This is a genomic window from Edaphosphingomonas haloaromaticamans, from assembly GCF_001853345.1.
GTDB classification, from domain to species: Bacteria; Pseudomonadota; Alphaproteobacteria; order Sphingomonadales; family Sphingomonadaceae; genus Sphingomonas_E; species Sphingomonas_E fennica.
Genome location: NZ_MIPT01000001.1, coordinates 1158998 through 1216668, shown reverse-complemented (window position 1 = coordinate 1216668; position 57671 = coordinate 1158998). Strand labels below are relative to the sequence as shown.

51 protein-coding genes and 1 pseudogene are annotated in these 57671 nt (G+C 66.7%); 37 read left to right on the top strand and 15 right to left on the bottom strand.

What is annotated here, in order from left to right:
• Positions 1-130 precede the first annotated feature (130 nt).
• Both BHE75_RS05710 and BHE75_RS05705 read right to left on the bottom strand, forming a co-directional pair.
• Positions 131-1012 carry a transglutaminase family protein gene (locus BHE75_RS05710; RefSeq protein WP_070933029.1) on the bottom strand — a complete coding sequence of 294 codons (882 nt, stop codon included), beginning with the start codon at positions 1010-1012 and terminating at the stop codon, positions 131-133.
• Positions 1012-3447, bottom strand: coding sequence for a circularly permuted type 2 ATP-grasp protein (locus tag BHE75_RS05705; RefSeq protein ID WP_254684367.1), 2436 nt, complete (start codon positions 3445-3447; stop codon positions 1012-1014). The genes BHE75_RS05710 and BHE75_RS05705 overlap by 1 nt, the downstream gene beginning before the upstream one ends.
• Before the next feature lie 241 nt (positions 3448-3688).
• On the opposite strand from BHE75_RS05705, the gene BHE75_RS24875 reads away from it, so the two are divergent.
• The 3 genes from BHE75_RS24875 (at position 3689) to BHE75_RS05690 (ending at position 5888) form a co-directional block, all read left to right on the top strand.
• On the top strand, positions 3689-4318 hold the full coding sequence (locus tag BHE75_RS24875) for a PEPxxWA-CTERM sorting domain-containing protein (RefSeq protein ID WP_254684366.1): 630 nt from the start codon (positions 3689-3691) through the stop codon (positions 4316-4318).
• 77 nt (positions 4319-4395) lie between these two features.
• Entirely contained in the window at positions 4396-4983 is a 588-nt protein-coding gene (pdxH, locus tag BHE75_RS05695; protein WP_015459724.1) for a pyridoxamine 5'-phosphate oxidase, read from the top strand.
• Positions 4980-5888, top strand: a complete 909-nt coding sequence (locus tag BHE75_RS05690; RefSeq protein ID WP_070933024.1) for a cation diffusion facilitator family transporter — start codon at positions 4980-4982, stop codon at positions 5886-5888. The genes pdxH and BHE75_RS05690 overlap by 4 nt, the downstream gene beginning before the upstream one ends.
• 21 nt (positions 5889-5909) lie before the next feature.
• On the opposite strand, the gene pepN is transcribed toward BHE75_RS05690, so the two are convergent.
• Positions 5910-8510 carry an aminopeptidase N gene (gene pepN / locus BHE75_RS05685; protein ID WP_070935534.1) on the bottom strand — a complete coding sequence of 867 codons (2601 nt, stop codon included), beginning with the start codon at positions 8508-8510 and terminating at the stop codon, positions 5910-5912.
• A gap of 98 nt (positions 8511-8608) precedes the next feature.
• Here pepN and BHE75_RS05680 point away from each other — a divergent pair, with 98 nt between their 5' ends.
• Positions 8609-9439 carry an NAD(P)-dependent oxidoreductase gene (locus tag BHE75_RS05680; RefSeq protein WP_070933022.1) on the top strand — a complete coding sequence of 277 codons (831 nt, stop codon included), beginning with the start codon at positions 8609-8611 and terminating at the stop codon, positions 9437-9439.
• Here the strand turns inward: BHE75_RS05680 and BHE75_RS05675 are convergent.
• Both BHE75_RS05675 and BHE75_RS05670 read right to left on the bottom strand, forming a co-directional pair.
• Positions 9349-10266: a DMT family transporter gene (locus BHE75_RS05675; RefSeq protein ID WP_015459720.1), complete on the bottom strand. Its 918-nt coding sequence runs from the start codon at positions 10264-10266 to the stop codon at positions 9349-9351. The genes BHE75_RS05680 and BHE75_RS05675 overlap by 91 nt on opposite strands.
• Positions 10263-11267 (bottom strand): threonine aldolase family protein, encoded by a 1005-nt coding sequence (locus BHE75_RS05670; protein ID WP_070933020.1) that lies wholly within the window; start codon positions 11265-11267, stop codon positions 10263-10265. Before BHE75_RS05670 ends, BHE75_RS05675 begins: the two co-directional genes overlap by 4 nt.
• Before the next feature lie 206 nt (positions 11268-11473).
• On the opposite strand from BHE75_RS05670, the gene BHE75_RS05665 reads away from it, so the two are divergent.
• The 6 genes from BHE75_RS05665 (at position 11474) to BHE75_RS05640 (ending at position 20912) form a co-directional block, all read left to right on the top strand.
• Positions 11474-12532, top strand: a complete 1059-nt coding sequence (locus BHE75_RS05665; RefSeq protein ID WP_015459718.1) for a GGDEF domain-containing protein — start codon at positions 11474-11476, stop codon at positions 12530-12532.
• Positions 12533-12696: 164 nt separating this feature from the next.
• Positions 12697-13008: a PilZ domain-containing protein gene (locus BHE75_RS05660; protein ID WP_015459717.1), complete on the top strand. Its 312-nt coding sequence runs from the start codon at positions 12697-12699 to the stop codon at positions 13006-13008.
• A 126-nt stretch (positions 13009-13134) separates the two neighbouring features.
• The gene (locus tag BHE75_RS05655) at positions 13135-14772 is read left to right on the top strand and encodes a M28 family metallopeptidase (RefSeq protein WP_070933018.1); all 1638 of its coding nucleotides are present in this window, start codon (positions 13135-13137) and stop codon (positions 14770-14772) included.
• 89 nt (positions 14773-14861) lie between these two features.
• Complete coding sequence (locus tag BHE75_RS05650; RefSeq protein WP_084653461.1) at positions 14862-16829, top strand: alpha/beta hydrolase family protein; 1968 nt, start codon at positions 14862-14864, stop codon at positions 16827-16829.
• A gap of 266 nt (positions 16830-17095) precedes the next feature.
• Entirely contained in the window at positions 17096-19435 is a 2340-nt protein-coding gene (locus BHE75_RS05645; RefSeq protein ID WP_015459714.1) for a TonB-dependent receptor, read from the top strand.
• Complete coding sequence (locus BHE75_RS05640; RefSeq protein WP_070933015.1) at positions 19425-20912, top strand: esterase-like activity of phytase family protein; 1488 nt, start codon at positions 19425-19427, stop codon at positions 20910-20912. The genes BHE75_RS05645 and BHE75_RS05640 overlap by 11 nt, the downstream gene beginning before the upstream one ends.
• 66 nt (positions 20913-20978) lie before the next feature.
• Here BHE75_RS05640 and BHE75_RS05635 read toward each other — a convergent pair whose 3' ends face one another.
• The 3 genes from BHE75_RS05635 to BHE75_RS05625 all read right to left on the bottom strand — a co-directional run bounded on the left by BHE75_RS05635 (position 20979) and on the right by BHE75_RS05625 (position 25717).
• Positions 20979-21641: a hypothetical protein gene (locus tag BHE75_RS05635; protein ID WP_070933013.1), complete on the bottom strand. Its 663-nt coding sequence runs from the start codon at positions 21639-21641 to the stop codon at positions 20979-20981.
• Positions 21642-21651: 10 nt separating this feature from the next.
• The gene (locus tag BHE75_RS24670; RefSeq protein ID WP_217494712.1) at positions 21652-24372 is read right to left on the bottom strand and encodes a patatin-like phospholipase family protein; all 2721 of its coding nucleotides are present in this window, start codon (positions 24370-24372) and stop codon (positions 21652-21654) included.
• A 388-nt stretch (positions 24373-24760) separates the two neighbouring features.
• Positions 24761-25717 carry a LysR family transcriptional regulator gene (locus BHE75_RS05625; RefSeq protein WP_070935532.1) on the bottom strand — a complete coding sequence of 319 codons (957 nt, stop codon included), beginning with the start codon at positions 25715-25717 and terminating at the stop codon, positions 24761-24763.
• A gap of 107 nt (positions 25718-25824) precedes the next feature.
• On the opposite strand from BHE75_RS05625, the gene BHE75_RS05620 reads away from it, so the two are divergent.
• The 11 genes from BHE75_RS05620 to pcaD all read left to right on the top strand — a co-directional run bounded on the left by BHE75_RS05620 (position 25825) and on the right by pcaD (position 35386).
• The gene (locus BHE75_RS05620; protein ID WP_070933008.1) at positions 25825-26991 is read left to right on the top strand and encodes a muconate/chloromuconate family cycloisomerase; all 1167 of its coding nucleotides are present in this window, start codon (positions 25825-25827) and stop codon (positions 26989-26991) included.
• A gap of 2 nt (positions 26992-26993) precedes the next feature.
• Positions 26994-27284, top strand: a complete 291-nt coding sequence (catC, locus tag BHE75_RS05615) for a muconolactone Delta-isomerase (protein ID WP_015459708.1) — start codon at positions 26994-26996, stop codon at positions 27282-27284.
• A 64-nt stretch (positions 27285-27348) separates the two neighbouring features.
• Positions 27349-28278, top strand: a complete 930-nt coding sequence (gene catA, locus BHE75_RS05610) for a catechol 1,2-dioxygenase (protein ID WP_070933006.1) — start codon at positions 27349-27351, stop codon at positions 28276-28278.
• A 16-nt stretch (positions 28279-28294) separates the two neighbouring features.
• Entirely contained in the window at positions 28295-29665 is a 1371-nt protein-coding gene (locus tag BHE75_RS05605) for a Rieske 2Fe-2S domain-containing protein (RefSeq protein WP_070933004.1), read from the top strand.
• Positions 29662-30150 (top strand): benzoate 1,2-dioxygenase small subunit, encoded by a 489-nt coding sequence (gene benB / locus BHE75_RS05600; protein WP_070933002.1) that lies wholly within the window; start codon positions 29662-29664, stop codon positions 30148-30150. Before BHE75_RS05605 ends, benB begins: the two co-directional genes overlap by 4 nt.
• A gap of 23 nt (positions 30151-30173) precedes the next feature.
• Positions 30174-31208 (top strand): benzoate 1,2-dioxygenase electron transfer component BenC, encoded by a 1035-nt coding sequence (benC, locus tag BHE75_RS05595; protein ID WP_084652954.1) that lies wholly within the window; start codon positions 30174-30176, stop codon positions 31206-31208.
• Positions 31205-31990 carry a benzoate diol dehydrogenase BenD gene (benD, locus tag BHE75_RS05590; protein ID WP_070932998.1) on the top strand — a complete coding sequence of 262 codons (786 nt, stop codon included), beginning with the start codon at positions 31205-31207 and terminating at the stop codon, positions 31988-31990. Before benC ends, benD begins: the two co-directional genes overlap by 4 nt.
• A gap of 36 nt (positions 31991-32026) precedes the next feature.
• Positions 32027-32749 (top strand): CoA transferase subunit A, encoded by a 723-nt coding sequence (locus BHE75_RS05585; protein ID WP_070932996.1) that lies wholly within the window; start codon positions 32027-32029, stop codon positions 32747-32749.
• Complete coding sequence (locus BHE75_RS05580; protein WP_070932994.1) at positions 32749-33402, top strand: 3-oxoacid CoA-transferase subunit B; 654 nt, start codon at positions 32749-32751, stop codon at positions 33400-33402. Before BHE75_RS05585 ends, BHE75_RS05580 begins: the two co-directional genes overlap by 1 nt.
• Positions 33399-34601, top strand: a complete 1203-nt coding sequence (pcaF, locus tag BHE75_RS05575; protein WP_070932992.1) for a 3-oxoadipyl-CoA thiolase — start codon at positions 33399-33401, stop codon at positions 34599-34601. The genes BHE75_RS05580 and pcaF overlap by 4 nt, the downstream gene beginning before the upstream one ends.
• Positions 34601-35386, top strand: coding sequence for a 3-oxoadipate enol-lactonase (gene pcaD, locus BHE75_RS05570; RefSeq protein WP_139181652.1), 786 nt, complete (start codon positions 34601-34603; stop codon positions 35384-35386). Before pcaF ends, pcaD begins: the two co-directional genes overlap by 1 nt.
• A 22-nt stretch (positions 35387-35408) precedes the next feature.
• Here pcaD and BHE75_RS05565 read toward each other — a convergent pair whose 3' ends face one another.
• The 3 genes from BHE75_RS05565 to BHE75_RS05555 all read right to left on the bottom strand — a co-directional run bounded on the left by BHE75_RS05565 (position 35409) and on the right by BHE75_RS05555 (position 37438).
• Entirely contained in the window at positions 35409-36428 is a 1020-nt protein-coding gene (locus BHE75_RS05565) for an alpha/beta fold hydrolase (protein ID WP_070932990.1), read from the bottom strand.
• Complete coding sequence (locus BHE75_RS05560) at positions 36428-36961, bottom strand: DUF1097 domain-containing protein (RefSeq protein WP_015459697.1); 534 nt, start codon at positions 36959-36961, stop codon at positions 36428-36430. The genes BHE75_RS05565 and BHE75_RS05560 overlap by 1 nt, the downstream gene beginning before the upstream one ends.
• An 81-nt stretch (positions 36962-37042) precedes the next feature.
• Positions 37043-37438: an Ohr family peroxiredoxin gene (locus BHE75_RS05555; RefSeq protein WP_070932988.1), complete on the bottom strand. Its 396-nt coding sequence runs from the start codon at positions 37436-37438 to the stop codon at positions 37043-37045.
• A gap of 147 nt (positions 37439-37585) precedes the next feature.
• Here BHE75_RS05555 and BHE75_RS05550 point away from each other — a divergent pair, with 147 nt between their 5' ends.
• The gene (locus tag BHE75_RS05550; protein ID WP_070932986.1) at positions 37586-38047 is read left to right on the top strand and encodes a MarR family winged helix-turn-helix transcriptional regulator; all 462 of its coding nucleotides are present in this window, start codon (positions 37586-37588) and stop codon (positions 38045-38047) included.
• Between the two features lie 9 nt (positions 38048-38056).
• Here the strand turns inward: BHE75_RS05550 and BHE75_RS05545 are convergent, their stop codons facing one another.
• The 3 genes from BHE75_RS05545 to BHE75_RS05535 all read right to left on the bottom strand — a co-directional run bounded on the left by BHE75_RS05545 (position 38057) and on the right by BHE75_RS05535 (position 40262).
• The gene (locus BHE75_RS05545) at positions 38057-38545 is read right to left on the bottom strand and encodes a DUF3237 domain-containing protein (protein ID WP_070932984.1); all 489 of its coding nucleotides are present in this window, start codon (positions 38543-38545) and stop codon (positions 38057-38059) included.
• Between the two features lie 76 nt (positions 38546-38621).
• Positions 38622-39605 (bottom strand): MBL fold metallo-hydrolase, encoded by a 984-nt coding sequence (locus BHE75_RS05540; RefSeq protein WP_070932982.1) that lies wholly within the window; start codon positions 39603-39605, stop codon positions 38622-38624.
• Positions 39606-40262 (bottom strand): NAD-dependent dehydratase, encoded by a 657-nt coding sequence (locus BHE75_RS05535; RefSeq protein WP_070932980.1) that lies wholly within the window; start codon positions 40260-40262, stop codon positions 39606-39608. It lies immediately after the preceding gene.
• A 181-nt stretch (positions 40263-40443) separates the two neighbouring features.
• On the opposite strand from BHE75_RS05535, the gene BHE75_RS05530 reads away from it, so the two are divergent.
• From BHE75_RS05530 to rtcA, 15 genes and pseudogenes are all read left to right on the top strand, one after another.
• Positions 40444-42408, top strand: a complete 1965-nt coding sequence (locus BHE75_RS05530; RefSeq protein ID WP_070932978.1) for an oleate hydratase — start codon at positions 40444-40446, stop codon at positions 42406-42408.
• Positions 42409-42670: 262 nt separating this feature from the next.
• Entirely contained in the window at positions 42671-45310 is a 2640-nt protein-coding gene (locus tag BHE75_RS05525; protein WP_070932976.1) for a TonB-dependent receptor plug domain-containing protein, read from the top strand.
• A complete protein-coding gene (locus BHE75_RS05520; RefSeq protein ID WP_254684365.1) occupies positions 45310-46428 on the top strand; it encodes a pyridoxal phosphate-dependent aminotransferase in 1119 nt (372 codons plus the stop codon). Before BHE75_RS05525 ends, BHE75_RS05520 begins: the two co-directional genes overlap by 1 nt.
• A gap of 434 nt (positions 46429-46862) precedes the next feature.
• A complete protein-coding gene (locus BHE75_RS05515; protein ID WP_070932970.1) occupies positions 46863-48074 on the top strand; it encodes an NAD(P)/FAD-dependent oxidoreductase in 1212 nt (403 codons plus the stop codon).
• 77 nt (positions 48075-48151) lie between these two features.
• Positions 48152-48556 carry a hypothetical protein gene (locus tag BHE75_RS05510; protein ID WP_070932968.1) on the top strand — a complete coding sequence of 135 codons (405 nt, stop codon included), beginning with the start codon at positions 48152-48154 and terminating at the stop codon, positions 48554-48556.
• Between the two features lie 98 nt (positions 48557-48654).
• Positions 48655-49194, top strand: a complete 540-nt coding sequence (locus BHE75_RS05505; protein ID WP_070932964.1) for an RrF2 family transcriptional regulator — start codon at positions 48655-48657, stop codon at positions 49192-49194.
• 2 nt (positions 49195-49196) lie between these two features.
• Positions 49197-49847 carry a response regulator transcription factor gene (locus BHE75_RS05500; protein ID WP_070935526.1) on the top strand — a complete coding sequence of 217 codons (651 nt, stop codon included), beginning with the start codon at positions 49197-49199 and terminating at the stop codon, positions 49845-49847.
• 228 nt (positions 49848-50075) lie between these two features.
• Positions 50076-50477 carry a response regulator transcription factor gene (locus BHE75_RS05495; RefSeq protein ID WP_070932962.1) on the top strand — a complete coding sequence of 134 codons (402 nt, stop codon included), beginning with the start codon at positions 50076-50078 and terminating at the stop codon, positions 50475-50477.
• An 8-nt stretch (positions 50478-50485) separates the two neighbouring features.
• Positions 50486-52504 carry an ATP-binding protein gene (locus tag BHE75_RS05490; RefSeq protein ID WP_254684364.1) on the top strand — a complete coding sequence of 673 codons (2019 nt, stop codon included), beginning with the start codon at positions 50486-50488 and terminating at the stop codon, positions 52502-52504.
• Between the two features lie 221 nt (positions 52505-52725).
• The gene (locus BHE75_RS05485; protein WP_015459682.1) at positions 52726-53640 is read left to right on the top strand and encodes an MBL fold metallo-hydrolase; all 915 of its coding nucleotides are present in this window, start codon (positions 52726-52728) and stop codon (positions 53638-53640) included.
• A gap of 59 nt (positions 53641-53699) precedes the next feature.
• On the top strand, positions 53700-54182 hold the full coding sequence (locus tag BHE75_RS05480) for an RtcB family protein (RefSeq protein ID WP_070932958.1): 483 nt from the start codon (positions 53700-53702) through the stop codon (positions 54180-54182).
• The gene (locus BHE75_RS25185; protein ID WP_302622699.1) at positions 54104-54352 is read left to right on the top strand and encodes an RtcB family protein; all 249 of its coding nucleotides are present in this window, start codon (positions 54104-54106) and stop codon (positions 54350-54352) included. Before BHE75_RS05480 ends, BHE75_RS25185 begins: the two co-directional genes overlap by 79 nt.
• Before the next feature lie 36 nt (positions 54353-54388).
• Positions 54389-54763: pseudogene (locus tag BHE75_RS25180) on the top strand (DNA polymerase beta superfamily protein); the annotation flags it as partial.
• Positions 54738-55112 (top strand): DNA polymerase beta superfamily protein, encoded by a 375-nt coding sequence (locus BHE75_RS24865; RefSeq protein WP_070932955.1) that lies wholly within the window; start codon positions 54738-54740, stop codon positions 55110-55112. The pseudogene BHE75_RS25180 and the gene BHE75_RS24865, both read left to right, overlap by 26 nt.
• Positions 55109-56125, top strand: a complete 1017-nt coding sequence (gene rtcA / locus BHE75_RS05470; RefSeq protein ID WP_070932953.1) for an RNA 3'-terminal phosphate cyclase — start codon at positions 55109-55111, stop codon at positions 56123-56125. Before BHE75_RS24865 ends, rtcA begins: the two co-directional genes overlap by 4 nt.
• Positions 56126-56975: 850 nt before the next feature.
• On the opposite strand, the gene BHE75_RS05465 is transcribed toward rtcA, so the two are convergent.
• A partial coding sequence (locus tag BHE75_RS05465; RefSeq protein ID WP_070932947.1) for an IS630 family transposase occupies positions 56976-57671 on the bottom strand: 696 nt, incomplete at its 5' end.

Below are 57671 nucleotides of genomic sequence, written 5' to 3'. Positions count from 1 at the left end.
GCTGTGTCCGGTTCCCGCAAGGGAAAAATATTCGCCGCGAATTGCGCGGATAAGCCATGGTTCCCGGCGCATCGGCATCATGCCCTGATGCCCGGCGGCCGCGCTTGCGGGTTGCCGCGCCATCCCGCCTTCATTCCTCCAGCGGCTCTACATCCACCGAAACATCGATCTGCTGCGCGCCCTGCCCCAGGAAGATGCCGTCGATCGGCGATACGTCCCCATAATCGCGGCCGATGGCGGTGACGATATGGTCGCTGCCCATGCCGCAGGCGTTGGTGGGATCGAAGCCCAGCCAGCCGCGCCCCGGCCCGCACCAGATCAGCACCCAGGCATGGGTGGCGTCCGCCCCCACCAGCCGGGACTGGCCCGGCGGCGGGATGGTGCGGATATAGCCGCTGACATAGGCCGCCGGCAGGCCGTGGCCGCGCAGCGCCGCGATCATGATCTGGGCGAAATCCTGGCACACGCCATGCCGCGCGCGGAAGGCGTCGATCGGCGGGGTATCGGCCAGGGTCGCGCTGCCGTCATATCGGAACTCGTCATGGATGCGCTGCGCGAGCGCATAGCCCGCCTCCACCACGCCCCGGCCCGGCGCCAGATCGGCGGCGGCCCAATCGGCGATCTCGCGCTCCAGCCCGATCATCGGCGAGGCGGAAAGGTAATTGGCCGGCCCCACGGCCGAAAGATCGCCCGAATTGCGCGCCACCGCCGTCACCGTCACCAGATCGGGATCGTCGGCGCGCGGCTCGGGGGCGATCCGGTCCACCCGCATGCGGAACCGGCTTTCGATCACCAGCTCGTTCGCGGCATGATCCACCACCATCCGCATCGCATTGACCGGATAGCCCCCCGATCGCGCGGACGACAGGCGGGGGCGCGGCGTGATCTCCAGCCTGTGCGTCTCGAGCTGCTGGCCGTCCCAGGCGATCGGCTCCAGCCGCAAATTGCAGCGCGCGAAGCGGACCGGGCTGTCATAGCCGAACCGCGTGCGGTGCGTGACGGCATAGCGCATCACGCCAGGATCATGCCCGATGCGCGCAGCGTCTCGCTGCCCTGCAGGAAATAACGCCGCCCGATCGCGTCCGACAAGGTCAGCAGCCGGTTCTCCAGCGCCATCACCGCATTGGGGCCGAGCGCCTCGGCCTTGGCCAGCGCTACCAGCCCGCCCAGCTCGATCGCCAGCAACTGCTGCTCCTCCGCCATGCCGTCGTCGCGCAGCGCCGGCAGCGCCTTCAGATGCTCGCCGATCACCTCCACCTGGAAGGCCAGCGATCGCGGATTGAACGGATCGAGCGCCACCAGGTCGCGCACCGGCGCCAGCGACATGCCGGTCATGTAGCGCGCGCGATAGCTGATCTGGCTGTCCGTGAGGTCCAATAAAGTGGTGAGATCGTCGGAGGAGGCTTCGTCCGAGGCGAAGGTCCTGAGCAGCCGGCACACCGCCAGCCCCCGCTCGATCCGCCGGCCGACATCGTGGAACCGCCAGGCCGCCGTCCGCCCCATATTCTCCGCCGCCAGCCCGGCCAGCGCCGAGAAGCGCTCCTGCAACGCGGTGGCGCGGATCAGGATATCGGCCGCTCCGGCATCGCCGCCCGCCGGCACCGGCGTATCGATCAGCCGCCAGACATCGGCGGAAAGCCGGTCGCGCGTGCCCTCGCCGATCGACCGCACCGTGGCGAGCAGGGCGCGGACCGAGGCGAGGCCGCCGCCGTCGAGCGCCTCCAGGGCCAGCGCCCGCACATCCGCGGCCCCGTCGCCGCCGGCGGATACCGCGCCGGACGCGACGAGCAGCCCGCGCAGCCGGTCCATCGTGCCCTGCAGCAGCGCCGCGCCGCCATCCACGTCGATGCTGCCGCCCAGCATGGCGCGCACGAGGCGCAAGGTCGCCTCGCCGCGTTCCAGATAGCGGCCCAGCCAGAACAGATTGTCCGCCGCGCGGCTGGGCAAGGTGCCCGGATTGCGCCGGATCGCCACCTTCTGCGGCATCAGCGTCACCGCATCCACCGGCCGGTCCGCCACCACGCAGACATCGGCGGAAAGCGTCCCCTCCCCGATCCCGGCGGCGCGTATGTCATGCTCCTGACCCAGCCGCGCGAAGCCGCCGGGCATCACCGTCCATTCGCCATGCCCGTCGCGGGCGGCGAACAGGCGCAGAATGAAGGGGCGAGGCACCAGCATCGCATCGGCCAGCGCCGGCATGGTCGAAAGGTGGACCAGTTCCTGCCCCACATAATCCTGCGGGCGCCGGGCGATGCCTTCCATCAGCACCGCCCGCGCCGCACCGCCCAGCTCGCCGCCGATCACCGGCCGCCCATCCGGCAGGCCCTGCGGCGCGCGCCCGAAGGCGGGTGCGATCAGCAGGTCGTTGAAATGGGCGAGCACATAGGCCCGCTCGCGATCCTGCCCGCACCACCAGGTCGCGATATTGGGCAGGCGCAGCGGCTCGCCGGTCAGCCGCCGCGCCAATGCCGGCAGGAAGGCCGAAAGCGCGGGCGATTCGATCACGCCGGCGCCCGGCGCGTTCAGCACCACGGTGTTGCCCGCCGTCATCGCATCCATCAGGCCGGGAACGCCGATCGCCGATTGCGCGTCGAAGGCCAGCGGGTCGATGAAGCGCGTGTCCATCCGCCGCCACAGCGCGTCGATCCGCTTCAGCCCCTCGATGGTGCGGACGTAGAGCTGGTTCTCCCGCACGGCGAGGTCCTCGCCCTCCACCAGCAGGAAACCCAGATAGCGCGCGAGGTGGGCCTGCTCGGGATAGCTCTGGGTGAAGCGCCCCGGCGTCAGCAGGCCGATGCGCGGATCGGCGCGGCGGCAGGCGGCCGCCAGCCCTTCGCGAAAATCGGAGAAGAAGGGCGCGAGCCGGACGATGTTGAGCCGGGTGTAGAGCGTCCCCATCACCCGCGATGCCGCCATGCGGTTTTCCAGCGCATAGCCGGCGCCGGCCGGCACGCGGGCATAGTCGGCCAGGACGCGCCATTCGCCGTCCGGCCCGCGGCCGAGATCGACCGCCAGGGTATGCAGCCGCCGTCCGCCCGGCGGATCGACGCCGATCATCGTCCGCCAGAAATGCGGGCTGCCGGCGGCGAGAAGCGCAGGCAGCGCCTCGTCCCGAAACAGGGCCTGCGCGCCGAACATGTCGTCCAGTATCGCTTCCAGCAGCTCCGCCCGCTGGGCGATGCCGCGCGCGAGGCCGCGCCATTCGTCCTCGCCCATCAGCAACGGCATGGCGGAAAGCGGCCAGGGCCGCTCATGCGCCTCGCCGGGCAGGCGGAACGCCATGCCGATCTCGGCCACCTGCCGGGCCACGCGATCCTGCACCTGGTTCAGATTGCCGTCGGCAAGCTGGGCCATGCCTTCCAGCAGGCGATGCCACCAGCGCCCCCCCCGGCCGGCATCGCCGCGCAGCACGTCGCCGCCGGTCGCGCGCGGCAGATAGGATGCCATCCATCCCTCGCCCCATGTCGGCAAGCCCGGCAATTGCGCCATCGTCCCCACGTCTCCGCATCCAGCCGAACGGCCGCCAGGCCCGTTGCCGCTTCACCGTCGTCGCAGGATCGTCGGATAACCGCCCGGTTTCAAGGCCGGTTTGCGGCAGCGCGGCAAAAAGCGGAGCCGCCCGCGCGAGAGGATTGGCGCGGGGTAATAATTGTGGTTAATGGAAGCCGAATATCGGGGGAATCGACTGATGCGCAAAGCGTTGTTATTGGTCGCCTTATGCTGTGCGGCGGCACCCGCGAACGCGGCACGCTATCTTCATTACGACCTCACTTTCGCGATTTCCGGCGAAAACTTCGATTATGATCTCAATGCCTTCGTGCCTTTTCGCGGATTGGCGACGCTGACGGCGGACATCGACACCGATTGGGTGCTTGATGATGGCGTGGGCGAAAGCTTTTCATCGATCGACTTCGGCTCGATCGGAATGATCTTCCATTCGGCCTATGCGCAGGCCGATCGCCTCGATTTCTCCTTCCAGGCGGGCGAAGGCGAAACGTTCGAAACCTTCGGCGCGTCCGCCTTGTTCGTCCCCGGCAGCTTCGACGGCCATTTCCCGGCGGCGGTGGATGCCGCCGGCCTCAAGGGCGGATCGTTCGCCATGTCCTATGGCGCGCATCACCAGGCGGGGCGCGCCACCGGGACGATCCGGTCGATCGGGGTCACGTCCGGCGATGCCGCGCCCGACATGCTCGGCGTCCGCTACAGTTATACCATCAGCGCCGTTCCCGAACCGGCAAGCTGGGCGATGATGGTGGCGGGCTTCGGCCTCGCCGGGGGATGGATCAGGCGCGCGCGGCCCCGTCCGCAGGCCGCCTGAACGCCGATCCGCGCAAACGCCTCGCCCGGACGGGCAGGATCATTCCGTTACGGCCCGATTCCGATTAAGGCGGGCGGATGATGCAGCCATCTCGCGATCCTTTCGCCCTGTTCGATGCCTGGTTCGCCGAAGCGCGCGCCAGCGAGCCCAACGATGCCAACGCCATGGCGGTCGCCACCGTCGGGCCGGACGGGCAGCCGTCGCTGCGCATGGTGCTGCTGAAAGGGCATGACGATCGCGGCTTCGTTTTCTACACCAACCTCGAAAGCCGCAAGGCGGGCGAGCTGATCGCCACCCCCAGGGCCGCGCTGCTGTTCCACTGGAAATCGCTGCGCCGCCAGATCCGCATCGAGGGCCATGTCTCCCGCGTCAGCGATGTCGAGGGGGACGCCTATTTCGCCACCCGCAGCCGCGATTCGCAGCTCGGCGCCTGGGCGTCGGACCAGTCCCGCCCGCTCGCCGATCGCGAGACGTTCGAGGCGCGCTACGAAGCGATGGCCGCCCGCTTCGAAGGGCAGGACGTTCCCCGCCCGCCGCATTGGTCCGGCTTCCGCGTCGCGGCCGAACGGATCGAATTCTGGCAGGACAGGCCCCACCGCCTGCATGAGCGCCTGGTCTATACCCGCACCGGCGACGGCTGGACCACGGGCATGCTCTATCCGTGAAGGCGATCCCGCTCGCCCAGCGGGCGGCGATCGCCAGCGTCGCCACCGCCTGCTTCCTGCTCGTCCTCAAGGGCTATGCCGCCGCGCGCACCGATTCGGTGGCGATGCTGGGCTCGCTCGCGGATACCGGACTCGATCTCTTCGCCTCGCTCGTCACCTTGTGGGGCGTGCGCGTCGCCGCCGTCCCGGCCGATGACGATCATCGCTTCGGCCACGGCAAGGCGGAAGCGCTGGCGGCCCTGTTCCAGGTCGCGCTCATCACCGTTTCCGCCACCGCGATCGGCTGGCAGGCCGTCACCCGGCTGATCGACGGACGGCACGGCGCCCATGCCGAATATGGCATCGGCGTATCGCTGCTGGCGCTGGCCGTGACGAGCCTCCTCATCAGCTACCAGCGGCGCGTGCTGGCGCAGACCGGCAGCATCGCGATCCGGGCGGACAATGTTCACTACCAGTCCGATCTGCTGCTGAACGGATCGGTGATCGTCGCCCTCGTGCTGGATCAATATCTCGGCATCGCCGGCGCCGATCCCGCCTTCGGCGTGCTGATCGCCGCGTGGCTGGCATGGGGCGCCTGGGGATCGGCTGTCGCCGCGATCGACCAGCTCATGGACAAGGAATGGCCGGAGGAGCGGCGCGCGCAATTCCTGGCGATCGCCGCCCGCCACCCGGAGCTGCGCGGCATCCACGATCTGCGCACCCGCACCAGCGGCGCGCGCGATTTCGTGCAGTTCCACGCCGATGTCGCCCCGGACATGACGATCGCCGAGGCCCATCGCGTGATGGAGGAGGTGGAGGATCGCCTCCGCGCGGAATTTCCGGGCGTGGAAATCCTGATCCACCCGGACCCGGAAGGCTGGGTGCCGCACCGCCGGAGGAAACCGGACGACCGCCAGGCGGGCTGACCCGCGCCGGCGGCCGTCCAGTCAGCCGAGGCTCTTGGACGCCTGCTCGAACACGTCCTTCGACAGCCCCGGTGTCGCCACGATCCGTTCCAGTTCCTTGCGCATCAGCGCGGCGCGGCCCTCGTCGAACCGCCGCCAGCGGCCCAGCGGCGGCACCAGCTTCGCCGCCGTCTGCGGGTTCAGCTTGTCCACCGCCAGCACCATATCGGCCAGGAAGCGGTATCCACGCCCGGATGCATCGTTGAACGCCTTCTGGTTCACCGAGAAGGCCCCCACCAGCGCGCGGATGCGATTGGGGTTGGCCAGGGTGAAATCGGGGTGCTTCGCCAGCTTTTCCACCGCGTCGACCGTATCGTCGCGGGTGGACAGTGCCTGCGTCGTGAACCATTTGTCGATGACGAGGCCGTTGTCGCGATAGCGATCGTAAAAGGCCGCCAGCGCCTCGTCCCGCTCGGGCCAGGGGCTGTTGGCCAGCGTCGCCAGCGCGCCCTGCCGGTCGGTCATGTTGTCGGCATCGCGGAACTGGCGATGGGCGATGATCGCCGCATCCTCCGCGCCGCTCGCCGCCAGATAGCCCAGCGCCACCGTCTTCAGCCGCCGCAGCCCCTTGGCCGCCGGCGTATATTCGTAACGGTTGGCGTGGGTCTTGGCGTAGGAGGCGCGCCATTCGTCCTCCAGCTCCTGCCCCAGGTCGCGGCGCAGCGCCTCGCGCGCGGCATGGATGGCAACGGGATCGACCTTCGCCATCTGGTCGCCGATGAAGGATTCGCTCGGCAGCAGCACCGCCTCGGCGATGAAGGCCGCATCCAGCGCCGAATTGCGCAGCGTATCCTGCACGGCATCGATCACCGGCCGGTGATCCGCCGATCCCCTGGCGACGGCGCCCACCAGCGTATCCACCATCAGCTGCTGCATCGCCTCATATCGGGCGAAGGGATCGTCGTCGCGCGCGGAAAGGAAGGCGAGGTCGGCGGCCGATCGTTCGGAAACCACCGTCACCGGCGCGGAAAAGCCGCGATTGATCGACAGGATGGGCCGCTCGCCGATGCCTTCGAACAATATCTCCTGATGCTGGTCCTCCAGCATCACCAGCCGCTCGCCGCCGAAGACCTCGCCGGTCATCTCGCCGTAAAGCGCCACGCGCAGCGGGATCGGCATCGGCTGCTTGGCGGGCTGCCCCGGCGTCGGCGGCACTTCCTGCTCCAGGGTCAGCCGCGCCTGTCCGCCGGCCGGCTCGTGCGTCAGCGTCGCCCGCACGCGCGGCGTGCCGGCCTGCGAATACCACAGGCGGAACCGGGTGAGGTCGACGCCGGATGCGTCCTCCATCGCGGTCACAAAATCCTCGCAGGTCGCCGCCTGCCCGTCATGCCGCTCGAAATAGAGGTCCGAACCCGCGCGAAACTTCTCCGGCCCCAATATGGTGTGGAGCATGCGGATCACCTCGGCGCCCTTGTTGTAGACGGTCGCCGTGTAGAAGTTCGAAATCTCGATATAGCTTTCGGGCCGGATCGGATGGGCCAGCGGGCCGGCATCCTCGGGGAATTGCGCGGCGCGGAGCGCGCGGACGTCCTCGATCCGCTTCACCGCGGCCGATCCCTGATCGGCGGAGAAGCTCTGGTCGCGGAAGACGGTGAAGCCTTCCTTCAGCGAAAGCTGGAACCAATCCCGGCAGGTGACGCGGTTGCCGGACCAGTTGTGGAAATATTCGTGCGCCACCACGCCCGCGACATTGTCGTAATCCACGTCCGTCGCCGTATCGGGATCGGCCAGGATGTAGCGCGAATTGAAGATGTTGAGGCTTTTGTTCTCCATCGCACCGAAGTTGAAGTCGGCGACCGCGACGATGTTGAATTCGCCAAGGTCATATTCGCGGCCATAGACCTTCTCGTCCCAGGCCATCGATGCCTTCAGCGCGGCCATGGCATGTTCGGTGCGCGGCAGATCGTCCGGCTTCACCCAGATGGCAAGCTCCACCTGCTTGCCCGATCGGGTGGCGAAGCTGTCGCGGTTGGCGACGAGGTCGGCCGCCACCAGCGCGAAGAGATAGGTCGGCTTGAAGAAGGGATCGCGCCATTCCGCCCAGTGCCGCCCGCCCGGCAGATCGCCGCCGCCGGTGCGGTCGCCGTTGGAAAGCAGCACCGGATAGCGCGCCTTGTCCGCCTCCATCCGCACGACATAGCGGCTCAGCACGTCCGGCCGGTCGGGGAAGAAGGTGATGCGGCGGAAGCCCTCCGGCTCGCACTGGGTGCACAGGTTCCCACCCGAGGCATAAAGCCCCATCAGCTGGGAATTGGCCTCGGGCGCGATCTCCACCTCGGTCTCGATCTCATGCGCGTCGCCGGGCAGGTCGATCAGCAGGGCCGGGCCGTCCATCCGCCAGGCATCGGCCTGCGGCTCGCCATCGATGCGCACCGCGACCGGCGTCAGCCCGTCGCCGTCCAGCCTGAGCGGCCGCTGATGCACACCGTTGCGGGTCACGCTCAACCGCGCCTTCACTCGCGTCGCGGCGGGATCGAGCGTGAAATCCAGCGCGATATCGGGCACCAGCCAATCGGGCGGCCGGTAATCCTCACGGTGGATGACGGGCGGCGGCGCCGCGGCGGCGTTCTGGGCATCGAGCATGTCCATAGGTTTACGCCGTGCCGCCCGCCGATGCCAGCCTTCACCGGCACCGAAACGCCCGCTTGCCTGCCGGCCGGGAAACGGGCCAAGGATCATCCATGTCCCGCCTGCTGATCTTCGGCCCCGGCTATACCGCCCGCCATGTCGCGGCCGCCCTCGCGCCGCGCGGCTGGTCCATCACGATGGTCGGCCGCGACGGGATCGGCGATGCCGGCGCCGCGATCGCGGCGGCCACCCACATCCTCTCCACCGTCCCGCCGGACGGGGATGCCGATCCGGTGCTCGCCCGCCACGGCGATGCGCTGGCCCAGGCCCCGGCGGGCTGGATCGGCTATCTTTCCTCCACCGGCGTCTATGGCGACAGCGGCGGCGCTTGGGTGGATGAAAGCGCGCCCATCGGCGGCGGACGGCGAACGGCGCGGTCGGCGGCGGATGCGGCATGGCGCGCGCTCCATCCCGAAACCCGCATCTTCCGCCTGCCCGGAATCTACGGCCCCGGCCGCTCCGCGCTCGATCGCGTGGCCGCCGGCCAGGCCCATCGCATCGCGCTTCCCGGCCAGATCTTCAGCCGCATCCATGTCGCCGATATCGCATCGGCCCTCGTCGCCAGCATGGATCGCGGCCCGGCCGGCATCTACAATATCGCGGACGACCTGCCCGCCCCCCAGAACGCCGTCGTCGAATATGCGTGCGCTCTGCTGGGCCGCCCGCTGCCGCCGCTCCTGACTTTGGGTCAGGCCGGCCTGTCGCCGGCCGCGCGCGCTTTCTATGCCGAAAGCCGCCGGGTGGCGAACGGCAGGGCGAAGCGGCTGCTCGGCTGGCGGCCGGCCTTCCCCGATTATCGGGCCGGGCTGCGCGCCTTGAGCGCGATCACCAGCCCCGCCAGCGTCAGCAGCCCGCCGGCCGCGGGCAGCGCGCTCCAGCGATAGCCTTCGAAGATGGTGGAAAGCCCCATGGCCAGCACCGGGATCACCACGCTGGAATAAGCCGCCCGCGCCGGCCCGATCGCGCGGACCACCCCGAAATAGAGCGGGAAGGTGAGCGCCGATCCGATCACCCCCAGATAGAGCGTGCCCAGCGCATAAGCCGGCCGGGGATCGAACATGGGCGGGCCGACGGTCGCCAGCGCGATCAGCATGTTCAGGCCCGATCCGATCGCCATCGCCCAGGCCAGCACCGCCACCATCGGCTGCCGCTTGGCCGTCTCTGTGGCCTGCAGGACGTTGGCGGTGGACGCGCTCATGATCGCCATCAGGGTGAAGCCGATGCCCGCCGCCACCGCCGCCTGGCCGGCGCCGCCGGCCGCAAGCTCGTGGATGAACAGCATGGCGATGCCCAGCCCCGCCACCACCGATCCGGCGACGAACCGCCCGCTCAATCCCTGCCCCAGGAATATCCGGCCCAATATGGCATTGGGGACGACCAGCAGGGCGAACACCACCGCCACCAGCCCCGACGTCACATAATGTTCGGCGCGGTAGACGAAGTTGAAGTTGAGGACGAACTGGGTGATCCCCACCGCGATGGCCATCCGCCAGCCCTCGCGCGTCAGCCGCAATGTCTGCTTCGTGACGGCGGCATAGGCCATCATCGCCATGGCCCCCACCGCGAAGCGATAGGCGACGGACCATGTAGGCGGCACCAGCGCGATCTGGTCGCGGATCACCAGCCAGGTGGAGCTCCACACCAGCGTCACCACCGCCAGCGGCAGGAACACCCGGGCCTGGGTGGCGGGGCTGAGCGGCGCCTCGCTCACAGCGCGGCGAGCGCGGCGGCGAGCGCGTCCACCTCGCCTTCCGCCTGGTTCCAGCTCGTCACGAACCGCGCCTCGCCCGGCGCCCAGTCATGAAAGCCGAAGCCCTGCGCCCTCAAGGCCGCGGCCTCCGCCTCGCTCAGCCGGACGAATATCTCGTTGGCCTGCACCGGGTGAACCAGCCGCGCCGCGCCCGCGCCCCTGGCGATACGCGCGGCGGCGTCATTGGCCGCCCGTCCGTGCGCTAGCCACAGATCGTCCGCCAGCAGGGCATGGATCTGCGCCGCCAGATAGCGCCCCTTGGAAAGCAGATGCCCTGCCCGCTTGCGCCGTATCGCGACCTCGGCCGCCAGTTCCGGCCGGAAGAAGACGAGCGCCTCGGCGGACATGCCGCCATTCTTGACGAAGCCGAAGCTCAGCACGTCCACGCCCGCCCGCCACGTCACGTCGGCCGGCGCGCAGCCGACGGAGGCGACGGCATTGGCGAAGCGCGCGCCGTCCATGTGCAGGCCCAGCCCCCGCGCACGGGCGAGCGCGCCGATCGCGGCCACCTCGTCCGGCGTATAGACCAGCCCATATTCGGTGGCGTTGGTGATCGATATCGCCGCCGGCTGCACCCGGTGCACATCGTCGGCGATCAGATCGATCACCGCAGCTATCGCCTCCGGCATCAGCTTCGCGCCGGCGCCGTCCGCCGGCATCAGCTTGGCGCCGTGGGTGAAGAATTCCGGCGCGCCCGCCTCGTCATTGTTGATATGCGCGTCGCGATGGCAGACGACGCCGCGCCACGGCGGGCAGAGCGCGCCCAGCGCCAGCGAATTCGCCGCCGTCCCCGTCGCCACCCAGAGCGCCGCGACCCGCGTTTCGAAAAGATCGCTGAACGCATCGTCCAGCCGGCAGCTCAGCGCATCGCCGTCATAGGCGGCGTCCGCCGCGTTGGCCGCCGCCATCGCGGCCAGCACGGCATCGGAAACAGGGGCGGCATTGTCGGAGAAGAAACGCATGCCGCGTCTTTCGGCCGGGCCGGGCCGCCGGTCAATCCGCTAAGTGGCGGTCCGGGAATGCGCTGTCGATGCGGCGTGGCGGCGGCGGCCGGATGCCGGTTCCATAATTTTCGGTCGGTTAGCGCCCTGTTGACGATTTTGCGTCTAGAAAGTCTCGTTCGGCATGTGCCCTGGCAGGGCGCGGGCTTGGTCACGGGCAGGAACTGATGCACGCATTATCGCAGGAAAGCCCGCCAGGAACGGGGCAGGCGGCGAATGACGGCTCCGATGAGGCGCCCGCCGGCGGCACCCTTTTCGCGCGGATCGGCGCGCTGCTGGAAGCCAATGGGCTGGACCCTTCGCCCGCCCATTATGAGCTGTTCCACCGCTATCTCACCTCCGGGGACAAGCGGCTCGTCACCGCCGTGGACGAGGCGATCGCACGCTATGGCCGGCTCAATCCCGCCATGGCCGCCAGCATCGCCGCGCAGCGGCAGACGGCGGTCTCCGCCGCCCAGCTCCGCCGGCTGGCGGACGAGGCCCAGCGCCGGCTGCAGGCAATCGCGGCGCTCGCCGATCGTTCGGGCCGCGACGCGCTAGATTATGGCGATGCCCTCGCCCGCAACGTCTCCATGCTCGAAGGCGGCCTGCGCGGCGACGTGCTGGTGGCGCTGCTGGACCTCACGCGCGGCATGATCGACAAGACGCGGAGCGTCGGCGTGGAATTGCGCCGCACCTCCGAACAGGTATCGATCCTGCGCCGCAGCCTGGACGAGGCGCGCCAGACGGCCGAGACCGACGCGCTCACTGGCCTGCCCAACCGGCGCGCGCTGGAAAACCGCATGCGGCAGGCGTTCGACACCGCCCGCAAGCGCGGCACGCCGCTCGCCCTCGCCATCTGCGATATCGATGCGTTCAAGGCGGTGAACGATCACCACGGCCACCAGCTTGGCGACAAGGTGATCAAATATATGGCCGGGGCGTTGGCGCGCGGCGCATCGGAACAGCTTTTCGTCGCACGCTATGGCGGCGAGGAATTCGTGATCCTGTTCGAGAACATGACCGCCGCCGAAGCCGCCCGCCATGTCGATGCCGTGCGGCGGGAAATCGCGGCGCGCGAATTCAAGGTCGCGGAAACGGGCCGCCCGATCGGCCGGCTCACCTTTTCGGCGGGCGTCGCCGCGATGGAAAGCCGGAAAGGCCCCTCCTCCACGCTCAAGAGCGCGGACGCCGCCCTCTATCGGGCGAAACGCGACGGCCGCAATTGCGTGCGCGTCGCGGATTGAGGACATGTTTCGAAATATGCCCTCCAAGAACCTGGCTGGAACACAGTGGCGAACGCACGGTTAATCCACCTTTAGCTTCCTTCCTCTATAATAAGGCGTAGAATAGAACCGCCATGGCCAGTCTTTGGGGGGACGGAGCAGCGATGGATACGGCAGCGGCCGCTATGGATACGCAATCTTTCGCGAAATATGATCGCCGGCATGGCCGCTATCGCGTGCTGCTCTCGGCGCATCTCGATACGCCGTTCGGCGCGTCGAGCGGCGTGCTGCTGGACATTTCGGAAGGCGGCGCCCTCGTCTCCTGCCCCACTCCTATCGAAACCGGCACCTCCATCGTCATCACGCGCGGCAGCCTGCGCACGCGCGGCACCGTCGTCCGCGCCGAAGGCCGCCGGCTGGGCGTCGCCTTCGATGCGCCCATCCCCGCCGATCTCGTCGCCGCCGTGGTCACGCCGCTCGCCCGCTGGTCGGACTGACGGCGCACCGATCTTCCGACATAGCCCTCGCCGTCACAGGCCGCCGCACCATGGTTGCGATGCGGCCGGCCGCGCATTAGGCGGACCGGATAGAGCTTCATTCGGAGATTGCGCGTGAAACATGCCATGCTGGGCGCGGCCGCTTTTCTGTTCGCGACGGGTGCTATGCCGGCCGGCGCGGCGGAGCCGATCTCTCCCGAAAGGCTCGCCGAAACCGTCAAGGTCCTCGCTTCCGATGCGTTCGAAGGCCGCGCGCCCGGCACCGCCGGGGAAACCAAGACGGTCGATTATCTCGTCGCCCGGCTGAAGGCCCTCGGCCTCGAACCCGGCGGCCGCGATGGAAGCTGGATCCAGCCCGTGCCGCTCGTCCGCACCCAGATCGGCGCCGGCGGCACCATGCAGGCGACCGTCGCGGGCCAGGCCGTGCCGTTCGTGCAGGGCAGCAGCATCTATGTCAGCACGGTCCGCCCGGTCGATCGCGTCGCCATCGCCGATGCGCCGATGGTGTTCGTCGGCTACGGCGTCTCCGCACCCGAACAGGGCTGGGACGATTTCAAGGGCGTGGACCTCAAGGGCAAGGTCGCCGTCTTCCTCATCAACGATCCCGATTTCGAGGCGAAGCCCGGCGAAGCCGTGGCCGGCAGGTTCGGCGGCACGCGGATGACCTATTATGGCCGCTGGACCTACAAGTTCGAGGAGGCGGCCCGGCGGGGCGCGATCGCGGCCCTGATCGTCCACGACACCCCCGGCGCCGGCTATGGCTGGAACACGGTGGTGGCGCCGGGCGGGGAGAATTACGACATCCAGCGCGCGAACCCGGAGGAGCGTGTTCTCCTGCAGGGCTGGATCGAAGGCGATGCCGCCACCGATCTGTTCCGCCGCGCGGGCCTCGATCTCGCCGATCTCCGCCTCCGCGCCCGCCGCGCCGATTTCGCGCCCGTCGAGCTGAAGGGCGTCCGCTACAGCGCCAGCCTGCCGGTGACGTTCAGCAGGATGCAGAGCCGCAACGTCCTCGCCCGCATGCCCGGCAAGACACGGCCGGACGAGGTCGTCATGTTCGGCGCGCACTGGGATGCCTATGGCGTCGGCGCGCCCGATGCCGAAGGGCGCACCGTCCGCCCCGGCGCCAATGACGACGCGCTCGGCGTTGCCGGCCTCATCGAACTCGCGCGCGGCTTCGCGCAAGGCCCCCGGCCCGATCGCAGCCTCGTCTTCGGCTTCTGGACGGCGGAGGAACGCGGGTTGCTGGGATCGGAAGCCTATGCCGTCGATCCGGTCTATCCGGCGGAAAAGACAGTGGCGAACTTCACCCTCGATATCCTCCAGACGGCCGGCCTCTCGCGCGATGTGCTGCTCGTCGGCCAGGGCCAGAACGATCTCGAGGCCGATCTGGCGCGGGCCGCCGCCGCCCAGGGCCGCAGCGTGACGCCCGAGGCACTGCCCGAACGCGGCCTCTTCTACCGCGCCGATCATTTCCCGCTCGCCCGGCGCGGCGTGCCAACCCTGCTGCTGATGGCGATCAGCGGCGCCCCCGATCTGGTGGAAGGCGGCCGCACCGCCGGCGAGGCATGGCTCAAGGCCTACATGGCCTGCTACCACCAGACCTGCGACCGCTGGACGCCGGAATGGAACCTCAGCGGCGCCGCGCAGGATATCGCGCTGGTCCGCGACATCGCCGGCAGCCTCGCCAATTCGAGCCGCTGGCCGCATTGGTCTCCGACCTCCGAATTCCGCGCCGTCCGCGAACGGACGAACGGAAGATGATCCGTCTGATCTTTCGCCGCCAGGGATAGTAAACCCACTTCAAAATATCTTCGCTCTCCCTTAGTCCTCCTTCCGTCAGGGGGGACATGATGGGGATATACGCGAAGCTGGGCCGGCTGTTGCTGGCGGTCGTGGCGATGGCGGGCGCCCATCGCGGATGGGCGGCGGGCGCCGCGCCGCCGCCGCTTTCGCTCTACGGCAAGCTGCCCGGTTTCGAGCGCGCGGCCATCTCCCCGTCCGGCGACCGGATCGCCATGGTCGCCCTTCATGACAATGAACGGCGGCTCATCGTCGTCGACAGGAACAACAAGCTCCTTTCGATCCAGAATGTCGGGAACATCAAGGTTCGGGGCCTTTATTGGGCGGGGGAGGATCGGGTGTTGCTGCGCCGATCGGAAACCCAGTCGCTCGGCATCGGCTTCACGGCGGACAAGGCCGAATTCTCCGCCATGATCGTGATTCCGCTGAACGGCGAAAAGCTGTTCTCCGTCTTCCAGGGCAACAATAGGATCCCCGGCGGTATCCGCGGCTTCCACGGCGTCGTCGAGCGCGAGGGCCGCTATTACGGCTATTTCGGCGGGATAACGCTGGATGAATCGCGCGGGGCGGCCTATCTCGGAAGCACCTCGCCCGTCCTCTACGAGGTCGATCTCCAAAATGGCCGCGCCTCCCGCCTGGCCAATCGCGTCGACAGCGAACAGAACTGGCGGACCTGGCTGGTGGGCAGCAACGGGGCGGTCAGCGCGACCCTCGATTTCAGGTCCTCGGGCGGCGACTGGTTCATCCGCAATGCCGAAGGGAAAAGGATAGCGGCAGGCACCAACCCGCTCGGCGGCATCGACCTGGTCGGCTTCGGCGAAACGCCCGACAGCCTGATCTACAGCGTGGAAGATGAAACGAACGACCGCAGCCAGCGCTGGTTCGAAGTGCCGCTGGCCGGTGGCGAGGCACGCGAAATCCTCACCGATACGGCCATGGCCGGCACCTTCTTCGACAATCGCAGCCGCGCATTGCTGGGTTATGAGATCGAAGGCGACACGCCATCCTACCGCTTCACGGACCCGCGCCACCAGAAGGCCGTGGATGCGACCCTGAAGGCCTTTCCGGGCCGCAGCGTGCACCTTGTCGACTGGAACGACGCCTTCGATCGCCTGCTGGTGATGACGGAGGGACAGGGCGATCCCGAAAGCTGGTGGGTCGTCGATATCAAGACGAAGCGCGCCGACCCGCTCGGCACCGCCTATCCCATGGGTTCCGAGGCCGTCGGGCCGATGCGGATGGTCCGCTACAAGGCCGGTGACGGCCTGGACATCTCGGCCGTGCTCACGCTGCCTCCGGGCCGGCCGGCCCGCAACCTGCCGGTCGTGGTCCTGCCCCATGGCGGCCCTTCGTCACGCGACTATCCCGGCTTCGACTGGTGGGCTCAGGCCTTCGCCTCGCGCGGCTATGCCGTGCTCCAGCCCAATTTCCGGGGCTCCACCGGCTATGGCGTCGCCTTCCAGCGTGCAGGCAATGGCGAATGGGGCCGCCGCATGCAGACGGACATTTCCGATGGGCTGGCCTATCTGGTCAAGGAAGGGATCGCCGATCCGAAGCGGGCCTGCATCATGGGCGCCAGCTATGGCGGCTATGCCGCGCTGGCCGGGGTGACGCTGCAGAAGGGCATTTATCGCTGCGCCGTCTCGGTCGCGGGTGTCAGCGATGTGCAGAAGATGACCAGCACCGACCTCGCCGAAAGCGGCCGCAACCCGACGCTCCGGCGCGCGCTCAAGGCGGAGATCGGCTTCGGAAGCGATCTGCGCGCGGTCTCCCCGGTCAATTTCGCGGCCGAGGCCGATGCCCCCGTCCTCCTCATCCACGGCAAGGATGACGTGGTCGTGCTCTACGATCAGAGCGTCGCCATGGCCAACGCCCTGCGCCGTGCCGGGAAGCCCGTGGAACTGGTCACCCTCGCCGGCGAGGATCACTGGCTCTCCCGCAGCGCGAGCCGGCTCGCCATGCTGGAAGCCTCCGTCGCCTTCGTCGAAAAGCACAACCCGCCCGATCCCGCCCCCTGACGGCGGGGGAGGGAAAGCCCGCCGGCCGCCATGCGGACGGCCGGGGACCGCATGTGCGGAGGGACGGAAAGCGGTGCCCGGCCCCAAGGCCATCGCTCCAAGGCGGGCGCCGGCCAACCGCCAGACGCCGGATAGTGAAGTTTTGCCCTTTTATTTCTGAATTGTAGCGAAAGCGTCATCAACGCATGAAATAGGCGCGCTCCAGAAACCAGCCAGCGCCGCGGCCACAAGTTGACGCGGCGCTTTTCGGTACAAAGGGGGCGCGAATGTTGCAAAAGTCCGTTGTCACGTTGGCGGTTGCCGCCAGTTTTTCGGTACTCGCGCCGGCGGAGGCGCAGGCCGCCGCGCCCGGTGAGGCGGACAGCAGCGAAGCCGGGGATATCGTCGTCGTCGGCAGCGGGCAGACCCGTTCGGTTTCAACCCTGGTGCCGTCGAACCTCGAGGTGCTGCCGCCCGGCACCAGCGTGCAGAAGGCGCTGAACTTCCTGCCGGGCGTGATGGCGCAGTCGATCGACGCGCTGGGCGTCAACGAACAGTCGCTGTCGCTCCAGGTGCGCGGTTTCAACACCACGCACCTCGGCTACACGCTCGACGGCATGCCGCTCGGCGACGGCGCCTATAACAACTATAACGGCCTCACCATCAGCCGCGCGCTGATCTCCGAAAATCTCGGCCGCGCCGATCTCGCGACCGGCATCGCCGGCCTCGGCATCGCTTCGACCAGCAACCTCGGCGGTGCGCTGACCTATATCAGCAGCGATCCGCATCAGGACATGGGGCTGGCGGTCAGCCAGACATTCGGCAGCGAGGATGCGTTGCGCACCTTCGTGCGCTTCGACACGGGCGAGCACGGCGGTTTCTCGGCCTATCTCTCCGGCCAATATAGCGAACAGGACCTGTTCGTGAACCAGCGCGCCTGGAACAAGTCCACGGGCAAGCAATTCAACGGCAAGCTGAAATACGAATTCACCGGCGGCACGATCACCGCCTTCGCGGACTTTTCGCGCACCAACCAGGCCGACGATGCCTATCTGTCGAAGGAGATGCTCGGCCGTCTCGGCTGGGATTGGGGTGGCTATGCGCCCGATTGGCAATCCTATCTCGGCGTGGCCTATTGCGGCGTGACCGGGCCGACCGCGCCGGACAAGTGCGTCCCCGCGCCGTCGCCGCAGAAGAATTCCGACGTCACCTTCACCAACGGCCAGATCCTGCGGAACGACGACCTGTTCTACGTCGCCGGGGATTTCGACATCACAAAATCCCTCACCGCGCGCGTGCAGGTATATCATCATGAGGACAAGGGCGCCGGCAACAACTGGATCGTCGGCTGGTCCAAGCAGGGCACGCCGGCCACCGATGACGACGTGCCGGTCCAGATCCGCGACACACGCTACACCATCGACCGCACCGGCGCGCTTGCAAGCCTGAATTGGGACGTCGGCTTCAATCATTTCCAGGCCGGCTTCTGGCTGGAGGACAATACCAGCAGCGCCGCGCGCTATATCTGGACCAACGTCACGGGCCCCTTCAGCCTGGCGCATTTCCTGAAAGGCCAGCCGGATACCGCCCAGTGGGTGCAGGAAACCAAGTGGAAGACGCGGCAGTTCTACGTCCAGGATACGGTGAAGCTGTTCGATGAGGCGCTGAGCATCGATTTCGGGTTCAAGGGCACCTACTCGAAATCGGATGCCGAGGCCCAGAACGGCATCGCCAAGACGCCGCCGCCGGCATCCAGCCAGTTCGCGACAGGATCTCTGACGGCCAAGGATTATTTCCTGCCGCAGGTAGGCGTGCACTGGCAGGTCGCGCCCCAGCACGAGCTGTTCGCAAGCTATGCCGAGAATATGGCGATGTATCAGGGCGGCTTCAAACTCGGTCCGCAGTCGGTTTCGCAAGCCGTCTGGGATGTGCAGGGCAAGACCCTGAAGCCCGAGACGTCGAGAAGCTTCGAGGGCGGCTATCGCTTTGTCACCGGCCCACTGCAGGTTGCGTTGAGCGGCTATTGGGTGGATTTCGACAACCGCCTGCTGCAATATAATCCCTGCCCGACGAACCAGCAGCAAAATCCGGGTTGCGGCAACTCCTTCCACAATGCCGGCAGCGTCACCAGCAAGGGCGTGGAACTCGGCGTGCTCTGGAAGCCGCTGCCCTGGCTGAACTGGTACAATTCGGCCTCCTACAACAAGTCCACCTACGATGACGACCTCAACTGGTGCACGGCCACCTGCGTGGTGAAGGCCACGGCGGGCAAGCAGCAGGTGGATACGCCGAAGGAGATGTTCGCCAGCGTGCTGACCGTAAAGCAGGGCGGCTTCTCCGCCTCGCTGCAGGGCAAATATACCGGCCGGCGCTACTACACCTACACCAACGACCAGAGCTTTGGCGGCTACACCACGTTCGACCTCGGCCTCGGTTACGACTTCGGCACGCTCGGCGCGCTGAAGGGCGCGAAGCTGTCGCTGAACATCACCAATCTGACCAACAAGCGCTATGCCTCGAACTTCGACAGCAGCGTGTTCGCGCCCGACGATGCGGCCGGCACCATCCTGGTGTTCCACTCGTCGGCGCCGCGGCAGGCCTTCGGGACGCTCAGCATTGGGTTCTAAACCGCTGCGCGTCGCGCTGGCCCTCTATTGGCTCGTCACGGCCTTCCCCGCCTTCGCCGGCGGGGAAGAGCCCGTTACCCGCCCCCATCTGGATCATGCCGCCGCCGCGCGGAGCGTTTCGCTGAACGGCCGGACCTTCATCAACCGGGGACTGGTTGGCGCCGGCCGGCTGCCGGCGGGAACGGTCGATTTTCTCGGCGACACGCTCGGCTCCTTCTCCTCGCTGCAGATCGCGCCCGGCAGCTGGAAGCGCGTCGGCGATCATTATGAAGGCATCCTCTGGACGCTGCCGGACCGGGGGCGCAACGATCCCGGCGCCAATCTCTTCTTCGACTATCCGGCCCGGCTCGAGCGTTTTCGCATCCGCTTCACGCCGGGCGATGGCCGGCTCGACATCGCGCCCGATGGCGGGCTCGAGCTGCGCGACTTTCGCGGGCGGCGCTTCACCGGAGCCGATCCGGGCACGGGCATGCTGACAGAGCGCGGCCTGCTCCTGCCGGCGCCGGCCAGCGGGATCGGCAGCGGCAAGGTGTCGCTGGACGCGGAGTCGCTGCAATTCACGCGCGACGGCGGCTTCTACATCGGCGACGAATATACCGCCAACATCTACTATTTCGACCGGCGCGGCCAATTGCGGGGCTTGATCCAGCCGCCCCCGGCGGTGGCGCCGAGCCGCGACGGACGCCCTTATTTCGGCTCGCTACAGGCCCCGGATACGGGGCGCCGCAACAACCAGGGCCCGGAAGGCATGTCCCTGTCGCCCGATGGCCGGACGCTGTTCGTGGCGCTGCAGAGCGCGCTGATGCAGGACAGCGCCACCGGCAATGCCGCCGGCCGCACCGGCATACGCGTGCTCGCCTACGACGTCACCGGCACGCCGACACCGGCGCAGCCCGTCGCCCACTATGTGATGCAGCTGCCGGCCTATAATGACGCCGGCGATGGCCGCGCCCCCAATCGCACCGCCGCGCAGAGCGAAATCCGCGCGATCGACGCCCACAGCTTCCTGATGCTCGCGCGCGATGGCGCCGGGCTGGGCGCGGCAGGCTCGGCGCCCATCGTCTACAAGAGCATCCTGCTGGTGGACGTGACGGGCGCGACCAATCTCGCCGGCACCGAATATGAAACCGGCACGGCATCGGTGCTGCAGGACCCGGCCGGCACCGCGCTGCGGCCCGACATCGTCCCGGCCGAGCGGATCGAGCTGGTGAACATGCTCAATCCCGCGCAGCTCGCGCGCTTCGGGTTGAGCGTCGAGGCGCTGTCCGAGAAATGGGAGGCGATGGACCTTGTTCCGGCATTGGAGCCGGATCGTCCGGACGACTATTTCCTGCTCGTCGGCAACGACAACGACTTCATCGCGCGGCGCTGCCGCATGTCCGGCCAGTCCTGCGACTCGAGCCTCGACAATGACAGCCGGATACTGGTCTATCGCCTGAGCCTGCCGGCCCCGCTCCCGCAGGCGCGATCCCGGTAGCCGGGGTAACGCTCTATCCCAGCGCCCTGAGGAGACTGATCGTCCGGCGCAACAGAAAGCCGCTCCTCACATCGTCTCCACCGAGGCAGCCAGCGGCAGCTCGCGGTTCAGGGTGGCGTGAATGCTGAGCTCATAGGCCGGGCTCCAGTCGCGGCCATCGCCCGGCACGCGCTCCACCACCGGATCGCCGCAGCGGCCCCGCAGGAGCCCGGACCAGAAACGCGGCCATTCTATCGCATTGACGTGGGAGAGGTCGCGCGACCGGAGCGCCTGCGCCGCCACGGCGGGCACCAGCAATATCCGTCCGTCGGACGTGTAGATCAGCACGAAGCTCTCCGGCGTATAGCGCAGCATGTTCCCAAGCTGGCGCTGGAGCCTCGCATGGTCGCCACCCGACATCGGCCGGCCCGCATCGTGCCGTTTGGCCTGGAGCAGCAAGAAGGTCTGGAGCTGCCATTCCTCCGCGTCGCAGGAAAAGCGGATGAGCGCATCCGTCCCGTTTTCATGTTCGTCGGTGCGCTTCGTGAGCTTGACGGTGAGGGACAGCCCGAAGCCCGGTTGCGTCGCGGCGAAATTCTCCGCCTCATATTCGACGAGGGCGAGCAGCGAACCGGTCACATGCTCTTCCTCGCGCCAGTCGGTGCCGAATTTTCGGGCGTAGACCGCCTGCGTCCGTTCGCCGAACGTGACGCCCAGCTGGTCCAGCATGATCTGGAATTCGGTCTCCATCCCCATCTCCTCAGGGCGTCATGGACGACGGCCGCCAGCCGGGCTTGTCGGAGGTCGGCGCGGGCGCAAAGAGCTTTTCGCCGGTCAGTTCGCCAAGCCTGCGATAGGCCTCCCATTGCGCCTCGTCGAAAAACTGGTCGGCGGTCGTCTGCTGGGGGAAATCGCGATGCCCCGCCCCTGCCTGATAGGCCAGGATTTCAGGCGGCTCAGCCATGGTCAGCCGCGGCTTGACCAGGAGCAGCGTGCCGGTGCTGCCGTCGTCATAATCGATGTGCGCGATGGCGGCCACGGACTTGGCTTCAGCGGTCTTCGACAGGTCGGCAAACTCCCCGATCATGTCTGCAAGATCCGTATCCTGGCCAAGCTTCTCCTTGATCTGCGCCGAGGTGAGAAAGCGGATCCTGGCACCGAGGTCGGTCCGCGCGCGGCCCATCAGCCGGACCATGTCCGCCATTTCATACCGGGGGTCCGCGCCATTGTCGCAGATGATGATGAAGGCCACGCGGCGCTGCAGAAGCGCATAGGCGCCCGTATTCTCGAAATGTCCGCCATCCGTCAGATACCAGCGCCTGCGCCTGGTTCCGGCGAAGGCTCCGCGCAGTTCGAGCAGCAGATAATTCTGGACGAAGTCGCGCAGACTATTGGGAAGGCTTTGGCCCCACGCCGCCAGAGACGTGCGCGCGGCGTCCCGGTTCGCCAGCAGGCTTCGCATCCCGACCGAAGCGTCGCGAAGGCGCTGCAAAGGTGACGGCCGCTTGCGCGCGCGCCTGGCCTTCCACCAATAGCCAAGCCGCACATTGCCGAGCGTCGCCAGAATCGAGGTCCCGAGCGAGGTTCCCGAACCGATCGCCGCGGATACCGCCGCACCGGAAATGGCCACCCAGTTGGCAAGCGGCAGCTCCTCGCCAAACTGCAAGGGGAAGGCGCCCGTGCGGCCGACCATGGCCGTGCCGGGGTGGGAGCCTTCATAGACGATGCCCTTGGGCGACAGGTGCATCGGCTTGCCCTTGCGGTCCCGCGCCACGAGATTGGAATCCCCGGTCATCGTCTCGGCGATGGTGACGTTGATCAGGTGGAGCGGCACCAGATTTGCAGCGCCCCCGGAATAATAGCGTTCGAGCCGGATGGTATCCTGGGGATCATCGCTCCGCACCGATCCGGCTTCGCGCCCTGCGCTCGAGGCGCCCACATAGGCACGACGGAGGCGCGCGGCATAGAAGGTCGAAAGCGACGAGAGGTTGATGAAGGAAAACGACATCCCCAGCACGATGTTGGCGACGACGAGGAGCAGCGCCACGACGCAAGCGGGGCTCCATTCGCGCCCGAACAGCGTGACAGGCTCGACCCCGGAGGCTTTCAGGGCGCCAAAGCCCCACGCCGCGGCCGCGCTCCAGATCACCAGCCACAGCATGAGCAGGCTGAGGCCGGCGATCGCCACGATCGTCGGCAATCGCTGCTCGAGCCAGTTGTTGCCGACCTGCCCGGACCCGGATTTGAGCCGCGTGCTCGCAAGATAGCTCATGATCGGCGGAACGATGGCGGTAAGGAGCGGCCATAGCTGCGCAAGGTCGGGAAGGCTGGGCCCACCACCTTCCCAATTCTCGAATGCCTTGAGCAGGCGGACGATCACCAGATCGCCGAAGCGAACGATCAAAAGAAGCGCGGCGATCGCGACAAGGGCCATCAACGCCTTCGTCATGACATTGCTGAGCGCCGTGCGAACCCGATCTTCGGCTGCAATCAGATATTGCGGATTTCTGAGGTCGTTGGCGCGCTTCGCCTTTCGGGTCGCGGCATCGGCATCGCGCGCGATCGGCCTGTGCTCGACACCGCCATGAAGGGCCTCCATCGCCATGTAGAGGACGAGGGCCGCAACGAGCACGCAGACGGCAAACCCCGGCAGGAACGTCGCGGGGAGCATCCAGGTGCCCAAGCCACGGAGACTTGCGGCAAGCCATTCCCCGCCGGGCAGCCGCGGAAGGATGCCGATGACGCACGGTTGCCACCACGCCGCACTGAAATAGGCCGCCGCGACCACCATCGCCCAGAAGAAGCCGTTGCTGGCCGCGCGCTTGAAGCGATTGCCGGGGATCCATTCGCGCCGGGTCAGCCAGTAGGACGTGCCCGCCGCCAGGACGGTGCCGACGGCGACGAGGGTGAGCCGGACGAGCGTCGGGCTCCACCCATGCGTGTCGGTTGCGATCCACTGATCGGCGAGGCGCACCAGCCAGAAGAGCAGTAAGGCGACCATACCGAACACGAAATGGACGGCCGCCCAGTTGCGGAGCACGAGCGCGGCACCGAAGAAGGCGTCGCTCGTGCCGCCCGGCGTCAGATAGCGGCCGGCTTCCCGCAGGCGCCGGACGGCTTCGCGGCCGGCGGGGCTCTGCAGGGGCCTTGCGGGATCGAAGGCCAGCGCCTTGCCGGATCGCTCCCCATTGCCGCGATGGGTCTCGGGCACGAACAGCGCCCCGAAGAAGCTGCCGATATAGCTGCCGCCCGAGACCGTCGAGATATAGTCGATCCGGGGAATGAGCCCGTAGGCGCTCAAGGCCTGGAGGAAGCCGAGGCTGAATGTCGCACTTCGGATTCCGCCGCCCGACAGGGCGAGGCCCGTGACGGGCGCATCCGGATCGATCGGCGTTTTGAAGCCCTTGCGCCGGTCGTCGATCCGCTTGCGCTCCGCCGCGCGCAAGATGTCGAAGGGCTGATTGTCGACCGGTCCCTGCACCGGTTCCGCCGGCTCAGCCGCGATGTTTCCCTGATCGGGGGCCGGATCGACGGCGCCCGATGCTCCGCGTGGGCGCCGCGCGCGTTTCGGTTCAGGCGAAGCCGGCGCGCCACTGGCCGATGCCTCGGCGGCTTGCGGGTCGTTCTCCAATGCGTCCTCCCCCACGGAATCCCGGGATCGGATCATGGCGCGCCGGCTTCCGGATTCCGGCGGACGATTGCATGATCGATCCGCATCGCACTCGCCTGGCCGGCACGTCGCCCAGAAAATGCGCCTGCCGCCCGGTCTCTTTTGTGACGCCGCTTGAGGCGCAATTGAGCCAGCGATCCGCAACCGGAGTCAAATATAATCAGCGACGGCGCCGGATTCGGGGCCGGGTTGGGGATCGTCATCCCCAGTCGCCCCCCTCCCCGGTTCCGGCCGCCAGCCGGCGCATCAGCCCGGTGGGCATCGGCCAGCCCCAGTCGCGATACAGTTCCGCCACCACGCGCATCATCGTCGCCAGATGCGGCGACGGATCGTCCCTGCGATGGCTGATGATGATCGGGGAAACCGCGCGCTGCACCAGTTCGCGGAATATCACGTCGCGCCGGCCCATCATGTGCACCGCCGCCGGCACGATGCACACGCCGTCCTCCGCCGCCACCAGCCCCAGCGCGGTCTGAAGCTCGCGCACCTCGTGCACCGCCTGCGGCACCACGCCATGATCGTTGAGCAGCGACAGCACCTGATCGGCATAGCTCGGCCGCGGTTCGCGCGGATAGACGATCACCGCCTCGTCGGCGAGATCGGCGATATCGATCGGCCGCTCGCCCGCCAGCAGGCGGTGGCCGATCGGCAGGGTGACCACCATCGACTCCTCGCGCAGCACTTCGCGCTCCAGCGCCGGATCGTCGAAGCGGACGCGGCCGAAGCCCACGTCGATGCGGCCTTCCTTCAGCGCGGCGATCTGCTCGATGCTCATCATCTCGATCAGCCGCAGGTCGACATCGGGCGCGGCCCGTCGAAAGCTGCGGATGATGTCCGGCAGGCGGGCGTAGAGAACCGACGGCACGAACCCCACCAGGAAGCGCGGCCGGTTGGAGGTGACGAAGGCGCGCATCGCCTCCTTCATCTCGTCCATGCGGCGCGTCACCTGGATCGCCTGCTCATAGAAGAGGCGACCGGCATCGGTGAGCGCCATCGGCCGGCTTTCCCGATCGAACAGCTGCGCGCCCACTTCCTGTTCGATCTGCTGGATCTGCCGGCTGAGCGGCGGCTGCGCCATGTTGAGCCGTTCGGCCGCGCGGCTGAAATTGCGTTCGGCCGCCACCGCCAGGAAATAACGAAGCTGCCGGATATCCACCGCCATACTCCCAGGGTATAGGGCCGGACCCACTTAATCTTTCCCAGCGCCAGCCGCAAGGCATATCCCCGACGAAAGCGGATCGAGCCGCGCTGATCGGATGAGAGATGCCTGCAATCGAGTCCATAGATACCTTTCTGGTAGACTTGCCGACCATCCGGCCGCACATCCTTTCGATGGCGACGATGATGCGCCAGACCGCCGTCTTCGTCCGCATCCACTGCGCGGACGGCGTGATCGGCACCGGCGAGGCGACCACCATCGGCGGCCTCAGCTACGGCCCGGAAAGCCCCGAAGGCATCAAGCTCGCCATCGATACCTATTTCGCGCCGCTGCTGCTGAAAGCCGATGCCGCGCGCCCCGCGCTGATCATGGACATGCTGGGCAAGGCGATCGTCGGCAATCATTTCGCCAAATGCGCGGTGGAAACGGCGCTGCTCGATGCGATGGGCCAGCGGCTGGGCGTGCCGGTATCGGAACTGCTGGGCGGCCGCCGGCGCGACAGCCTGCCCGTCGCCTGGACGCTCGCCAGCGGCAATACCCGGCAGGATATCGCCGAGGCCGAGCAGATGCTCGAGCTTCGCCGCCACAACATCTTCAAGCTCAAGATCGGCAAGCGCAGCGTCGAGGACGACGTCGCCCACGTCGCCGCGATCAAGAAGGCGCTGGGTGATCGCGCCAGCGTGCGGGTGGACGTGAACCAGGCATGGGATGAGGCCAGCGCATCGCGCGGCATCTCCCTGCTGCAGGATGCCGGCTGCGATCTCGTCGAACAGCCCGTCGCCGCCCATGCCCGCAACGCCATGGCCCGCCTCGCCCAGGCCCATATCATCCCGATCATGGCCGATGAGGCGCTGACCGGCCCCAGCAGCGCCTTCGATTATGCGGCATCCGCCGCCGCCGACGTGTTCGCGGTGAAGATCCAGCAATCCGGCGGGCTCCATGCAGCGTGCAAGGTCGGCGCCATCGCCGATGCGGCGGGGATCGCGCTTTATGGCGGCACGATGCTGGAAGTCGGCATCGCTACCGCCGCCTCTGCCCATGTGTTCGCGACCTTCCCCAGGCTCGCCTTCCAGACCGAGCTGTTCGGCCCCCTTCTCGTCACCGAGGAAATCCTGGCCGAGCCGCTCCGCTATGCCGATTTCGCGCTCAAGGTACCGGACGGCCCCGGCCTCGGCGTCTCGCTCGACATGGATCGCGTCGCCTTCTTCCGGCGCGACGCGGACCGCAAATCCTTCCACGGCGGCACCGCCCCCCAGGCTGCAAGAGGCTGATCATGCTTTTCCACGTCCGCATGGATGTAAACATTCCCCACGATCTCGATCCGATCCGCGCCGATGAGCTGAAGCGCGTGGAACGGGAACGGGCGCAGGCCCTGCAGAAGCAGGGCAAGTGGCGCCACCTGTGGCGCATCGCCGGCCAATATTCCAACGTCAGCATCTTCGACGTGGCCGACGCCCAGGAACTGCATGATCTGGTGAGCACGCTGCCGCTGTTCCCGTTCATGGACATCGCCGTCACGCCGCTGTGCCGGCACCCTTCCTCCATCCATCAGGACGATCGCTGAGCCCTGATCCACACGCAGAAGAGGCGCGCCAAGAACCAAGCCCAAAGCGCCGGGAGAGCAAGACATGACCGAACATTTCGTTGATACCCCTGCCGTCCAGGACCTGCTCGAAAAGCTGAGTGGCGGGGATCAGGCCACGGGCGATCCGCGCATCAAGGCCATCGTCCGCCGCATCGTCGGCGATCTTTTCGCCACCATCGACGAATTTTCCGTCAGCGATGACGAATTCTGGGCGGCGCTGAACTTCGCGATCGCCGGCGCGCCGGAATTCGGGCTGTGGGCGGCGGGCCTCGGGCTGGAACGCTATCTCGATATCCGCGCCGATGCAGCCGATGCCGCCGCCGGCATCACCGGCGGCACGCCCCGCACGATCGAAGGCCCGCTCTATGTGGCGGGCGCCCCGGAATCGACCGGCTTCGCCCGCATGGACGNCGGCAGCGAGGACGACAAGGCCGAGGTGCTGATCCTCCACGGCCAGGTCCGCGACGTGAACGGCCGGCCGCTCGTCGGCGCGAAGGTGGAAATCTGGCACGCCAACACGCTCGGCAACTACAGCTATTTCGACAAGAGCCAGAGCGACTACAACCTCCGCCGCACCGTCATCACCGATGCCGAGGGCCGCTATGCGGTGCGCTCGATCGTGCCGGTCGGCTATGCCTGCCCCGCCGGCGGATCGACCGAGGCGATCCTGAGCGCCATCGGCCGCCACGGCAACCGGCCGGCCCATATCCACTTCTTCGTCTCGGCCGATCACCATCGCCACCTGACGACGCAGATCAACATCGACGGCGATCCCTATCTGCACGACGATTTCGCCTATGCGACCCGCGACGAGCTGATCCCGCCGGTCCACCGCGCGACCAGCAGCAACCTCGGCGCGAAATACGGCGTCGAAGGCCCCTTTGCCGAGATCGAGTTCGATTTCGAACTGCACGCCGCCACGGCCGCCGGGGAAGAGGACGCCTCTACCCGCGCCCGCGCGCTGGCGGCCTGAACCGGGAGCAGGGACGATGGCTGCCGATATCATTGGCCGCATCAACAGCGCGGTCGTCGACGACAAGGAAAACGGCGTCTTCCGCTGCCGCCGCGACATCTTCACCGACGAAGCCCTGTTCGATCTGGAGATGAAGCACATCTTCGAGGGGAATTGGGTATATCTGGCGCATGAAAGCCAGATCCCCGAGCCCAACGATTATTTCACGACCTGGATCGGCCGTAAGCCCGTCGTCATCACGCGGGACAAGGGCGGCGATCTCAACGCCTTCATCAACGCCTGCGCGCATCGCGGCGCGATGCTGTGCCGGCGCAAGCATGGCAACAAGGGCAGCTTCACCTGCCCCTTCCATGGCTGGACGTTCAGCAACGCCGGCAAGCTGCTGAAGGTGAAGGACGGCAAGACCGGCGAATATCCGCCGTCGTTCAACCGCGATGGCTCGCACGATCTCACGCCCGTCGCCCGCTTCGCCAATTATCGCGGCTTCCTGTTCGGCAGCCTCAACGCCGATGTCGCCCCGCTGGAGGAATTTCTGGGCGGCGCGCGCGCGGTGGTCGACCAGATCGTCGATCAGGCGCCCGATGGGCTGGAGGTGCTGCGCGGCAACTCCTCCTACATCTACGACGCCAACTGGAAGCTCCAGATCGAAAACGGGGCGGACGGCTATCACGTCTCCTCGGTTCACTGGAACTATTCGGCCACCATGGGCCGCCGCAATTACGAGGCCGAAGGCACCCGCACCGTCGACGCCAACGGCTGGTCGAAGAGCGTGGGCGGCGTCTACGCCTTCGAGAACGGCCACATCCTGCTCTGGACGGAGCTCCTCAATCCCGAGGTCCGCCCCGTCCATGCGCATCGCGCGGAGCTGGAGGCACGGCTGGGCAAGGATCGCGCCGATCACATCATCGGCCAGACCCGCAATCTCTGCGTCTATCCGAACGTCTATCTGATGGATCAATTCTCCACCCAGATCCGCGTCGTCCGCCCGCTCGGCGTCGACCAGACGGAAGTGACCATCTACTGCTTCGCGCCCAAGGGCGAGAGCGCCGCCGATCGCACGCTGCGCATCCGGCAATATGAGGATTTCTTCAACGTCAGCGGCATGGGCACGCCGGACGATCTGGAGGAATTCCGCGCCTGCCAGACCGGCTATGCCGGCGCGGCGACCCAGTGGAACGATCTGAGCCGCGGCGCGATGCGCTGGATCGACGGCCCGGACGACAATGCCCGCGCCGTGGGCCTCGCCCCGCTGCTCAGCGGCGAACGCAGCGAGGATGAGGGCCTGTTCGTCCGCCAGCACGAATATTGGGCGGAAGCGCTGACGACCGCGATCGCGCGCGAGGCGGCGCGGGAACCCGCCCGCGCGCCGGGAGGAGCCGCCGCATGAGCGCCACCCTCGAAACGATCACGGCCTTCCTCCATCGCGAGGCGCGCCTGCTCGACGATCGCGAATGGGACGAATGGCTGACCTGCTATTCGCCCACGGCCAGCTTCTGGATGCCCGCCTGGGACGATGACGACCAGCTGGTCGACGATCCCCAGAGCCAGGTGTCGCTGATCTATTATTGCAACCGCGACGGGCTGGAGGATCGCGTCTTCCGCATCAAGACGGAACGGTCCGGCGCCAGCACGCCGGAACCGCGCACCTGCCACTTCATCGCCAATGTCGAGATCGTGGACGAACGCGACGGCGAGGTGGACGTGCGCTTCAACTGGCACACGCTCAGCCACCGCTACAAGGAAACCAGCAGCTTCTTCGGCACCTCCTTCTACACCGTCGACACCCGCGGCGATCGGCCGCTGATCACCGCCAAGAAGGTCGTGCTCAAGAACGACTACATTCACCAGGTCATCGACATCTACCACATCTGAAGATGGCCTGACGGAGAGAGATCATGACGTTCCGCATCGCCCTCAACTTCGAAGACGGCGCCACACGCTTCATCGACTGCAATGCCGGCGAAAAGGTGCTGGATGCCGCCTATCGCAACAAGATCAACCTGCCGATGGACTGTTCGGACGGCGTGTGCGGCACCTGCAAGTGCCGCGCCGAACAGGGCGATTATGATCTGGGCGACGATTATATCGACGATGCGCTCACCGCCGAGGAGGCGGAGGAAGGCCTGGTCCTCACCTGCCAGATGGTGCCTTCGTCGGATTGCGTGATCGCCGTGCCGGTGCCGTCGTCCGCCTGCAAGGTCAAGCCGGCGGATATCGCGGTGGAACTGGTCGCGATCGAACGGCTTTCGCCCCACCGGGTGCGCGTGTCGATCAAGGCGACGGATGCCGGCCTGCCCGCCTTCCTGCCCGGCCAATATGTGAACTTCGCCGTTCCCGGCAGCGGCGGGACGCAGCGCTCCTATTCGTTCAGCTCCGCCCCCGGCGCGGAGGTCGCGACCTTCCTCATCCGCAACATCCAAGGCGGCAGGATGGGGGATTATCTGGGCAAGCGCGCCGCGACCGGCGACCGGCTGATCCTCAACGGCCCGCTTGGCAGCTTCTATCTGCGCGAACCCAGGCGGCCGATGCTGATGCTGGCCGGCGGCACCGGCATCGCGCCGATCCTGTCGATGCTGGAGGATCTTGCCGCGAAGGGCGCCAACGGCCACGCCGTGCGGCTGCTCTACGGCGCGCACGACGCCGCCGATCTTGTCGAGGTGGAACGGATCGAGGCGCTGGCCGCCCGCATCCCCGGCTTCACCTTCGCCACCACCTGCTCGGGCGCCGGCAGCGATCACCCACTCACCGGCCACGTCACCGATCATTTCGGCGCGGCGGACCTGAACGGCGGCGATGCCGACATCTATCTCTGCGGTCCGCCGGAAATGGTGGAGGCCGTGCGTGCCCATGTCGCGTCGTGCGGCGTCACCGTCGCCAACCTCTATTATGAGAAGTTCGTCCCCGCGCAGGCCGAGGCGCTGGCGGCATGACCTTCCAGGGGCGCTTCGCGGGCAAGGTGATGGTCGTCACCGGCGCGGCCCAGGGCATCGGCGCGGAAGTCGCGATCCGCGCGGCCGCCGAAGGCGCGCGGCCCGTGCTGGTCGATCGCGCCGAACTGGTCGACGAGGTGGCGCGCACGATCCTCGCTGCCGGCGGCGAAGCGCTTGCGGTCCGTGCGGACCTCGAGACGTTCGACGGCGCCGCCACCGCCATGGCGGCCGCCGTCGAACGCTTCGGCCGGATCGACATCCTCGTCAACAATGTCGGCGGGGCCATCCGCATGCGCCCCTTCGCCGCCTTCGAGCCCGAACAGATCGAGGCGGAGATCCGGCGTTCGCTGATGCCGACGCTCTGGTGCTGCCGTGCCGCGCTGCCGGCGATGCTGGAAGCCGGGCGCGGCACGATCGTCAACGTTTCCTCCAATGCCACGCGCGGCATCCACCGCGTCCCCTATTCGGCGGCCAAGGGCGGCATCAACGCCGTCACCCAGAGCCTGGCGATGGAATATGCCGATCGCGGCATCCGCGTCGTCGCCACCGCCCCCGGCGGCACGCAGGCCCCGCCCCGCCGCATCCCCCGCAACGCCGAAGGCGATACGCCCGAAGAGCAGGCCTGGATGGCCGATGTCGTCCGGCAGGTGACGGAATCCGCTTTCCTCAAGCGCTATGCCACGCTGGCCGAACAGGTGGCGCCCATCCTTTTCCTCGCGTCCGACGAAGCATCGTACATTACCGGCAGCACCCTGCCCGTGGCCGGCGGCGACCTCGGCTAGGCGGACGAGCCCGATCGATCCGAAGGAGAGAAATCCATGCCCGACAAAATCTATCCGTCGCCCCGGGCGGCCCTGGAAGGCGTGCTGTTCGACGGGATGACAATCATGTCCGGCGGCTTCGGGCTTTCCGGCAATCCCGAAAGCCTGATCCCGGAAATCCGCGCCAGCGGCGTGAAGGATCTGACGGTCGTCTCCAACAATGCGGGCGCCGACGGCTTCGGCCTGTGGATGCTGCTGGAAAGCCGCCAGATCGGCAAGATGATCTCGTCCTATGTCGGCGAGAACAAGCTGTTCGAAAGCCAGTATCTGTCGGGCGAGCTGGAGCTGGAACTGAACCCGCAGGGCACGCTAGCCGAACGCATCCGCGCGGGCGGCGCGGGCATCCCGGCCTTCTACACCAAGACCGGCGTCGGCACCGTGGTGGCGGAAGGCAAGCCCACGGAAATGTTCGAGGGCGAGGAATATGTCCGCGAAACCTGGCTGCGCGCGGATCTTTCCATCATCAAGGCCTGGCGCGCGGACCCCGCCGGCAACCTGATGTTCCGCAAGACGGCGCGCAACTTCAACCCCAACATGGCCACCGCCGGCAGGATCACGGTGGTGGAGGTGGAGGAGATCGTGCCCGCCGGCACCTTCGACCCGGACTGCATCCACACGCCCGGCATCTATGTCGACCGCATCGTCCTTTCGACGATCAACGAAAAGCGGGTCGAGAAGCTGACGACACGGCCGCGCGCGCGCCTTGAGGAGAACGCCTGATGGCCGGCTGGACCCGCGACGATATGGCCGCGCGCGCCGCGAAGGAGCTGCGCAACGGCTATTATGTGAACCTCGGCATCGGCATCCCGACGCTGGTGGCCAATCATGTGCCGGCCGGCGTGGAGGTGACGCTCCAGTCCGAAAACGGCATGCTCGGCATCGGCCCCTTTCCCTATGAGGGCGAGGCGGATCCGGACCTGATCAACGCCGGAAAGCAGACGATCACAGCACTTCCCACCTCCAGCTTCTTCTCCTCGGCGGACAGCTTCGCGATGATCCGGGGCGGCCATATCGACATGGCGATCCTCGGCGCGATGGAAGTCGCCGCCAATGGCGATCTCGCCAACTGGACGATCCCGGGGAAGATGGTGAAGGGCATGGGCGGCGCCATGGATCTGGTGGCCGGCGTGAAGCGCGTCATCGTCGTCATGGATCATGTGTCCAGGAACGGCAGCCCCAAGATCCTGGACCGCTGCTCGCTGCCGCTGACGGGCAAGGCGGTGGTGGACCTGATCGTCACCGATCTCGCCGTCATCGCCGTCGATCGGAAGGCCGGCGGCCTCACCCTCCTGGAAACCGCGCCCGGCGTCGGCGTCGAGGAAATCGTGGCGAAGACCGGCGCGCCGATCCGCGTGGAGGCGCTGGCGGCATGACCGAAGCCTTCATCTGCGATGCCGTCCGCACGCCGATCGGCCGCTATGGCGGCGCGCTGGCCGCCGTCCGGGCCGACGATCTCGCCGCCATCCCGATCCGCGCGCTCATCGAACGCACCGGTATCGATCCGGCGGCGATCGACGACGTGATCCTCGGCGCCGCCAATCAGGCGGGCGAGGATAATCGCAACGTCGCCCGCATGGCCGCCCTGCTCGCCGGCCTGCCGGAAAGCGTCGGCGGATCGACCGTCAACCGGCTCTGCGCCTCCGGCCTCGATGCGATCGGCACGGCCGCCCGCGCAATCCGTTCGGGCGATGCCGATCTGATGATCGCGGGCGGCGCCGAAAGCATGAGCCGCGCGCCCTTCGTCATGCCCAAGGCGGAAAGCGCCTTTTCGCGCAGCAACGCGATCCATGACACCACGATCGGCTGGCGCTTCGTCAATCCGAAGATGAAGGCCGCCTATGGCGTCGATTCCATGCCGGAAACGGGCGAGAATGTCGCGACCGACCATGCCGTGTCGCGCGCGGATCAGGATGCCTTCGCATTGAGCAGCCAGCAGCGGGCGGCCGCCGCCCAGGCACGCGGCTGGTTCGCGGAGGAAATCGTTCCCGTCATAATCGCCGATCGCAAGGGCCGCGAAACCATCGTCGATACGGACGAGCACCCCCGTCCGGAAACCACCGCCGATGGGCTGGCGAGGCTGAAACCCATCGTCCGCCCCGACGGCACGGTGACGGCCGGCAACGCCTCCGGCGTCAATGACGGGGCGGCGGCGATGATCCTCGCCAATCGGGCGGCGGCGCAGCGTCACGGCCTCAAGCCCCGTGCCCGCATCCTCGGCATGGCGAGCGCCGGCGTCGCGCCGCGCGTGATGGGCATCGGCCCGGTGCCCGCCACCCGGAAGCTGCTCGCGCGGCTGGGCCTAGCGATCGACGATCTCGACGCGATCGAACTCAACGAAGCCTTCGCCAGCCAGGGTCTTGCCGTGCTGCGCGGCCTCGGCATCGCCGATGACGATGCCCGCGTGAATCCCAATGGCGGGGCGATCGCGCTCGGCCATCCGCTCGGCATGTCGGGCGCGCGCATCCTGCAGGCGCTGGTTCACCAGCTCGAAGCCACCGGCGGCCGCTACGGCCTTGCCACCCTGTGCATCGGCGTCGGCCAAGGCCTGGCCATCGCCGTGGAAAGGATCTGATGGAAAAATCCTTCTTCATCGCCGGCGACGGCTGCCGCATCGCCTATCGCCTCGATGGTCCGGCGGAGGCGCCGGTGCTGCTGCTCTCCAACTCGCTCGGCACCGATATGGGCATGTGGACGCCGCAGATGGATGCGTGGATACGGGATTTCCGCGTGCTGCGCTATGACGGCCGCGGCCACGGCGCCTCGGCCTGCCCCGCCGGCGCTTATTCCATCGATCGGCTCGGCCGGGATGCGGCGGAGCTGCTCGATGCGCTCGGGCTTGCCGCCGTTCATTTCTGCGGATTGTCCAAGGGCGGCATGGTCGGCCAATGGCTTGCCCACCGCGCGCCCGAACGGCTGCGCGGCCTCGTCCTCGCCAACACCTCGGCTTATATGGGGCCGCCTTCGGGCTGGCAGGCGCGGATCGAAGGCGTGCTGGCCGATGGCATGGCGCCGCTTGCCGATGCCTCGCTGGGCCGCTGGTTCACCCCGGGCTTTCCAGCCACCAATCCCGGTGCCGTGGCCCCGATCCGCGCCATGCTGCTGGCCAATGATCCGGCGGGCTATGCCGGCTGCTGCGCCGCCATCCGCGACATGGACCAGCGGCCGACGGCCGGCCTCAACCATAGCCGCACCCTGATCATCGCGGGAAGCGAGGACCCGTCCACCACGATCGCGGACGCCGAATTCCTGCAGAACCAGGCCCGCGACGCCCGCCTCCACATCCTGCCCGCCGCCCACCTTTCCAATGTGGAATGTCCGGCCGATTTCGCGGCGGCCGTCGCCGGCTTCCTGACCTAGCCGGCGTCGGCCTCGTCCGGCCTCAGCCGGATGAGGCCACGGCGATAACCGCATCGGCAAAGGCACGCGGCGCTTCCTGCGGCAGATTGTGGCCGATGCCGCCCGTGATCAGCCGGTGCGCATAGCGCCCCGAAAATTTGCGGGCATAGGCCGATGGTTCGGGATGAGGCGCGCCGTTGGCATCCCCTTCCATCGTGATCGTCGGCACGGTGATGACGGGCGCTTCCGCCAGCCGCGCCTCCAGCGCATCATATTGCGGCTGCCCGGCGGCAAGGCCCAGGCGCCAGCGATAATTGTGGATCACGATCGCGACATGATCGGGGTTGTCGAACGCCTGTGCCGATCGATCGAAAGTGGCATCGTCGAACTTCCATTCGGGTGAGGCCGTCTGCCAGATCAGCCGTGCGAAAGCGCCGCGGTTGCGTTCATATCCGATGCGGCCGCGTTCGGTGGCGAAGTAGAATTGATACCACCAGGCCAGTTCCGCCCTGGGCGGGAGCGGCGCCTGATTGGCCTGCTGGCTGCCGATCAGGTAGCCGCTGACCGACACCATCGCCTCGCAGCGTTCCGGCCAGAGCGCGGCAACGATATTCGCCGTCCGCGCCCCCCAGTCGCAACCGCCCAGGATCGCCTTGGGAATGCGAAGCGCATCCATCAGCGCGATCACATCCTTCGCCAGCACCGATTGCTGCGCGTTGCGCGGGGCTGCGTCCGAAAGGAAACGCGTGCCCCCGAAACCGCGCAGATAGGGGACGATCACCCGATAACCGGCCGCGGCGAGCAGGGGTGCGGCATCGGCATAGCTGTGAATGTCATAGGGCCAGCCGTGGAGCAGGATGACCGGGCGGCCGGAGGCCGGGCCGGTTTCGACATAAGCGATGGAAAGTTCGCCAGCGGCAACCTGCCGGAGCGGGCCGAAGCTGGCGGCCGGCCCGGCCGCCGCGGCCACCGGCCGGGTCAGGCCGAAAGCCATGGCCGCCGGAGCGATCGCCGCGAGCCCGAGGAAGTGGCGGCGGCGCGGATCAACGGGTGCAGCGGTCATCAGCGATCTCCCTCGGATTCAACCAGCGATTGCAGGTGTCCCGCAATGGCAGCCGATGCCCCGCCGATCACCGCCGCGCCTGCCAGCAGGGTGAAGCTCGCAACCTCGGGCGGCAAGCCCGAATAGAAGAAGCTGGTGAGACCGAGGAAATAGGCCAGCGGATTGTTGACCGGGGCGAAGGTCCGCAAGCTCATCACCAGCAGGACGACACCCACCACGGCAACCGGCGTGGCGGCCGTTCCCAACGCCGGCGCCAGCCAGGCGATGACTATCGCGGTGCCGATGCCGAAGGCCAGGCCGATCAGGAAGGAAAGCAGGTTGCCGGCACTTTCCCGCAAGCTCTGCCCGCCTACGCTGTAGGCGATCCAGCCAAGGAACATGGCCGGCGCCGGCAGGTGCATCGCAAGCGTGCCGAAGGTGGCCAGGCCCGCGACGATGGCGGTCGTGGCCGTCACGGCATGGAAGCGCGGCTGGGCGGCAAAGACGAGCGCGGGCGGGGCCGGCGTCGCTATGGCGTCGGAATATATGCTCATGGCAAGCTCCATCGATTTTGGGAACCGGGGCACGGACCGGGGCTTCAGAGCGATGAAGAACCCCGATCCGTGCCGGAGGATTCAGAGGATATTGGTCGCAACGTCGATGTTGCCGTGGACCGCCTTCGAATAAGGGCAGATCCCGTGCGCGGCATCGGCAAGCTCGCGCGCCACGGCGCGGTCGATGCCCGGCAAGCTCACGTCGAGCCGGGCGCGCAGGAAGAAGCCGCCGCCGTTGCGGGCCAGCTCGATCTGGGCATCCACCGCCAGGTCGGCCGGCAGCGCGATCTTCCGTTCGGCGGCGGCAACCCCGATCGCCCCGATATAGCAGGCCGACCAGGCGGCCCCGAAGAGCTGCTCGGCCGCCGGATGCGGTTCGGGCAGCCGGATGTCCAGAAAGCCGTCGCTACTGCGGGTGATACCGTCATGGCCGCCGCTGGTGTGGGTGCGGCCGGTGAAAAGCACCTTCTCAATCATGATCCATGTCCTTCGATTTGAATGATCGGTTCCGATTAGATCGGATACGATTGAAATGGACCTGCCCATCAAACATGTCAACCCTTCCGATTTCATCGGATGCGATATATATGAGCCTGACAGGCAACAAACCCGCTGGATCCCATCATGAACGAGAAATCGGCTGCCCCCACCAATCAGCCAAAACTGGCTGATTTCCTTTGCTTTTCCATATATTCGGCCAACCTCGCTTATGGCCGTGCATACAAACCGATACTGGAGGAGCTGGGCGTCACCTACACCCAGTGGATCATCATCGTCGCCCTGTGGGAGGAGGACGAACAGACTGTCAAAAGCCTTGGAGAGAAGCTGTTCCTCGAATCGAACACCCTCACGCCGATCCTCAAGAAGCTGGAGGAGCTGGGCTATGTGCGCCGGCAGCGCGATCCCGCCGACGAGCGGCAGGTCGTCATCAGCCTTACCGATGCCGGCCGCGCCCTGCGGGAAAAAGGCGCCCAGCGCACGCTGGTCGCGGCATCAGGCCTGGAAGCGGAGGAATTCAGCCAGGTGCAGAAGGCCGTCGCGCGGCTCCGGGACAATCTGCTCGAACATGCGCGCAAGAACGGCTGAAGCGCGATCTCAGAGAATTTCGAAGATGTTGTAGATCGGGCCATGGGCCAGCCGATGGCCCACCCCGATCGCGACGATGCGGTTGAGCCATTCATAGCGCGACGCGGATGTCGCGAAGACGGGCGCGATCCGGAAATAATAGGTCGTCGGGTCGATATCCTCGCCCCGGCCAAGCCGCGCCATCACCTCGGCCGGGCCATGGCGGATGCCGGTATAGCTCATCGCGATCGAGGCGCCGTCATCGGTGCGCAGCACGACGCGGGCATCCAGCAGGACGGCGCCGTCGCTGCGCAGCGTCTGCCAATCCGTCCCACCGGGAAGCACCGCGCCGGACAGTCGCTCGCCCCGGAAGCCGCCCCCGGAAATGTCGCCGATGCGGCGCTCCGCGCCGGCCGGGCCGCCGGGCGCATGGACCGTCGGAACCGTGACCGTCATCGCGAAGAGCGGCCGCAGACCGACGTCCCGCAGCGCGGCCGGAAGCTCATCGGGAATTGCCATCGCCACCTCCCCTGTCGGCCGATGCTCGCACATCGGCGGGGCCGGCGCGCAGCATGCCGCACGCTTCCGCCGCCATCTACCCGAAATCGGCCACGTCCGCCGGGTGCATCGCCACGAAGCGGGCCGGGTCGATCGCGCGTGCGGCGAGGCCGGCGGCCAGGCGGAGCGCCGGATCGTCGCGGGGCTCGTCGGTCAGCTTGAACGTGCCCCAGTGCATGCCGAGGGCGGCACGGGCATCGAGATCGAGCATGATCTGGATCGCCTCGTCGGGGTCGCAATGCTGCGCGGCCATGAACCAGCGCGGATCATAGGCACCGATGGGAAGCAGGGCGAGATCGACCGGGCCGAAGCGCTGGCGCAGCGCCCGGAAGATGTTGCCGGTGCCGTAGCCGGTATCGCCCGCGAAATAGATCAGCCGGCCCGCCGCGCGCAGCATGAAGCCGCCCCAGAGCGCCATGCGGCGATCGCCGAGGCCGCGGGACGACCAGTGCAGCGCCGGCACGACATGCGCCTCGGCGGCGCCGATCGCGACATGATCGCCCCAGTCGCCGGCCCAGATGCGGGCATCGGGGATATGGCGGAGGACGATGCTGTCATTGCCCAGCGGCGTGGCGATCAGCGGGGTGTGCCGGGCGTGGAGAGCCCGCAGGGTCGCGATGTCGAGATGATCATAATGGTTGTGCGACAACAGGATGGCATCGATCGGCGGCAGGGAGTCCAAGGCCACGCCAGGCGCCGTCGCGCGGCGCGGGCCGGCGAAGGACAAGGGGCTGGCGCGATCCGACCAGACCGGATCGGTGAGGATGTTGAGCCCGCCGGCCTGGATCAGCAGCGTCGCGTGGCCCACCATGGTGACGCGCAGCCCCGCCACCCGCGCATCGGGAATGACGGGCGCCACGGGGACCGACTTCGGCCATGACGTGCGCGGCGCGGTGCGGCGCCAGCGGAGGAGATCGCCGAGCGAGCGGTCCGTCTCCGGCTCGCCCGCGGGGTTCAGGAAACGGGTGCCGTCATAATGATCGGTAACGGGGCCGTCATGATAGCGATTGCGCCCGGACATTCAGGAACGGCCTTGGGCGGCGATGCGGGCGACATCCGCGGAGGTGACGATATGGGTGCCGTCCCCGCCCGAAATCGCCGCCTCGAGGAGCAGCGCGGCGACGGTGGCGGCGGGGCTGATCCGCGCGGCGGGCGGGAGGATCGGCCCCGCGACCCGCAGGACCATATCCATGAACCGTTCCATCGGGCGATGCTCGCCCCGGTCGCCGCCGAGCAGGCCCGGGCGGAGAATGGTGAGCGACGGGAAGGCCAGCCGGCGGACGGCATCCTCCACCTCCCCCTTCGTGCGGGTATAGAGGAAGCGCGACCGGGCATCCGCGCCCATCGAGGATGTCAGGGCGAAGCGCCGGGCGCCGGCCTTGCGGACCCGCGCGGCCACCGCCAGGACATAATCATGATCGACAGCGCGGAAGGCGGCCGCCGATCCGGCCTTGGCCCGCGTGGTGCCCAGCGCGCAGACGGCGCCGTCCACCGCCCACCATGGCGCATCGGCGGGAAGGCTGGCGCCATCCCCGATCGGGTTCAGCAGCCTGGGGTGCGGGGGCAGCGGCCGGCGGGTCGGGGCCACCACCTGCGTGACGCGATCGTCCGCCAGCGCAAGGGCGAGGACGCCGCCGCCGACAAGGCCGGTGGCGCCCGCAAGGAATATTCTGGTCATCCCATTGGATCTAGGATGACGCCGCCGGGAATTTAAGGGGTCCGCGACACCCGGCCGCCGCGGGCAAGCACCCAAGCCGCGCCGCCCGAAACATTTTGCCCCGAAACGTTTTGCCTCCTCGGATGTTGGAGGGAAGCGCGCCAGTTCGCCGCCGATCGTTCCCCTTCATGGAGACGCCCCGATGACCGAGGAAGCCGCCAAAGCCAGCCCATTCCAGGTCGAGGCGGACGCCACGGCCGGCTATTGGCGCAAGCGGGCCGATACCACCCTGCCGCCCCCCGACATGATGGGCGCCTATATGCGCAACCGCCCGGTGCCGCGCGAGCCGGTGGAAGGGCGCAAGGCGTGGATCATCGGCAGCGGCATCGCCGGGCTCGCCGCCGCCTTCTACCTGATCCGCGACGGCGGCATGGCCGGCGAGGACATCACCATCCTGGATACGATGCGGATCGAGGGCGGATCGCTGGACGGCGCCGGCAACCCGGAGGAGGGATATATCGTCCGCGGCGGCCGCGAGATGAACTGGAACTACGACAATCTGTGGGACATGTTCCAGGACGTCCAGGCGCTGGAGTTGCCCGAAGGCTACAGCGTGCTGGACGAATATCGCCTCGTCAACGACGCCGACCCCAATTATTCCAAGTCCCGCCTCATGCACAAATGCGGGCAGATCCGCGATTTCTCCACGCTGGGCCTTTCCCGATCCCAGCAATGGGAGCTGATCCGCCTGATGCTGAAGCGCAAGGAGGATCTCGACGACGTCACCATCGAGCAATATTTCAGCCCCGGCTTTTTCGAGACCAATTTCTGGTTCCTCTGGCGATCGATGTTCGCGTTCGAGAACTGGCAGAGCCTGCTCGAGATGAAGCTCTACATGCACCGCTTCCTCGATGCGATCGACGGGCTGACCGACATGTCGGCGCTGGTCTTCCCCAAATATAACCAGTTCGACACCTTCGTCCGCCCGCTCGTCACCCATTTGCAGGAACGCGGCGTGAAGGTGCGGTTCGATACGCGCGGCTATGATCTCGACATGGCGGTGGCGGGCGATGCGCGCACCGTCACCGCGATCAAGATCAAGGAAGGCGGCAAGGATGCGGCCATTCCCGTCGGCCCGAAGGACCTGGTGTTCGCGATCACCGGATCGATGACCGAGGGCACGGCTTATGGCGACATGGACACCGCCCCCGTGCTCGAACGCGGCCGGCACGATCCCGGCGACGAGAGCGACTGGGCGCTGTGGAAGAACCTCGCGAAGAAATCGCCCGTCTTCGGGAAGCCGGAGAAATTCTACGGCGATATCGATCGGTCGATGTGGGAATCGGTCACGCTCACCTGCTGGCCCTCCCCCTTTGTCGACAAGCTGAAGGAACTGTCCGTCAACGATCCCTATTCGGGCAAGACGGTGACGGGCGGCGTCATCACCTTCACCGATTCCAACTGGGTGCTGAGCTTCACCTGCAACCGCCAGCCCCATTTTCCCACCCAGCCCAAGGATGTGCTGGTGGTCTGGGTCTATGCGCTGCTGATGGACAAGGAGGGCAACCACGTCAAAAAGCCGATGCCCGCCTGCACCGGCCGCGAGATCCTGGCCGAATTGTGCCATCATCTCGGCATCGGGGAGCATCTGGACGCGGTGGTGGCGAACACCAAGGCGCGGCTCGCGCTGATGCCCTACATCACCGCCCAGTTCATGCCCCGCGCCGCGGGCGACCGGCCGCACGTGGTGCCGGCGGGCTGCACCAATCTCGGCCTGATGGGCCAGTTCGTCGAGACGTCGAACGACATCATCTTCACCATGGACAGCTCGATCCGCACCGCGCGCATCGCCGTCTACACCCTGCTCGGCCTGCCCAAGCAGGTGCCGGATATCAGCCCGACCCAATATGACATCCGTTCCCTGCTGAAGGCCGCGCGGGCGCTCAACAACAACGAGCCCTTCCCCGGCGAACGCCTGCTCCACCGGCTGCTGGGCAAGACCTATTACGCCCACATCCTGCCGCCGCTGCCCGAACCCGAGGCCAGCCAGCGCAAGGCGGCGGAGGAGGAGCTGAACGGCCTGCTCGGCAAAGGCAACCAGGCGCTCGGCACCCTGATCGGCTGGCTGGAGAGGGTGCGCGAAAACCTTGCGGCGCGGGGGCGGTAGTTAGGGCCTCGAACAGCCCGGCCGCGCCGATGCCGGCGCCGATATAAGGGACGGGACGATCCACCTCGTTCGCCTGTGCCCTCCCTTGAAAGAAGGATGACGGCCCGGGCCGGGCGGATCGCTTGATCCCGATTCCGTCGGCTGCGTCGCATCGAAACCCGACCCCCTTTCACCCAAAAATTCAGGGCATTGATAGATTTTCTATCTTTCACTACCGAAACGGTAGACTATCCCCGGCGGCAGGCAACAATGGGGGTCGTTCATGCGCCTGAAACCTGCACTTTTCCTCACCGTATCGCTGCTGTCCCTCGAGGCGCACGCACAGGGCATCGATGGCGCGCCGGCCGAAAGCGCGGCTGTCCGCGACGACATCGTCGTCACCGGCACCCGCTTCGGCGATCGCACCGTCACCACCTCGCCGGTGCCGATCGATTCCCTGCGCGGCGAGGATCTGCGCGCTTCGGGCTATCAGGAAACCACCGAGGTGCTGCGCCAGCTCGCGCCATCCTTCGCCTTCGCCACGCCGACCACGCCGGACGGCAACACCCAGATCCATTCGGCCTCGCTGCGCGGCCTTTCGCCAGATGAGACGCTGGTGCTGGTGAACGGCAAGCGCCTGCACAGCGCCGCCTGGGTGAATACCGGCGGCACGATCGGCAAGGGATCGACACCCACCGATCTCAACCAGATCCCCGCCGCCGCGATCGGCCGGATCGAAATCCTGCGCGACGGCGCGTCCGCGCAATATGGATCGGATGCGATCGCCGGCGTCGTCAACATCCTGCTGCGCGAGGATACGGCCATCCACGGCACGGCCAGCGCCGGCACCACCTATGACGGCGGCGGCGACACCTATGAATTCTCGCTGGGCGGCGGCGTGAAGCTGGGCGATGACGGCTTCATCAACCTGACGGGCTATTATCGCGACCATAAGGGCGCCAACCGCGCGCTGCCCGATACCCGCCAATTCTATTTCGGCATCTCGCCCACAGGCACGCCGCAGCCGCTTTCGGCGCGCTATGGCGCGGGGATCGGCCTCAACCCGCCGGGCGGCGTGGCCGGCACGACGCTCGATCCGCGCGAGGCGACGGTCGATCGCAATGTCTGGCGCTTCGCCGACGAAGGCGATCTCAAGGATGCCAGTCTCGTCGTGAACCTGAGGAAGCCGCTGGGCGATTCCATCGAGCTTTACGGCTTCGGCGGCTATCGCGAGAGCAAGGCCCATTCCAACGCCTCCTTCCGCCGCCCCGGCCAGGACGAGAATGTCCGCGCCATCTATCCGGACGGCTTCCTGCCCTTCATCGATACCAAGAGCATCGATTATTCGGCCGCCCTCGGCCTGCGTGGCGATCTTTCGGGCTGGGACTGGGATCTGTCCTCCGTCTATGGCGGCAACAGCATCGAATATCGGCCCAACAACACGCTGAACGCGACGCTGGGCACGGACAGTCCCACCAGCTTCTACGCCGGTAAGTTCAGCAACTGGCAATCCACCACGGACCTCACTTTCTCCCGCGATTTCGAGGTCGGCCTCGCCGCCCCCCTGGGCTTGGCCTTCGGCGCGGAGCTGCGATATGACGGCTACAAGATCTCGCCGGGCGAGCCGGCGAGCTATGCCTTCGGCCCGGCCCGCATCCTCGACGGCCCCAATGCCGGGGCGGTGCCGACCATCGGGTCGCAGGGCTTCGCCGGCATCCAGCCGGGCGATGCGGTGGATACGGATCGCCATGCGGTGGGCGCCTTCGTCGAATTGAACAGCGAGCCGGTGAAGGGCTGGCAGGTGAACCTGGCCGGCCGGTATGAGGATTACAGCGATTTCGGCGATACCTGGAACGGCCAGGCCGCGACCCGCATCGAGCTGCCGGCCGGCTTCGCGCTGCGCGGATCGGTGAGCACGGGCTTCCACGCCCCCTCGCTCGCCCAGCAATATTTCAGCTCCACCAGCTCGCGCACCATCGTCAACAACAGCACGGGCTTTCCGGAATTCGTGCTGGTCCGCACCGCGCCGGTCGGCTCGGCGCTGGCCCAGGCGCTCGGCGCGCAGGACCTGAAGCCCGAAAAGTCCACCAGCTTCGGCGGCGGCCTTACCTTCGCGGGCGGCGGGCTCACCGCCTCGGTCGATTATTATCATATCGATATCGACGACCAGATCGCCCTTTCCTCCAATTATGTGGATGCGGCCGGCAGCAGCAGCCTGCGCGACTATCTCGCCTCGATCGGCATTCCCGGCGTGACGAGCGTGCGCTACTTCACCAACGCCATCGATACGCGCACGCAGGGCGTGGACATCACCGCCGCTTATACCGCCAACCTCGATCAATGGGGCTCGCTGCGGCTGACCGGCGCCTATAATTACAACCATGTCCGCTTGCGCCGCGTGGGCGAAACGCCCGGTCAGATCACCGCGCTCGGCATCACCACGCCCCTGTTCGACATCAACGAGCGGGTTCGCATCGAACATGGCCAGCCGCGCGACAAGATCGCGCTCGGCGCGAACTGGTCGATCGGTCCGATCAGCTTCGATGCCCGCACCACGCGCTACGGCCGGGTGGAACAGGTGGCGCTGACCAACCAGTCCCCCGCCAATGTCGCGCTGATCGCGCAGGGCTCCACGCCCTTCCGCACCGTGCCCACCCAGTCGGGCGCGGCCGGCAATGTCGACGTGATCCAGCAGCTCAAGGCCAAATGGGTGACGGATTTCAGCTTCACCGGCCGGGTGACGGAAAATATCAGCGCCACGCTGGGCGCGAACAATATCTTCAACGTCTATCCGACCCGGAACATCGCCTCGACCCCGCAGCTTACCGGGGCGGACACCTTCGGCGTCTTCCCCTATAGCGAATTCTCGCCCTTCGGGTTCAGCGGCGCCTTCTACTATGTCCGGCTGGGGTTCAAATTCTGATGGCTGATATATCCGCACCGAAGATGAGCCGCCGGGGCTGGCTTGCGGCCGGGGGCACCGCTTTGCTGGCCGGCGCGATCGGGCCGGGCGTGGCGGCGGCCGCCGGCCCGGCCGGCGAGCCCATCCGCCTCAACCTCAACGAGAACGCCTACGGCCCCTCGCCGCGCGTGGGCCAGGCGATCGCCGCCCATGTGCAGGGCATCCACCGTTATGTGGACCAAGGCGAGGTGGACGCGCTCACCGCGCAGATCGCGGCGCTGGAGCAGGTCCGCCCCGATCAGGTGGTGATCGGCGAGGTGCTGGAGCCGCTCGGCCTCTACCTCGCCCGCCAGCGCGCCAGCGGCGCGGGGGGCAGCGGCGGCATCGTCTATTCCACGCCCGGCTATACGGCCCTGGTGGACGCCGCCGCCCCGCNCGGCGGCGTGGCCGTGGGCGTGCCGCTCAACGCGCGGCTGGAAAACGATCTGCCGGCGCTGGCGCGCGCGGTGGACGATCGCACGCTGGCGGTGAACCTCGTCAATCCGCACAACCCGTCGGGCACCGTCAACGATCGCGATCAGCTGGATCGCTTCATCCGCGAAACCGCGCGGCGGACGCTGGTCGTCATCGACGAAGCCTATCTCGAATATGATGATTTCGCGGCGCAGAGCGCGATCCGCCATGTGCGCGAAGGCGCCAACGTGCTGGTGTTCCGGACGCTCGCCAAGATCTACGGGCTGGCGGGCCTCTCTATCGGCTATGCCGTGGCCCCGACGCCGCTGGCGGAAGGGTTGCGCAAGGCCGGCATCGGCGCGCCGCATTCGCTCAACCGCCTCGCCCTCGCGGCGGCCGGCGCCGCGCTCGAGGATCAGCGCCACATCCAGGACGTCCGCGCCCGCACGCTCGCCGAGCGCGCCCGCCTCACCCGCGCGCTCGACGAGCTGTGCCTGGAACATAGCGACAGCCGCGCCAATTTCGTCTTCTTCAAATCCCCCCGCGCAGCGGCCCTGCGGCAGCATCTCGCCGCCGCCGGCATTGCCATCGCCCGCCCCTTCCCTCCGCTGGACGACTGGATCCGCATCACCATCGGCCTGCCCCACGAAAACGACGCCGTCATCGCCGCTCTCCGGGGAGGGTGAGGAGCGGCGTCCTCCTATCGACGCGCCCGAACTCCACGCCGTCTCCGAACCATTTCCGGCGCTCCCGCACAATGAGCCGGCGCCCCGCAGATGCGGTCGCGGCCTATACCCCGGACAGGGCATCCTGAACCTTCGCATAGGGCGCCTCATTCTCGACAGGCGCCAGCCGCGTTCATTATGAATGGGGCATCGAGAGGATTTTCCGATCGATCGAGGTGAAGAGAGAGTGAGGCGGCCAAGCCGGCGCTGGCTCGACACCCTGAGCGGATGAACGCCTGAAGGATCTGCGGGCGGCATCCGGCAACAGACATCATCGCTGCTTTCCGACTGGCTCGCCGGTCCGCTCCGCATGTTCGCCTGTGGACCCGGATATTCGCGCCAATGGAAATGCTCGACCGGTCTCATTGCTCAACAGCCAGGCCAGGAGGGTTATCATGTCCAGGAATATCGTGATTATCGGTTCGGGCTTTGCGGGAATGATGGCGGCGCTCGGCGCTTCCCGCCTGCGCCACGAAAAAGGCGTCTCGCCGGACGAACTGGCGATCACCGTCGTGTCGCCGGCGCCGGAAATGGTCATCCGTCCGCGTCTCTACGAGCGCAATCCCGAACAGATGGTCGCCCCTCTCGCCGAATTATTCGCGGCGACCGATATCGACCATCGTCAGGGCAGCGTAGAGACGATCGACAGCGCCGCATCGACGATCACGGTCGTTGCGGCGGACGGCGCCTCGGCCACCCTTCCCTATGACCGACTGGTTCTCGCGGCAGGCAGCGACGGCTTTGCGCCGCCCATCCCCGGCCTCGCCGAATTCGGCTTCGCCGCCACGCAGCTGGACGAGGCGGTCGCGCTCGATCGCCACCTGCACGCACTGGCGGAGAAGCCGGCATCGGCGGCGCGCAATACGGTGGTGGTCGGCGGCGCCGGCTTCACCGGGCTGGAATTCGCGACCGAGATGCCTGGGCGCCTCAGCGAGATACTGGGCGAAGACGCCGATATCCGCGTCATCATCGTCGATCGATCGGAACATGTCGCGCCGGCAATGGGCGCCGAACCCCGGCCCTTCATCGAGGAGCGGCTGCGCGCGCTGGGCGTGGAGACCCGCCTGAACGTCGGCATCGCGGCGCTCGATAAAGGCGGCGTCACGCTGGGCGACGGCGAACGGATCGAAACCTCCACCGTGATCTGGTCCGGCGGCATGCGCGCTTCCCCGCTGACCGCGCAATTGCCCGCCGAACGGGACAATCTGGGCCGCATCGTCGTGGAGCCCGACCTGCGCGTGCCGGAAGCGCCGCATATCTTCGCGACCGGCGATACGGCCAGGGCACGGACCGATGCCGCGGGAAATTATGCGGCCATGTCGTGCCAGCATGCCCGCCGCCTGGGCGCCTTTGCCGGGCATAATGCCGCGGCGGATCTGCTTGGGGAACCGACGCTCCCTTATGATCAGCCGGTCTATGTGACCTGTCTGGACCTTGGCCCCGACGCGGCGATCTTCACGCGCGGCTGGGACTCCCAGGTCCAGATCACCGGGGCGCAGGCCAAGGCCGTCAAGAAAGAGATCAACGAGGTCTGGATCTACCCCCCGGCCGCCGAACGCACGGCCGCTTATGAGAATGTGCTTGCCGCCCGGACCATCGATTTCTGACGGAGGCGGCTCCGCGGTGAACCGGGCGACGGCGGAGGGAAGCCCCTCCGTCGGCCCGGCCTCGGAAGGAGAGTCCGATGTTTCTGGAAAATCAGGATTGGTCGAACAGCGATTGTCTCGCAACCCTATCGACCTACGATTCACCGCTCGACACCAAGGGCTTCGCCGGCATGGCGAAGCCGGTGCAGGCTTCGCTGACCGCGCTGGAACAGGGCGTGGTTGCCCTATCGCTGTTCGATCACCCGTCCAGCATCCAGCCGCCCCGCGCGCTGGCGCGGCTCCTGGGCTGGCTATGCGGCGCGTCTCCCCCGAACCAACTGGCGGACGGGCGGCTGGAAGCGCTGCGGCGCTATTGCATCCTGCTCCGCGAAACGAACGGGGCGCCGGCCATCGAGGAAACCGGCAAGGCCCTGGCGGCGGGATTTTCGGAAAAGGCCCTGAGGGAGGCAGACGAGCTGGTTCAACTCGGCCGAAGGCGCTGATCGCAGGGCATGCGCGTCGCTGGCGTCATGCCCTGCCCTGACGGAGAATGCCGGGAACCGCCTTGCCCCGCATAACGCGGACCAATATAGTCCGTGTTATGGCTCACCTGACTGCCAGCGTGGAATATGGGATTCATTGCCTGCTATGGCTGGCCGGCACTGACGATCAGCCCCGCAGCGGGCGCGACCTTGCCGAATTTCAGGGCATATCCCCCAGCTTCGTGACCAAGATCTTCGGCAAGCTGGGAAAGGCCGGCATCGTTCGGGCCGTCGAGGGGGTGCGCGGCGGTTATCTGCTCGCGCGGGCGCCCGAACAGATCAGCATCCTGCAGATCGTCGATGCGATCGAAGGGGCCAACCCATTGTTCGCCTGCCAGGACATTCGGGGGCGCTGCGCGATTTTCGGCGCCCGGCCGCCGGGATGGGCCACGAACGGCACATGCTCGATCCATGCGGTGATGCTGAAGGCGGAAAAGGCGATGCGGGATATGCTGGCCGCTTATTCGCTCGCCGATATCGGGCAGGCCGTGACCCGCAAGGCGCCTGCCGGCTTTTCCGAAGAGGTAAACGGCTGGTTCGGCGACAGGCTCGACGCGCGCACCCGCAAGGCCGGAGAGGTGACGATATCAGGGGAATGAAGATGACCAGCACCGCCACGGCCGACGAGGCCCCCCTTGTTCTGATCGTCGATGATGACGAGGAGGTGCGGACGGCAATCGAGGAACTGATGCTGTCCGTGGGAATGGAAGCGCACGGCTTCGGATCGACGCGGGATCTGCTCGAATCGTCCCTGCTCGAGCAGGCGTCCTGCCTCGTCCTGGATGTGCGGATGCCGGGATCGAGCGGCCTCGACCTCCAGCAGCGGCTGAGCGCCGCCGGAATATCGAGGCCCATCGTCTTCCTCACCGGATATGGTGATATCCCGATGTCGGTGCAGGCGATGAAGGCCGGCGCGATCGATTTCCTGACCAAGCCCGTCAGGGACCAGACTCTGATCGATGCGGTCATCACGGGTGTCGAATGCTACGCAAAGCAGCGGGCGCATGCGCAGGTCATCCAGCAGCATGTCGATCGTTTCGCCACGCTGACGCCGCGCGAAAGCCAGGTGATGAGGGAAGTGGCACGCGGCCGCCTCAACAAGCAGATCGCCTTTGATCTCGGCATCACGGAAATCACGGTCAAGCTCCATCGCAGCAATGTGATGAAGAAGATGCAGGCCTCATCGGTCGGGGAGCTCATCCGCGCGTGGGAAATCCTGCCCGAGGAGTTGCGCCAGAGCCAGCGGGCCTAGGGCCAATTGACATTCAGATGATGGCGCGACGAAAATGGTGGTTTTCTGTGACCCGGAGCGCAGCCTACTCAAAGGAGGTGAGCACCGGAAGCGCAGGAAACCGCCATTTGCAGGCCGCCAGGGCTGAATGTCGATTGGCCCTAGACCTTGGTATGGTTACAAAATCCTCCCGATTGAGCGAGACCGGCCCAATCGGCCGAAGGCCGCCCCCTGTGAGGACTGAGCCGCTTGTCCAGAATTCCCATCGTTGCGATCGTGGACGATGACGAAGCTATCCGTGACGCGCTGTCGGACCTGCTGATGCTGGAAGGCTTCGCCTGTCACCCCTTCGAACGGGCATCGGCCTTTCTGGCCGAGGTCGGGCGCGCACCGTTCGATTGCCTGATTACCGACATGCGGATGCCGGGCATGAGCGGCCTCGAGCTTCTGGAGCATCTGCGCGATCTCGGCTCGGATCTGCCCGCCATTGTCCTTACCTCGGTGGTGGACGAACGCACCCGAGCGCGATCGCTGGCGCTCGGCGCGCGCGCGTGGCTCGGCAAGCCGGTCGCCGACGAGGTGCTGCTCGGTCAACTGAGGCTGGCGCTTCGGGACAGGGGCGCCGCCATTCCCCGGGGACCGGCGGAATGATACCCGCCGTGCCGGATGCGGGGGCCGCGAAAGCCGACCTCCATATCGCCGATCTGGCGTCGGAAAGCATCATCGTCTTCGATGCCGTGGATAGGATCCGATATTGGAACCCCGCGTCCGAGGCGCTTTACGGCTGGCCCTCGCTCGGCATGGTCGGCCGGAGCATCGATCATCTGTCCTGGCGATCCGCCGACGAGCGGGATCACTGGCAGCTCCTGCTGCGGGAGGGGGCCTGGCAGGGCAAGGTCAGCCGCCGCACCTTTTCCGGCGATCATGTCGCGGTCGACATCCGCCAATATGCCCGTTTCCACAGTGACGGCACGCTGCGGGACGTCGTGGAATATGGGCAGCGCGCGCCCACGGATGGCGAGCCGGCGAGGCCGGACTGGCATATTCCCGACCGCCTGATGGCGGCAAGCTGGGAAATCGACATAACCGGCGCGCAACCTTCGATTGCCGCGATTGCGGCGGGCGTCGAGGAGGGGCCGGCCGCGCGCGAGGCGCGACTGCTATCGCTGGTGGAGGCCAGCCGCGTGATCGAGGTGAATGATCGCGCCGCGCGCCTGGTCGGCGGCAATCGCGGCCCGGCCGTGATGATCGGCCAGTCGGTGGCGGCCTTCTGGCCGATCGAGAGCCGCGCCATATTGGGCGATCTGATCGCCGAGGCCGTCATTGCCGGCGCGACGGGGACCACCCACAGGCGGCAGCTCGCCTCCGACGGGATATTGCGCGATCCGATGGTGACATTGTGGCTGGCGGACACGCCCGGCCGGATATTCGTAGCCGTGAATGGCACGGCCGACGACGACCGGTCCTATCTCTATCTGCGGGCCAGCGAGGCGCGCTATCGCAAGCTCGTCCACTATATGCCGACCGCCCTTTTGCAGGTGGACGCCAGCCATATGGGGAAGATCTACAAGAGGCTCGGGTCCGAAGGCGTCGAGGATTTCGGCAGCTATCTGGACGATCACCCCGAGCTGGTCGAGCATGCGGCCGAAACCGTGGTGGTGACGGACGTCAACCGCAGGGCCGTCGAAATGTTCGGGGGGAACAGCGCGCTCGATCTCATCCGGCCCGTGGGCAATCTGCTCCTCGCCAATCGCACCACGTTGCGCAACGTGATGATCGGCCGTTTCAACAACCAGCCCAGCTATAGCGAGCTCACGAAGGTGCAAACCCTCGACGGAAGGGTCCGGGACGTGCAGCTATCCGTCACCTATCCCATATCGTCGGCAGAGCTGGACGTTACCATCTTCAGCGTGGAGGACGTGACGGCCCGGCTGGAGATGGAAGCCCAGCTACGCCAGTTGCAGGCGGATTTCACGCATGCGGCCCGCATATCCACGCTGGGCGAATTGACGACATCCATCGCGCATGAGGTCAACCAGCCGCTCGCCGCGATCCTCACCAACGCGGAAACCAGCCTGCGCTGGCTTGCGCGTGAGGAACCCAATATCGCCAAGGTCAAGGAATTGACCGCCCGCATCGCCGCCGGTGCCCATCGCGCCAACGATATCGTCCAGCGCATCCGGGGCATGGCGGCCAAACACCAGCCCGAGCGGGCGGCGCTGGACCTCAACCAGGCCGCGCAGGAATCCATGCTGTTCCTGCGCCATGAGATCGAATCCCGTTCCATCCGGATAACGACCGCCTTTGCCGAGGGATTGCCCATGGTGATCGGCGATCGCATCCAGCTGCAGCAGGTGATCGTCAACCTGCTCATGAACAGCATCCAGGCGCTCGAAGCGGGCAGCGGCGCCGAATGCGCGATCATTCTGGAGACCGGGCTGGACGATGACGGCATCGTGTTTCTCTCCGTCCGCGATACCGGTCCGGGCATAGACTCCGTCAATCTCGAACATGTGTTCGAGGGGTTCTTTACGACGAAGGAAAGCGGGCTGGGGATCGGCCTCGTCATATGTCAGTCGATCATCGTCGCCCATGGCGGCCATATTGCCGCCGCCAACCATCCCGAAGGCGGGGCCGAGTTCCGCTTCACCGTTCCGGGGGCACCGCCTCGCGCCTGAGGGCGGCGAGCCTCGCGCCTCGTCTGCTATCGGTCGGCGGAGCCGTTACCGCCTTATGCCTTCCGTTGTTCGCCCTGGGTATTCCGGCGCCCCGCACTCCGCATGGGGCGACCTATACCGTGGTAGGACAGGCCCGATCCTTCGATCCAATCGACCGTGGCCCCACCTGGACCTAGCCTCCTCAATGTCGCGCTCAGGGCGGCGTTCAGGAGGATAGAATCATGAAACTGGACAATATTTCGTCCCTCGGCGGATCGGTATCCGAGGAGCTGGTTCCGTCGCGCTATGCACTGCAGGTCGGCGAAATCGATGTGCTGGTGGTCAGCGACGGCGTGCTGCCCCTGCCGACCGCAACGATGTCCACCAACGTCGATCCGGACGTGCGGGCGGCGTGGTTCAGGGACATGTTCCTGGGGCCGGACGCATTCGACTGGGCATTGAACGTCCTCGTCGTGCGCAGCGGCGATCAGACCATACTCGTCGACGCCGGGCTGGGCGGCCAGTTTTCCGGCTTCCCGCGGGCCGGGCAGTTTCCCAGGCGGCTGGCGGCCGCCGGTATCGATCTCGCCTCGATAACCGACGTGGTGATCACCCACATGCACATGGACCATATCGGCGGGCTGCTCGTCGACGAGGTGAAGAACCGGTTGCGTCCGGACGTGCGGATCCACGTATCGGCCACCGAGGTCGATTTCTGGGGATCTCCCGATTTCGCCCTCACCGCCATGCCGACGCCGGTGCCGGATGTGCTCCGGTCGACTGCGCAGCAGTTCATGAAGGAATATGGCGGCAAGCTGCGGATCTTCGAGGAGGAATATGAGGTCGCGCCGGGCGTGCTCGCCTGGCGCACCGGCGGCCATACGCCGGGACATAGCGTCGTCCGCGTGACATCGGAAGGCGAGCGGCTGACCTTCGCCGGGGATGCCATATTCCCCGTCGGCTTCGACCATCCCGACTGGCACAACGGTTTCGAGCATGACCCGGAGGAATCGGTCCGCGTCCGCCTCCGCCTCCTGCAGGAAGCGGCCGCGACCGGCGAGCTGCTGGTGGCGACGCATCTGTCGTTCCCGTCCGTGGGACGGGTGGCCATTGACGGCGATGCCTTCCGGTGGGTGCCGGCCATCTGGGACTATTGATCCCGCACCGATCGGGCGGGGACTCGCTGCCCTCCGCGAGTCCCCCTCTGACGGCGGCCATGCCCGACGTCCATGTCGGCATCGGCGCCACTGTGGGCTCGGTGATCCCGACCAAGGGCGCGGTGATTCCGGCCGCGGTGGGTGTCGACATCGGCTGCGGCATGATGGCGGCGCGTACCTCGCTGATGGCGAGCGATCTTCGGGACAATCTGGAGGGCATCCGTTCGGCCATCGAACAGGCGGTGCCACATGGCCGGGATGTCGGCCCGGGCAAGCGCGATACCGGCTCATGGGGCGATCCGCCGCCGGCGATCGTGGAAGCCTGGACGACGCTCGCCGAGCGGTTCGATCGCATTACGGTCAAGTATCCGCGACTCAGGAACACGAACAACCTCGTGCATCTGGGAACTCTGGGAACGGGCAACCACTTCATCGAGCTCTGTCTCGATACCGAGCAACGCGTGTGGATCATGCTCCACTCGGGTTCGCGCGGCGTGGGCAATGCGATCGGCAGCTTCTTCATCGAGCCAAGAAGCTGGTAACGCTCGACGAACATATCGCCGATACGGCGGGCGTCGAATGCCGCAAGGACGAGGGCGTGATCGACGAAACGCCCAAGGCCTACAAGCCGATCGAAGCCGTGATGGCCGCCCAGGCCGACCTGGTGGAGATCGTCCACACGTTGAAGCAGGTGGTGTGCGTCAAGGGGTAGCCCCCAGGGCGCATACCATACTCTCTGGAATTTCTCATGAATACCGAAGTTCACGATCCCATCGATCCTGCCGTGCGGCGTGAGATCGAAACACGGCTCGATGCGATCGAAGCTGCGCACAGCGTGCGCATCCTGATGGCGGTGGAATCCGGTTCGCGGGCGTGGGGTTTCCCATCGCCGGACAGCGATTTTGACGTCCGTTTCGTCTATGTGCGGCCGCGCGACTGGTATCTGTCACTCGTCCCCGGCCGGGACGTGATCGAAACCCCGATCGAGGATGAGATCGACCTTAACGGCTGGGATGTACGCAAGGTGCTCGGGCTGTTGCTCAAGTCCAACGCCGTCATCAGCGAGTGGATGAAGTCGCCGATCCGTTATCGGCCGGATGACGCCTTCGTGGGGCGCCTTGCTACGCTGGCTGGATCGGCCGGGCGACGTGCCGGTGAAGAAATATTTCTACGCGCTTCGTCCGGCGCTGGCGGTGCGGGCATTGCGGCTCAATCCGTCCGTGCGTCCGCCAATGAACCTTCAGAAGCTGCTGCAGGTCGTCGACTTGCCTCGGCCAATGATCGGCCGGATAGAACTTCTGGTGGAAGCCAAGGCCCGCACGAATGAGATGTCCAATGGGCTTCGCGCGCCTGAACTCGAAGCGCTGATCGCGGACGAGCTTGGGCGGGTGGGCGACATTCCCGCCATGTCGATGCACCCGGATGCGGCGGATCGAGCAAACGGGCTTTTTTTGGAACTGGTGAATATATGATCATCATCGATGGATCGGGGGGCGAAGGCGGCGGACAGGTGGTGCGCAACGCGCTCGCGCTGTCGCTGGTCACGGGCCAGCCGTTCCGCATCACCAATATCCGTGGACGGCGCGACAAGCCGGGGCTGATGCGGCAGCATCTGACGGCCGTCGAGGCGGCATGCGCTGTCGGCGGCGCCGAATGCGAAGGTGCAGCGGTCGGCTCAACCGAAATCTCGTTCACGCCAGGTCGTGTGCGCGCGGGAGATTATCACTTCGCCGTGGGCACGGCGGGAAGCACAAGTCTGGTGCTTCAGACAGTCCTGATGCCTCTGCTCACGGCGGAGGCACCGTCGCGGCTGGTGCTGGAGGGCGGCACGCACAACTTGATGGCCCCGCTGTTTGAGTTCATCGAGCGCGCGTTTCTGCCGGTCATCAATCGCATGGGACCTCGGGTCTCCGCGCGGTTGATGCGCCACGGCTTTTTCCCGCGAGGCGGTGGACGGATCGAGATGGAGATTGCGCCGACGCGGCTCGCGCGGATCGATTGCCTCGATCGCGGTGCCATGAAGTCGGTTTCGGGGACCGCGCTGTTCGCGGCGTTGCCGTACGGCATCGCCGAGCGCGAGATCAAGACGGCGCGCAAGTTCCTTTCGGACTGGCCGGAAGAAGCGTTCGCCGTGCGCCAGCTGCCGGAGGAACAGGGACCGGGCAACGCACTATTGCTGGAGGCCGTATTCGAACATGCGACCGAGATCGTCACCGGTTTCGGCAAGCTAGGCGTATCGGCGGAATCATTGGCGAAGACCGCGGCTCAGCGCATGGCCGGTTTCCTGGCTTCGGACGCATTTGCCGGACCGTATCTGGCAGATCAGTTGCTGCTCCCGTTCGCAATTGCCGGTGGCGGCCAATTCACCACCGTAAAGCCAAGCCAGCATGCGCGTACCGCCGCCAACGTTATCGAGCGCTTCACGGGGCAGCGCTGGCTGTTCGAACAGGGCGCCAGCGGCAGCCATCTCGTTCGGCTTGCTTAGATGCCTTGTACCGCACTGATCATCGTGATGCGTGGCGCCTCGCGGGTAGCCACGCATCACTGCTGAACAGATGACCGGTTTCGGGAGCTCACTTTGCGCCCCCACTGGCCGCTTTGGCGGCGGCTCCTGCCCGGTGCCCGCAGACGGCGACAGGACAGCGCCTAAGTCGCTTTCCCGCCTTTTTGCTGCATATCCGCCGTTCCGGAGACGGCCCCAAGCGGACATCACAGACCATGCTATGTCGTCGCCATGTCTATGCGCCTCTTTTTGCTCATCGTCTTTGGCTACGATTGCCGGTGCAATCATTGGGGCCCTTGCATATTTCGCTCTGGCCAACGTCGGCCGTCAGCACGACCAATGGGATGAGCTATTTGCAGCGCCAGAGCTAGTCGACGCTTATGTTAAAGCCAATATACCGAAGGAGGTTATATTCATGCGGACACAACTGAAAGCAGCTGCGGCTACCGCTTGCCGGCATCGCTCGGCCGAAAAATTCCCAATCCCCGTATCGCACTTGCTCCAGGAAAGTCGAGGTCATGGACCCCATGGACAGGGCATGAAGACTTTCCCTCAATGAAGCGTAGTCAATACGAATATTTGACGAATTTCGAGCGCGACCGTGCATTGGTGTCAGGGTATTTCCTACAGGTGCTTCGAACCCTAGCCGGCTGTAATAAGTAAGACCAGTTTTCGCCTTTATGCACGGCGTATATTCGGAACAAACTTCGCCATTTGTATTTGATAAAGCATGGAAATCCCCGCCCCTCATTGATCTAAGGCGGGACGATCAGACAATCTGCGCATACTTATACGGCATAGCAGCCCGTTTCGGCAAAAGCTTGCCCGAGCACTAGTCACCTGAATCTGAAGTACGTTTCATTGCTTTCTGGCAGAAGCGCTTGACGGAGGCGAGTATTTCGTCGGCGGATTTGGTCCAGCGGTAAGGCTTCGGGTTTTCGTTGTGCGCCTCGATGAAGGCGAGGATGTCAGCTTCGAGCTCGGCGGCGGATCGATGGACGGCGCGTTGCAACTGCTTGCGCGTGAGTTCGGCGAACCAGCGTTCTACCTGGTTGATCCAGGAGGCCGATGTCGGTGTGAAGTGGACGTGCCAGTGCGGACGGCGCGCCAGCCAGGCCTTGATCCTCGGCGTCTTGTGCGTGGCGTAGTTGTCCATCACGAGGTGCACATCGGGTCCCTCGGGCATCGCGGCGTCGATCTGCTTGAGGAAGTCGAGAAACTCGGTTGCCCGGTGGCGCTTGTAGCATTTGCCGATCACTGCTCCTGTGNCGATGTCGAGCGCTGCGAACAACGAGGTCGTGCCGTTGCGAACATAGGTATGGGTTCGCCGCTCAGGGACGCCCGGTGCCANCGGCAGGACCGGCTGTTCGCGATCGAGCGCCNGGATCTGGGACTTCTCGTCAACACACAGCACCACGGCCCGGTTCGGCGGCGACATGTAGAGGCCGACGATGTCCTGAACCTTGTCGACGAATAGCGGATCCGTGGAAAGCTTGAAGGTCTGGGACCGGTGCGGCTGCAGGCCGAA

Coding starts and splice junctions, on each gene's coding strand:
- BHE75_RS05710 (WP_070933029.1), bottom strand. CDS start 1,012: ATGCGCTATGCCGTCACGCACCGCACGCGGTTCGGCTATGACAGCCCG.
- BHE75_RS05705 (WP_254684367.1), bottom strand. CDS start 3,447: ATGGCATCCTATCTGCCGCGCGCGACCGGCGGCGACGTGCTGCGCGGC.
- BHE75_RS24875 (WP_254684366.1), top strand. CDS start 3,689: ATGCGCAAAGCGTTGTTATTGGTCGCCTTATGCTGTGCGGCGGCACCC.
- pdxH (WP_015459724.1), top strand. CDS start 4,396: ATGATGCAGCCATCTCGCGATCCTTTCGCCCTGTTCGATGCCTGGTTC.
- pepN (WP_070935534.1), bottom strand. CDS start 8,510: ATGCTCGATGCCCAGAACGCCGCCGCGGCGCCGCCGCCCGTCATCCAC.
- BHE75_RS05680 (WP_070933022.1), top strand. CDS start 8,609: ATGTCCCGCCTGCTGATCTTCGGCCCCGGCTATACCGCCCGCCATGTC.
- BHE75_RS05670 (WP_070933020.1), bottom strand. CDS start 11,267: ATGCGTTTCTTCTCCGACAATGCCGCCCCTGTTTCCGATGCCGTGCTG.
- BHE75_RS05665 (WP_015459718.1), top strand. CDS start 11,474: ATGCACGCATTATCGCAGGAAAGCCCGCCAGGAACGGGGCAGGCGGCG.
- BHE75_RS05660 (WP_015459717.1), top strand. CDS start 12,697: ATGGATACGCAATCTTTCGCGAAATATGATCGCCGGCATGGCCGCTAT.
- BHE75_RS05655 (WP_070933018.1), top strand. CDS start 13,135: ATGCTGGGCGCGGCCGCTTTTCTGTTCGCGACGGGTGCTATGCCGGCC.
- BHE75_RS05650 (WP_084653461.1), top strand. CDS start 14,862: ATGGGGATATACGCGAAGCTGGGCCGGCTGTTGCTGGCGGTCGTGGCG.
- BHE75_RS05645 (WP_015459714.1), top strand. CDS start 17,096: ATGTTGCAAAAGTCCGTTGTCACGTTGGCGGTTGCCGCCAGTTTTTCG.
- BHE75_RS05635 (WP_070933013.1), bottom strand. CDS start 21,641: ATGGAGACCGAATTCCAGATCATGCTGGACCAGCTGGGCGTCACGTTC.
- BHE75_RS05620 (WP_070933008.1), top strand. CDS start 25,825: ATGCCTGCAATCGAGTCCATAGATACCTTTCTGGTAGACTTGCCGACC.
- catC (WP_015459708.1), top strand. CDS start 26,994: ATGCTTTTCCACGTCCGCATGGATGTAAACATTCCCCACGATCTCGAT.
- BHE75_RS05605 (WP_070933004.1), top strand. CDS start 28,295: ATGGCTGCCGATATCATTGGCCGCATCAACAGCGCGGTCGTCGACGAC.
- benB (WP_070933002.1), top strand. CDS start 29,662: ATGAGCGCCACCCTCGAAACGATCACGGCCTTCCTCCATCGCGAGGCG.
- benC (WP_084652954.1), top strand. CDS start 30,174: ATGACGTTCCGCATCGCCCTCAACTTCGAAGACGGCGCCACACGCTTC.
- benD (WP_070932998.1), top strand. CDS start 31,205: ATGACCTTCCAGGGGCGCTTCGCGGGCAAGGTGATGGTCGTCACCGGC.
- BHE75_RS05585 (WP_070932996.1), top strand. CDS start 32,027: ATGCCCGACAAAATCTATCCGTCGCCCCGGGCGGCCCTGGAAGGCGTG.
- BHE75_RS05580 (WP_070932994.1), top strand. CDS start 32,749: ATGGCCGGCTGGACCCGCGACGATATGGCCGCGCGCGCCGCGAAGGAG.
- pcaF (WP_070932992.1), top strand. CDS start 33,399: ATGACCGAAGCCTTCATCTGCGATGCCGTCCGCACGCCGATCGGCCGC.
- pcaD (WP_139181652.1), top strand. CDS start 34,601: ATGGAAAAATCCTTCTTCATCGCCGGCGACGGCTGCCGCATCGCCTAT.
- BHE75_RS05565 (WP_070932990.1), bottom strand. CDS start 36,428: ATGACCGCTGCACCCGTTGATCCGCGCCGCCGCCACTTCCTCGGGCTC.
- BHE75_RS05560 (WP_015459697.1), bottom strand. CDS start 36,961: ATGAGCATATATTCCGACGCCATAGCGACGCCGGCCCCGCCCGCGCTC.
- BHE75_RS05555 (WP_070932988.1), bottom strand. CDS start 37,438: ATGATTGAGAAGGTGCTTTTCACCGGCCGCACCCACACCAGCGGCGGC.
- BHE75_RS05550 (WP_070932986.1), top strand. CDS start 37,586: ATGAACGAGAAATCGGCTGCCCCCACCAATCAGCCAAAACTGGCTGAT.
- BHE75_RS05545 (WP_070932984.1), bottom strand. CDS start 38,545: ATGGCAATTCCCGATGAGCTTCCGGCCGCGCTGCGGGACGTCGGTCTG.
- BHE75_RS05540 (WP_070932982.1), bottom strand. CDS start 39,605: ATGTCCGGGCGCAATCGCTATCATGACGGCCCCGTTACCGATCATTAT.
- BHE75_RS05535 (WP_070932980.1), bottom strand. CDS start 40,262: ATGACCAGAATATTCCTTGCGGGCGCCACCGGCCTTGTCGGCGGCGGC.
- BHE75_RS05530 (WP_070932978.1), top strand. CDS start 40,444: ATGACCGAGGAAGCCGCCAAAGCCAGCCCATTCCAGGTCGAGGCGGAC.
- BHE75_RS05525 (WP_070932976.1), top strand. CDS start 42,671: ATGCGCCTGAAACCTGCACTTTTCCTCACCGTATCGCTGCTGTCCCTC.
- BHE75_RS05515 (WP_070932970.1), top strand. CDS start 46,863: ATGTCCAGGAATATCGTGATTATCGGTTCGGGCTTTGCGGGAATGATG.
- BHE75_RS05510 (WP_070932968.1), top strand. CDS start 48,152: ATGTTTCTGGAAAATCAGGATTGGTCGAACAGCGATTGTCTCGCAACC.
- BHE75_RS05505 (WP_070932964.1), top strand. CDS start 48,655: ATGGCTCACCTGACTGCCAGCGTGGAATATGGGATTCATTGCCTGCTA.
- BHE75_RS05500 (WP_070935526.1), top strand. CDS start 49,197: ATGACCAGCACCGCCACGGCCGACGAGGCCCCCCTTGTTCTGATCGTC.
- BHE75_RS05485 (WP_015459682.1), top strand. CDS start 52,726: ATGAAACTGGACAATATTTCGTCCCTCGGCGGATCGGTATCCGAGGAG.
- BHE75_RS05480 (WP_070932958.1), top strand. CDS start 53,700: ATGCCCGACGTCCATGTCGGCATCGGCGCCACTGTGGGCTCGGTGATC.
- BHE75_RS24865 (WP_070932955.1), top strand. CDS start 54,738: ATGACGCCTTCGTGGGGCGCCTTGCTACGCTGGCTGGATCGGCCGGGC.
- rtcA (WP_070932953.1), top strand. CDS start 55,109: ATGATCATCATCGATGGATCGGGGGGCGAAGGCGGCGGACAGGTGGTG.